Annotated in this window: 51 protein-coding genes and 3 tRNA genes (1 of these 54 running past the window's edge); 15 read left to right on the forward strand and 39 right to left on the reverse strand. The window is 35.4% G+C overall.

What is annotated here, in order from left to right; translation table 11 throughout:
• Positions 1-1,075: 1,075 nt before the first annotated feature.
• From BZG02_RS11935 to BZG02_RS11950, 4 genes are all read right to left on the reverse strand, one after another.
• Entirely contained in the window at positions 1,076-1,270 is a 195-nt protein-coding gene (locus BZG02_RS11935; RefSeq protein ID WP_101261671.1) for a DUF1289 domain-containing protein, read from the reverse strand.
• 430 nt (positions 1,271-1,700) lie between these two features.
• Positions 1,701-4,178, reverse strand: coding sequence for a helix-turn-helix domain-containing protein (locus BZG02_RS11940; RefSeq protein WP_101261672.1), 2,478 nt, complete (start codon positions 4,176-4,178; stop codon positions 1,701-1,703).
• 141 nt (positions 4,179-4,319) lie between these two features.
• Positions 4,320-4,964 carry a response regulator gene (locus BZG02_RS11945; protein ID WP_101261673.1) on the reverse strand — a complete coding sequence of 215 codons (645 nt, stop codon included), beginning with the start codon at positions 4,962-4,964 and terminating at the stop codon, positions 4,320-4,322.
• 11 nt (positions 4,965-4,975) lie between these two features.
• Positions 4,976-7,690 carry a sensor histidine kinase gene (locus BZG02_RS11950; protein ID WP_180335707.1) on the reverse strand — a complete coding sequence of 905 codons (2,715 nt, stop codon included), beginning with the start codon at positions 7,688-7,690 and terminating at the stop codon, positions 4,976-4,978.
• A 228-nt stretch (positions 7,691-7,918) separates the two neighbouring features.
• On the opposite strand from BZG02_RS11950, the gene BZG02_RS11955 reads away from it, so the two are divergent.
• Positions 7,919-8,353, forward strand: a complete 435-nt coding sequence (locus BZG02_RS11955; RefSeq protein ID WP_101261675.1) for a DsrE family protein — start codon at positions 7,919-7,921, stop codon at positions 8,351-8,353.
• A gap of 98 nt (positions 8,354-8,451) precedes the next feature.
• Here the strand turns inward: BZG02_RS11955 and BZG02_RS11960 are convergent, their stop codons facing one another.
• From BZG02_RS11960 to BZG02_RS11970, 3 genes are all read right to left on the reverse strand, one after another.
• On the reverse strand, positions 8,452-8,892 hold the full coding sequence (locus tag BZG02_RS11960; RefSeq protein WP_101261676.1) for an RrF2 family transcriptional regulator: 441 nt from the start codon (positions 8,890-8,892) through the stop codon (positions 8,452-8,454).
• An 18-nt stretch (positions 8,893-8,910) separates the two neighbouring features.
• Positions 8,911-9,636 carry an iron-sulfur cluster repair di-iron protein gene (gene ric / locus BZG02_RS11965; RefSeq protein ID WP_101261677.1) on the reverse strand — a complete coding sequence of 242 codons (726 nt, stop codon included), beginning with the start codon at positions 9,634-9,636 and terminating at the stop codon, positions 8,911-8,913.
• 235 nt (positions 9,637-9,871) lie between these two features.
• Positions 9,872-11,512, reverse strand: coding sequence for a dipeptidyl-peptidase 3 family protein (locus tag BZG02_RS11970; RefSeq protein WP_101261678.1), 1,641 nt, complete (start codon positions 11,510-11,512; stop codon positions 9,872-9,874).
• A 176-nt stretch (positions 11,513-11,688) separates the two neighbouring features.
• Between BZG02_RS11970 and BZG02_RS11975 the strand changes: the two genes are divergently transcribed.
• Positions 11,689-12,885, forward strand: a complete 1,197-nt coding sequence (locus BZG02_RS11975; protein WP_101261679.1) for a C1 family peptidase — start codon at positions 11,689-11,691, stop codon at positions 12,883-12,885.
• 293 nt (positions 12,886-13,178) lie between these two features.
• Here BZG02_RS11975 and BZG02_RS11980 read toward each other — a convergent pair whose 3' ends face one another.
• Positions 13,179-14,789: a SulP family inorganic anion transporter gene (locus BZG02_RS11980; RefSeq protein WP_101261680.1), complete on the reverse strand. Its 1,611-nt coding sequence runs from the start codon at positions 14,787-14,789 to the stop codon at positions 13,179-13,181.
• Positions 14,790-15,132: 343 nt separating this feature from the next.
• Here BZG02_RS11980 and BZG02_RS11985 point away from each other — a divergent pair, with 343 nt between their 5' ends.
• Entirely contained in the window at positions 15,133-15,399 is a 267-nt protein-coding gene (locus BZG02_RS11985) for a hypothetical protein (RefSeq protein WP_101261681.1), read from the forward strand.
• On the opposite strand, the gene dxs is transcribed toward BZG02_RS11985, so the two are convergent.
• Complete coding sequence (gene dxs / locus BZG02_RS11990; RefSeq protein WP_101261682.1) at positions 15,396-17,303, reverse strand: 1-deoxy-D-xylulose-5-phosphate synthase; 1,908 nt, start codon at positions 17,301-17,303, stop codon at positions 15,396-15,398. The genes BZG02_RS11985 and dxs overlap by 4 nt on opposite strands.
• 384 nt (positions 17,304-17,687) lie before the next feature.
• Between dxs and BZG02_RS11995 the strand changes: the two genes are divergently transcribed.
• The gene (locus BZG02_RS11995; protein ID WP_101261683.1) at positions 17,688-18,698 is read left to right on the forward strand and encodes an OmpA family protein; all 1,011 of its coding nucleotides are present in this window, start codon (positions 17,688-17,690) and stop codon (positions 18,696-18,698) included.
• Positions 18,699-18,768: 70 nt separating this feature from the next.
• Entirely contained in the window at positions 18,769-19,560 is a 792-nt protein-coding gene (locus tag BZG02_RS12000) for a BtpA/SgcQ family protein (protein WP_101261684.1), read from the forward strand.
• Positions 19,561-19,601: 41 nt separating this feature from the next.
• Here BZG02_RS12000 and frr read toward each other — a convergent pair whose 3' ends face one another.
• From frr to rplM, 6 genes are all read right to left on the reverse strand, one after another.
• Positions 19,602-20,165 (reverse strand): ribosome recycling factor, encoded by a 564-nt coding sequence (gene frr / locus BZG02_RS12005; protein WP_101261685.1) that lies wholly within the window; start codon positions 20,163-20,165, stop codon positions 19,602-19,604.
• 138 nt (positions 20,166-20,303) lie between these two features.
• Positions 20,304-21,014, reverse strand: coding sequence for a UMP kinase (gene pyrH / locus BZG02_RS12010; protein WP_101261686.1), 711 nt, complete (start codon positions 21,012-21,014; stop codon positions 20,304-20,306).
• Between the two features lie 99 nt (positions 21,015-21,113).
• Entirely contained in the window at positions 21,114-21,938 is an 825-nt protein-coding gene (gene tsf, locus BZG02_RS12015) for a translation elongation factor Ts (RefSeq protein WP_101261687.1), read from the reverse strand.
• A gap of 26 nt (positions 21,939-21,964) precedes the next feature.
• The gene (rpsB, locus tag BZG02_RS12020; RefSeq protein ID WP_101261688.1) at positions 21,965-22,816 is read right to left on the reverse strand and encodes a 30S ribosomal protein S2; all 852 of its coding nucleotides are present in this window, start codon (positions 22,814-22,816) and stop codon (positions 21,965-21,967) included.
• A 101-nt stretch (positions 22,817-22,917) separates the two neighbouring features.
• Positions 22,918-23,304, reverse strand: coding sequence for a 30S ribosomal protein S9 (gene rpsI, locus BZG02_RS12025; RefSeq protein ID WP_101261689.1), 387 nt, complete (start codon positions 23,302-23,304; stop codon positions 22,918-22,920).
• A gap of 6 nt (positions 23,305-23,310) precedes the next feature.
• Entirely contained in the window at positions 23,311-23,766 is a 456-nt protein-coding gene (gene rplM / locus BZG02_RS12030; RefSeq protein ID WP_101261690.1) for a 50S ribosomal protein L13, read from the reverse strand.
• 356 nt (positions 23,767-24,122) lie between these two features.
• Between rplM and BZG02_RS20830 the strand changes: the two genes are divergently transcribed.
• Positions 24,123-24,290 carry a hypothetical protein gene (locus BZG02_RS20830; protein ID WP_180335708.1) on the forward strand — a complete coding sequence of 56 codons (168 nt, stop codon included), beginning with the start codon at positions 24,123-24,125 and terminating at the stop codon, positions 24,288-24,290.
• Positions 24,291-24,399: 109 nt separating this feature from the next.
• On the opposite strand, the gene BZG02_RS12040 is transcribed toward BZG02_RS20830, so the two are convergent.
• The 6 genes from BZG02_RS12040 to BZG02_RS12065 form a co-directional block, all read right to left on the reverse strand.
• The gene (locus BZG02_RS12040) at positions 24,400-25,542 is read right to left on the reverse strand and encodes a hypothetical protein (protein WP_101261692.1); all 1,143 of its coding nucleotides are present in this window, start codon (positions 25,540-25,542) and stop codon (positions 24,400-24,402) included.
• 288 nt (positions 25,543-25,830) lie between these two features.
• Complete coding sequence (locus BZG02_RS12045) at positions 25,831-26,028, reverse strand: PspC domain-containing protein (protein ID WP_101261693.1); 198 nt, start codon at positions 26,026-26,028, stop codon at positions 25,831-25,833.
• Between the two features lie 292 nt (positions 26,029-26,320).
• Positions 26,321-26,827 carry a DUF4252 domain-containing protein gene (locus BZG02_RS12050; RefSeq protein WP_101261694.1) on the reverse strand — a complete coding sequence of 169 codons (507 nt, stop codon included), beginning with the start codon at positions 26,825-26,827 and terminating at the stop codon, positions 26,321-26,323.
• An 87-nt stretch (positions 26,828-26,914) separates the two neighbouring features.
• A complete protein-coding gene (locus tag BZG02_RS12055; RefSeq protein ID WP_101261695.1) occupies positions 26,915-28,498 on the reverse strand; it encodes a PspC domain-containing protein in 1,584 nt (527 codons plus the stop codon).
• A 19-nt stretch (positions 28,499-28,517) separates the two neighbouring features.
• Positions 28,518-28,841 carry a PadR family transcriptional regulator gene (locus tag BZG02_RS12060; protein ID WP_101261696.1) on the reverse strand — a complete coding sequence of 108 codons (324 nt, stop codon included), beginning with the start codon at positions 28,839-28,841 and terminating at the stop codon, positions 28,518-28,520.
• A 12-nt stretch (positions 28,842-28,853) separates the two neighbouring features.
• Complete coding sequence (locus BZG02_RS12065) at positions 28,854-29,291, reverse strand: hypothetical protein (protein WP_101261697.1); 438 nt, start codon at positions 29,289-29,291, stop codon at positions 28,854-28,856.
• A gap of 219 nt (positions 29,292-29,510) precedes the next feature.
• Between BZG02_RS12065 and BZG02_RS12070 the strand changes: the two genes are divergently transcribed.
• Entirely contained in the window at positions 29,511-29,738 is a 228-nt protein-coding gene (locus tag BZG02_RS12070; protein WP_101261698.1) for a ferredoxin, read from the forward strand.
• 103 nt (positions 29,739-29,841) lie between these two features.
• Here the strand turns inward: BZG02_RS12070 and typA are convergent, their stop codons facing one another.
• The gene (typA, locus tag BZG02_RS12075; RefSeq protein WP_101261699.1) at positions 29,842-31,638 is read right to left on the reverse strand and encodes a translational GTPase TypA; all 1,797 of its coding nucleotides are present in this window, start codon (positions 31,636-31,638) and stop codon (positions 29,842-29,844) included.
• Positions 31,639-32,391: 753 nt separating this feature from the next.
• Between typA and BZG02_RS12080 the strand changes: the two genes are divergently transcribed.
• Together BZG02_RS12080 and BZG02_RS12085 are read left to right on the forward strand one after the other, a co-directional pair.
• Entirely contained in the window at positions 32,392-34,971 is a 2,580-nt protein-coding gene (locus tag BZG02_RS12080) for a TonB-dependent receptor (protein ID WP_101261700.1), read from the forward strand.
• Between the two features lie 34 nt (positions 34,972-35,005).
• Positions 35,006-36,319 carry a hypothetical protein gene (locus BZG02_RS12085; RefSeq protein WP_101261701.1) on the forward strand — a complete coding sequence of 438 codons (1,314 nt, stop codon included), beginning with the start codon at positions 35,006-35,008 and terminating at the stop codon, positions 36,317-36,319.
• Between the two features lie 355 nt (positions 36,320-36,674).
• On the opposite strand, the gene BZG02_RS12090 is transcribed toward BZG02_RS12085, so the two are convergent.
• From BZG02_RS12090 to BZG02_RS12115, 6 genes are all read right to left on the reverse strand, one after another.
• Positions 36,675-38,420: an endonuclease gene (locus BZG02_RS12090; RefSeq protein ID WP_101261702.1), complete on the reverse strand. Its 1,746-nt coding sequence runs from the start codon at positions 38,418-38,420 to the stop codon at positions 36,675-36,677.
• Positions 38,421-38,665: 245 nt separating this feature from the next.
• Positions 38,666-40,105: an MFS transporter gene (locus BZG02_RS12095; protein WP_101261703.1), complete on the reverse strand. Its 1,440-nt coding sequence runs from the start codon at positions 40,103-40,105 to the stop codon at positions 38,666-38,668.
• Positions 40,106-40,142: 37 nt separating this feature from the next.
• Complete coding sequence (locus BZG02_RS12100; protein WP_143470464.1) at positions 40,143-40,886, reverse strand: phosphatase PAP2 family protein; 744 nt, start codon at positions 40,884-40,886, stop codon at positions 40,143-40,145.
• Positions 40,887-40,980: 94 nt separating this feature from the next.
• Positions 40,981-41,054: transfer RNA gene (locus BZG02_RS12105), tRNA-Asn, on the reverse strand.
• 44 nt (positions 41,055-41,098) lie between these two features.
• Positions 41,099-41,172, reverse strand: a tRNA-Asn gene (locus tag BZG02_RS12110).
• A gap of 46 nt (positions 41,173-41,218) precedes the next feature.
• Positions 41,219-41,292: transfer RNA gene (locus BZG02_RS12115), tRNA-Asn, on the reverse strand.
• Between the two features lie 372 nt (positions 41,293-41,664).
• On the opposite strand from BZG02_RS12115, the gene kbl reads away from it, so the two are divergent.
• A complete protein-coding gene (gene kbl / locus BZG02_RS12120; RefSeq protein ID WP_101261705.1) occupies positions 41,665-42,855 on the forward strand; it encodes a glycine C-acetyltransferase in 1,191 nt (396 codons plus the stop codon).
• An 87-nt stretch (positions 42,856-42,942) separates the two neighbouring features.
• A complete protein-coding gene (locus BZG02_RS12125; protein ID WP_101261706.1) occupies positions 42,943-43,602 on the forward strand; it encodes an outer membrane beta-barrel protein in 660 nt (219 codons plus the stop codon).
• Here BZG02_RS12125 and BZG02_RS12130 read toward each other — a convergent pair.
• The 4 genes from BZG02_RS12130 to BZG02_RS12145 form a co-directional block, all read right to left on the reverse strand.
• The gene (locus BZG02_RS12130; protein ID WP_101261707.1) at positions 43,599-44,213 is read right to left on the reverse strand and encodes a deoxynucleoside kinase; all 615 of its coding nucleotides are present in this window, start codon (positions 44,211-44,213) and stop codon (positions 43,599-43,601) included. The two genes, BZG02_RS12125 and BZG02_RS12130, sit on opposite strands and share 4 nt — an antisense overlap.
• A gap of 89 nt (positions 44,214-44,302) precedes the next feature.
• Positions 44,303-44,917 (reverse strand): deoxynucleoside kinase, encoded by a 615-nt coding sequence (locus tag BZG02_RS12135; protein WP_101261708.1) that lies wholly within the window; start codon positions 44,915-44,917, stop codon positions 44,303-44,305.
• A gap of 97 nt (positions 44,918-45,014) precedes the next feature.
• On the reverse strand, positions 45,015-45,776 hold the full coding sequence (locus BZG02_RS12140; protein ID WP_101261709.1) for a hypothetical protein: 762 nt from the start codon (positions 45,774-45,776) through the stop codon (positions 45,015-45,017).
• A gap of 6 nt (positions 45,777-45,782) precedes the next feature.
• Complete coding sequence (locus BZG02_RS12145) at positions 45,783-47,294, reverse strand: GH3 auxin-responsive promoter family protein (RefSeq protein WP_101261710.1); 1,512 nt, start codon at positions 47,292-47,294, stop codon at positions 45,783-45,785.
• 135 nt (positions 47,295-47,429) lie between these two features.
• Here BZG02_RS12145 and BZG02_RS12150 point away from each other — a divergent pair, with 135 nt between their 5' ends.
• The 4 genes from BZG02_RS12150 to BZG02_RS12165 all read left to right on the forward strand — a co-directional run bounded on the left by BZG02_RS12150 (position 47,430) and on the right by BZG02_RS12165 (position 50,911).
• On the forward strand, positions 47,430-47,972 hold the full coding sequence (locus BZG02_RS12150) for a CvpA family protein (RefSeq protein ID WP_180335709.1): 543 nt from the start codon (positions 47,430-47,432) through the stop codon (positions 47,970-47,972).
• Positions 47,973-48,995: a DUF3667 domain-containing protein gene (locus BZG02_RS12155; protein ID WP_101261712.1), complete on the forward strand. Its 1,023-nt coding sequence runs from the start codon at positions 47,973-47,975 to the stop codon at positions 48,993-48,995. It begins immediately after the preceding gene.
• A gap of 100 nt (positions 48,996-49,095) precedes the next feature.
• Complete coding sequence (tyrS, locus tag BZG02_RS12160) at positions 49,096-50,388, forward strand: tyrosine--tRNA ligase (RefSeq protein WP_101261713.1); 1,293 nt, start codon at positions 49,096-49,098, stop codon at positions 50,386-50,388.
• A gap of 67 nt (positions 50,389-50,455) precedes the next feature.
• Positions 50,456-50,911 carry a DUF4625 domain-containing protein gene (locus BZG02_RS12165; protein ID WP_101261714.1) on the forward strand — a complete coding sequence of 152 codons (456 nt, stop codon included), beginning with the start codon at positions 50,456-50,458 and terminating at the stop codon, positions 50,909-50,911.
• 48 nt (positions 50,912-50,959) lie between these two features.
• Here BZG02_RS12165 and BZG02_RS12170 read toward each other — a convergent pair whose 3' ends face one another.
• The 7 genes from BZG02_RS12170 to BZG02_RS12200 all read right to left on the reverse strand — a co-directional run.
• Positions 50,960-52,189 (reverse strand): GAF domain-containing SpoIIE family protein phosphatase, encoded by a 1,230-nt coding sequence (locus tag BZG02_RS12170; RefSeq protein WP_101261715.1) that lies wholly within the window; start codon positions 52,187-52,189, stop codon positions 50,960-50,962.
• A 119-nt stretch (positions 52,190-52,308) separates the two neighbouring features.
• Entirely contained in the window at positions 52,309-52,878 is a 570-nt protein-coding gene (efp, locus tag BZG02_RS12175) for an elongation factor P (RefSeq protein WP_101261716.1), read from the reverse strand.
• 145 nt (positions 52,879-53,023) lie between these two features.
• The gene (locus BZG02_RS12180; RefSeq protein WP_180335710.1) at positions 53,024-53,791 is read right to left on the reverse strand and encodes a DUF3108 domain-containing protein; all 768 of its coding nucleotides are present in this window, start codon (positions 53,789-53,791) and stop codon (positions 53,024-53,026) included.
• 18 nt (positions 53,792-53,809) lie between these two features.
• Positions 53,810-54,523 carry a tRNA (adenosine(37)-N6)-threonylcarbamoyltransferase complex dimerization subunit type 1 TsaB gene (tsaB, locus tag BZG02_RS12185; protein WP_101261718.1) on the reverse strand — a complete coding sequence of 238 codons (714 nt, stop codon included), beginning with the start codon at positions 54,521-54,523 and terminating at the stop codon, positions 53,810-53,812.
• 229 nt (positions 54,524-54,752) lie between these two features.
• The gene (locus BZG02_RS12190) at positions 54,753-56,114 is read right to left on the reverse strand and encodes a TolC family protein (RefSeq protein WP_101261719.1); all 1,362 of its coding nucleotides are present in this window, start codon (positions 56,112-56,114) and stop codon (positions 54,753-54,755) included.
• Between the two features lie 114 nt (positions 56,115-56,228).
• A complete protein-coding gene (locus tag BZG02_RS12195) occupies positions 56,229-57,353 on the reverse strand; it encodes an efflux RND transporter periplasmic adaptor subunit (RefSeq protein ID WP_101261720.1) in 1,125 nt (374 codons plus the stop codon).
• A 36-nt stretch (positions 57,354-57,389) separates the two neighbouring features.
• Positions 57,390-57,671 carry the end of an ABC transporter permease gene (locus BZG02_RS12200; RefSeq protein WP_101261721.1) on the reverse strand. 969 nt of this gene lie beyond the right edge of the window, so 282 of the gene's 1,251 nt are visible here — the last part of the coding sequence; the start codon falls outside the window, past its right edge; the stop codon is at positions 57,390-57,392.

The raw sequence follows: 57,671 nt of genomic DNA on the forward strand, positions 1-57,671 counted from the left end.
GAGCAATTTATTTATATCACATTTTTCTGATTGAGCTGAAGCTAAATTTGAAATACATGTCAGTGTCAATAAAATTGTCAATATGCTTAGAATCTTTCTCATCATTTTTATTTGTATGAAGCACAACTTGTTAAATTGTGCACCATAGGTGCACTTATTTTTGCTATATCAGGTAAAAAGGTGCACAATACATGCTTTATTGGTGTGTATTGTGCACCTTTTTGGTTTTCCTCCCCGAATCTACAAAACAATAATCTGTAAACAAAAAAAAAGATCTTGATTATTTCACATAGGTAGTATTACTATAAATATAGAGGATTACATTTCGTCGAGAGCTTATTCGAGCGCCAAAAACGGCATTACATATTGTCGAGAGCTTATTTGAGGGCCAAAAACGGCTTTGCATTTCGTCGAGAGCTTATTGGAGTGCCAAAAATGCCATTACATTTCGTCGAGAGCTTATTGGAGTGCCAAAAACGGCTTTACATTTCGTCGAGAGATTATTCGAGCAACAAAAAGTTAATTTTCAAACCGCGAGAGGTCATTCTAGCACCAAAAATGCCTTTACATATTGTCGAGAGCTTATTTGGGTGCCAAAAACGGCTTTACACATTGTCGAGAGATGATTTTTACGGTCAAATAGGCCTTTACAAATCATCGGGCGATTGTTCGAGCAACAAAAAGTTAATTTTCAAACCGCGAGAGGTCATTCTAGAACCAAAAATGCCTTTACATATTGTCGAGAGTTTATTTGAGTATTAAAGGAGGATATCCATATAGCTAGTCCATATAAATAGCCTATTTTAAAGGTTTTAAAGTCGCCCAGTATTCTTGGATAAAAAAAACATCTCGAAGCTAAGCTGGAGATGTTTCTGAAATAGGATTGTATGCTGAAATTAACGATTACAATTTGTCTAATTTGTATACCTGCAGTAAGTTTTACCATCTTAGTAGTTCTCTTTTGAGGTTTGTAGCAAGAATGTATACTTCAGCAGTCCCAATTACCCACCGGTAGCAAAATGGAGGAACAGTAATAGGGCTTTTAGCAGGTTTTTATTTTTTTTGTTTTTTCTTTTTATCTAAAAAAAGTACCTGTTGCTGTGTCGGGAGCGTTTCTGCGGTCGGCAGCTTTTTTAATCACTTCCTCTTTTTCTTTGTTGGTGTAAAGCGACCAGTTTCCAATTTCTTCGGTTGTTCTCCTGCATCCAAAGCACACGCCATTACTATCTTGTCGGCAAATGCTAATACATGGTGATTTTATATCTTCCATATTCGTTAAATCTATTTATTGTTATTTAATAACTATTGCTTGTTTAATAAACTTGCCATAGCAAAGATTAGAAGTTTTTAGCAAATAGCCCTTGGCTAAAAGCTATTTAAAATAGCAGAAAATATAATATTTGGAATGCAATTCATCCAAAAAGAAAGTAAAATTGCACATGCTATTTAAATTGAATACAAATAAAAACAAAAGAATTTGAAATCACAAGGATATTTTGCAAGCATTATCCTGATAAAGTGAAGTAGAGAATCAGCAAAAGAAAAATCCCGAACTGTGAAGTCCGGGATTTTCTCTAAGCCTAATTTTAACCTAAATCTAATCTAATGAAAAATTTTTATCTTTTGTTCTCTACAAATATAGGCTTTAGGAGTGCTAAAAGGAGTAAACGAAAGTTAATGAATCTTAAAAAAATAGTTATTTACTTACTGTTTGCATTTTTAAGAAAGGCCTGAACATATCGTATCTCGGAATAGGAGTAGTCGCTACCCAAAGCTTGCTTGCATTCATTAAGGCTTTCGATGCCCTCTTTCTCTAATTGTTTTTTAATTTTTTTGCTTTTCTTTTTCTCTACAAATTTGTCGAGGGGCAACATGCCCAAGCCTACGTAATGTGCCAAATGCTTTTCTATGGTACTTACCGTAAGATCGCGAAAAGCGGAAATTTCGCGTACGTTGCGACCTTCTTTATACAAATCGAAACTAATTTTTTTGGTATCCTGTTTGGTGCCCGATTTTGTTCCTTTTTTGGGGCTGGAAGCAGCAAAATCGAACATGCCATTACTGGGACCATGCCGATACTCCGAAACCATTTTAATAATATCCAGGCCGTATCGTTCTATTTTTTTCTTTCCGAAGCCTTTCACTGCTTTAAGTTGATCGGCAGTACCAGGCAGGTTGTTTGCGATATCAACCAAACTTTCCTGCGAGGCAATGTAATAAACCGGAGAATCTATTTTATCTGCCAAATTTTTTCGCCATTGCTTTAGCGTTCTATATAAATTCGGATGTTTTACGTTCTCGTTAAGCACTTCTTTCGGACTTTTTAAGCGGAAAGTCTGCTTTTCGAAATGAGCTTTGGCACGCACTTTTTGGTATTTTCCGGTATCGAAGCCTTTCAAACACGATTTTAAGCTAACTAGTTTCACACTCAAAATTTCGTTCAGGTTTTTTAGCTGTCCTTCAATTGCCTTTTTAACGCCTTGGTTATCGGAATCGAAACTAAAATCTTTCAGAATACTTTGTAAATGAGTCTCCAGTTTTTCTACGAAATAAGCCGAAGCCTTGCTAATTCTTTCCTGCGCTTCGGTATTTTTGTGTAAGTCCTGAATATCGCTGCAATAGCGTTTTAACGAAGGAATAAATTTTTCGCCAACCACCAGCATTTCCGGGCCAAGTAAAGGAAAGGCAGTATTCATTTTATCGGCTAAGTTTCCTTGAATAGTGTTTCTGTTTTCCTGTAAATGTTTGTTGCAGTAGTTGCAAACACGGTAAATTTCATGAAAAGAAAATAGTTCTTCGAGCAGTTGGAATTGATACCTGCGAATAGAGTCTTCGAGATTTTCTTCCCCCGGAGGATTCACTTCCATATGGTGGGTAAACTTCGATACGGCATTGTCGCAAATAATTCCCGATTTACTTAGTGTTGATTTAAGAACCAAACCTTCTAAAGATTTGCATCTGCTTAAGGCCACATACACCTGTCCGTGAGCAAAAGCGGCATTGGCATCAATTATTGCTCTTTCGAAAGTTAATCCTTGGCTTTTATGAATGGTAATTGCCCATGCCATTTTTAGTGGAAATTGCGAAAAAGCACCCGAAATGGTTTCTTCAATCTCTTTACTTTCCTCGTTAATGCTGTAATTAATATTTTGCCAGTCTTCGGGATACACATCAATCTCAAAATCGTCGGTTTCGCATTTCACATGAATAACGTCGGCTCCAAAACCAGTAACGGTACCAATTTTGCCATTAAAATAGAGTTTTTCGGGCGAGCTATCGTTTTTCACGAACATCACCTGTGCTCCTTTTTTCAATTGCAATTGTTCTTCGGTAGGAAAGGAGTACTCCGGAAATATGCCGGTAATATTTGCTTTAAACTGCTCTGTTTTTCCTTTTAGTTGCTTTAGCTTCTCCTCGTTTATTTTTTGTGCCCGTGCGTTGTGCGTGGTTAGGGTAATGTATCCATCCTTATCGGCAGGTTTAAAATCGGGCAAATATCTTTTTTCCAGCTCGGCATACGATGCTTGCGAAAGCTGATTGTTCCTAATTTCGTTTAGTATTTGAATAAAACTCTCGTCCTTTTGGCGATAAACATGTTTTAGCTCAATACTAATGTGTTGCGATTGTAAAAATGCGCGGCTGCTAAAAAAGAATGGTGTTTCGTAATGATTCCGAAGCAAGCTCCATTCCTCATTTTTTACTACCGGAGGCAATTGTTGCAAATCGCCAATCATTAAAACCTGAACACCACCAAAGGGCAGTTTTCTATTTTTAAATTTGCGAAGTACTTCATCAATACCATCCAATAAATCGGCACGAACCATACTTATTTCATCAATAATAAGCAGGTCGAGCGATTTTATAATATCTATTTTTTCTTTTCGGTATTTCCGGATCGGAGAATTGGTTTCGGCTTTGGGATTTTTATCCTCATTCAGAATTTGTCCGGGCAATATCGGACCAAAAGGCAGCTGAAAAAAGGAGTGAATGGTAACACCGCCAGCATTAATAGCTGCTACTCCGGTTGGTGCAACCACAATCATTCGCTTGGGTAGTTCCTCTTTTAACCGACGTAAAAAGGTCGTTTTTCCGGTACCGGCTTTACCCGTTAAAAAAATTGTGGTGTTTGTAAATTGTACAAACTTATGAGCCAGTTCCAGTTGCGAATTACTTTCCATTTTGTAACATCAGTTTTTTAAAAAAATAAAAATACAAAATGTTAACGGTTTACACACCGATATTTAGGGAATACCCACTACTAATTTGTAACCGACAGGTTTCCCTTTCCCTTCAAAAGGCTCATAAATTATGGTTTTTTTTTAATCTACCTCAATAATTTTATTTTTTACGGCATACATAACCAGGGAGGTTGAATTTTTGCAGGCGGTTTTGCTTAGTAAATTAGAGCGATGACGATCAACCGTTCTCTGACTGATAAATAATTCCTCGGCAATTTCGGCATTGCTGTATCCGTCGCAAATTAATTTTAGAACTTCCAGTTCGCGCTGCGATAATTTTACGGTTTCGGTTCTTAATTTGTGCATTCTTTTCTGATCGAGAATATCTACCAAAAGTTCCTGCGAAAAATAACTTTTCCCAGCCATTACAGCTTCCAAAGCGGCAATTAATTCATCGGCATCCGAGTTTTTTAACAGAAAACCTTTCACTCCTGCATCTAACATCTGGTCGTAATATTCCTCTTCACCGTGCATAGAGAGTACGATTACTTTTAGGTCGGGAAATTTTTCGAGAGCTTTTCGGGTGGCTTCAATGCCATTCATTTCGGGCATGTTGATATCCATTAAAACAATATCAATTTGTATATTATCGGCCATTTCCAGAAATTCTACTCCGTTCGAGGCTTCGCCCACAATATTTATATTTGGAACATTGTTTAAGAGAAAACGCAAACCACTTCTAAACATTTTGTGGTCGTCCACAATCATTACCCTGTACTCATTCATGTTTTATTATTTTACAGATTAACCTCTACTACTGCCATCATTCCGCCACGTTTTGGGTGACTGGTTATTTTGTGCGATCCGTTTAAGGATTTTATCCTGCTAAACACATTATACAATCCCATTCCTGTTGATGTTCCGGCATTAATTTCCTTGGCATCAAAACCAATTCCATCATCAATATAGATAAGTGAAACTACATTTTCTTCTCTCGATAAGTTGATTTCTATATTAGTGGCTTGGGCGTGTTTAATGGTATTATTTATTAATTCGCTAACCACCCTAAAAATAACAACTTCTACCTGATGGTTAATGCGCGCCTCCATATTTTCTGCAAAAAAGCGAATGCTGATTGCTTGCGATAAATTAATTTTATTGGTGAAGGAACGGATTGCCTTCTCCAAACCAAAATCATTTAAAATATGCGGACTTAGGTTATTCGAAATCTCTTTAATACTTACCAATGCTTCATTTACTGCATCTACCGAAGCTTTTATAATATCTCCTCTCTCCAATTCCGAATCGAATTTATCTAGCGACGAAAGGTATAGGTTAATGCTCGAAAGCAGTGGTCCAATGGAATCGTGCAAATCGGTCGCAAATCTTTTTCGTTCGCTTTCCTCGGTGTTGATTACTGCATTCAAAATTCTTCGTTCGGTTTCCTGTCGCACACTAATATCATTAATCAAAGATAAAATCAATTTGCTATCTTCTAGTTCAATTAAGCTTAAATGAATTTCAACCGGAAAACTTGTTCCATCTTTTCTTTTCTGCACCGATTCAAACGAAAGGGAAGGGTAGGAAGCATTTAATTTTTTCCAATAGGTTTGCAGTTCCGAATTGCTGTGTCGCGAATCTATCTCACTATAATTTAAGTTTAGAATTTCATTGGTTGAATATCCCAGCCAATTGCAGGCCGCCGAGTTGGCATCTAAAATTCTACCATCGGTATTGTAAATTAAAATTCCATCCGATGCTTGTTCAATTAACGAACGCCACCTTTTTTCCGAGACTCTTAATTTTCGCTCTTCGCTTTTTATTTTTTCTTCGGCTTCTTTACGTTGCGTAATATTAATAAGCGTACCAACAATATTTAAAGGTTTTCCATTTATGTCGTAATCAAGAATTTGACCTTTGGCTTTAAACCACATCCAATCTTTATTTGTGGTAAAAAGTCGAAACTCAACAATAAATAATGCGCTGTATCCTAGTTTATTCTGTCGGTGTTTTTGTTTAATGATAATTAAATCTTCGGGATGAATGATTTTACAAAGAAGCTCTTTTGTATTCGAAATAGTAACCGATTTATAGCCTACTTTATCCCAAATAATTTTACTGATATAGACTTGATCGGTGGCGAAATTATGCTCCCAAACGCCATCCGAATTGGCATCGAGCATTCGAAGCAGTCTGTCGCGACTACTTTTTAATTCCAAATTTGCCTCCTCTAAATTTTCGGTTCGTACCCGAACTAATTCCAAAAGATTGTAGCGGTGATCTTCTAACTCCTTATTTTGTTTGATAATTTGTTCGGTTTGTAGCTCGAGCTTTTCGTTGGCAAATACTACCTCTTTGGTTCTATCGGCTACCCTTCGGTCCAACTCTTCATTTTCTTGCAGTAGCTTCTTTTCATTTTGCTCTCTTTTTAATTTCGAATACCTTAAAATAATTGCAATAATTAAACCGAATAGTACTAGCACAAATAGCGAGGTTCTATATTGGGGAACAATAGGAGGTGGTTGGTGACTAATGAAACTACCTTTTGGCAATTGGTTGGGTAAAATTCCAAATCGTTTCATTTCCTCAAAATCGAATTTAAAACTGTTGTAACCCGACTGAATAATTGGAATTTTATTAATTTCTTTTCCTTGAAGTACCTGAAGAGTAATTTCTGCAGCAAATTCTCCCTCTTTAAAACCACTGGTAAGCATTCCCCCAACAATACCTTCGTTAAAATAAAACTCCCAGCTACTGTAAATAGGAAGTTTTGTTGCTTCGCGGATAATTTCAATATTTTCCTGATAGGAAATAAAATTGCCTTCCTTATCGCGACTAAAATTGATTAAATAAATGATGCTGTTGGGATCTAGGTTTTTAACCTGATCAACGAGTTCATCAATAAGTAAATTCTCAATAAAAACAAGTTCAACGTCGGTTTTTAGCTCGGGCCAAAAAGATTTAATATTGTTTCGGTTTAAAATAGCCGATTGGGTTTGATTGTCGTTAATTACAACTAGTTTTTTAGCATTGGGGTGCAGTCCAAGTGCTACCTCTATGGTTTTTCGAGAGTCTATTTCCTCGGTTACTCCCGACACATGATCAATTCCTTCAATTAATTTATTGGTGAACTGATCGATAGAGCAAAAAACGATAGGAGTGCCTTTAAAGAATTCGGAGTAATAATTTCTTACAAAATCCAAGGCATTGTTATCGGAAACAATAATAGCATCGAATTTATTTTTTAGGTGTTTAAGACCGTACAAATTTGCAAATTCCTTTAGATATTCAGGATTTGAGTTTCGTTTGGTGTCCATGTATTCAAACATCAATTCCACATTGTCTTCACTCCCCAAAACAGACTGTATTCCTTCACTTACATTATCGGTCCAGTTCAATCCCTGATGGTAGGAATGCAAAACAAGTACTTTTTGTTTTCGTGCCGCAGCCTGAAATCCAAATAGGAAAATGAAAAAAGTCAGAAGAAGAGTCTTCCAATGAATGTTACCCATATTACTCATACTCAATTTATACTTCGCCCTTGCAAAATGCTTACATCGGGTCAATTTCAACGAATCGGTAAGATACAAAGGCTAAAGATGATATACTATGCTGTAAAATACTTAATTTATCTGCAAGGCTCAAGAATTATATGTGAATCTCATTAACAGCTTATTAACACAGTTATTATTCAAGAACACTTACATTTAAGATAATATAAAACAATTCAAAAAAATATCATGAGAATTATAAAATTAGTAAGCACTTTTCTAATCATTTTATTTGCCAGCCAATTTGCTAGCGCGAAAAAGCAAGCAGATGAAAAAAATAATGACAAGGAGAAACTAGTTGTTGTGTGGACAAGTGGAGATCCGTATGTTGCCGAACGTGTGGCTTTGATGTACACTCATGCGGCTAAAAAACACGAATGGTTTCAGGATGTTACAATTATTATTTGGGGACCTTCCGCGAAGTTAACTTCAGAAAATCAAAAGATTCAGGAAAAATTAAAAGCAATGGCGGCAGATGGAATCGAAATAAGAGCATGCATTTCATGTGCAAATTCTTACGGGATTGCGGATGAATTAAAAGAACTTGGATTCGATGTTGCAGGAATGGGAAAACCTTTAACTGATTATTTGAAAGATGATTCGATAAGCGTTATAAGTTTTTAAATTTCAGATTTGAAAGATTTTTTTTGATAAACTAAAAACTGATATAAGAAAAGTGGGTGCCAAAATTTGTTGGTTGCCCTCTTTTTTGGGAATAGTTCCTATTTAATAGTTTGTGTTAAAACAGCTTCTCCAGTAAGAATTCTTTTTGCCAGACTTTGAATGCTACGTTCCTTTACCAGAACGGTATAGTTTTTACGCAAGTCCGAGAAATCATCATGCAAAGGGCATTTGTTTTCATGATCGCAACTCTTAAAACCAAAACTGCATTGAGTAAACGATTTTTCGCCATCAATAGCATGTATAATTTTATAAAGAGGAAGATCTTCGTTTTCCTTATCAAAGAAAAATCCGCCATTTCGTCCTTTCAAACTTTTTAACAGATCGAAACGGGTAAGTACCTGTAATATTTTTGCCGTAAAGTGTTCGGGCGATTCTATATTTTTGGCTATTTCCTTAAATCCAGGTCGTTTATCTTTCCAGTTCTGCAATTGGATGTAAACCAATGCACGAATGGCATATTCAGCTGTTTTCGAGAGCATATCTATTTTTTGAAATGCTTAATTATTTGATAGGATGTTTTGTTCTAGCAGAATAGCCTTTGGAAACAGAATGTTGTTTTCCAAATGCACATGGCGATGCAAATCTTTTTCGAAAGCTAGCAGGTTTTCGTAGGTTGCACGATACGTATTACACACTCCTGCAGGGGCTTGGTAAGCCTTACTCAATCTTGATATTTCTTCGAATCTTTCTCCTTCATTTTCATGCTCTTTCGTTAAACAAGTAATTAAGGTTTCGGCAGTAATTTTACAGGTGGAATCGTTTAATTGCTCCCCTTTTTTTAGTTGTGCTAATTTTTCGATAAGTGGAAATAGTTCCGTTTCTTCTTTTTCCAGGTGCTCGCTTAATTGTTCCACAGATATTTTAAAATGCGCATTAATCTTTTCAATTTCGGGATGTTTATTTCCGTGAACTTGTTCTATTTTATCTAAAAATTTGGTAAGAATTGGTATTTGTTGGCGCACGTATGCGTGATGATTCTCTTTAATGTATCGAATTAAATTACAAAGTGGCATTTTATCAAATTCCGGTGTATTTGTTGGGGTTTTAATAACCTCTTCGAGCTTTTGAATAATCTCCTCAGGGTTCAGGGATTTCTTTGCACATGCCTCACCCAAACTCTGTTTTCCACCACAACAAAAATCAATTTGGTAGTCATCGAATATGGTAACAGTTTGAAAATGAATTTTCACGATATCTCCAATACTGGTTTCTTTGCTAATCATTTTTTTAGGAATTAGATGTTAATGGTAAAATAAAGACAAAAAGAGCTTTATATCGCAAAAGTACTAATTTTTAATCACAAAAAGATATAAGGAAGCCAGACCATTAAAATTGTTTACTTAGAGCTGGTTTAAATGCAAGAAGGGAGGCAGAATCTGTAGTGATTCTGCCTCCCTTATTTATTTTTTTGTAGCCGTAAATCGTCTTCCTGCTATTTACTCACTCCAGATATTTCTTTTACAATCCTAAAACTTTAGCGCCTTGTAAAAACACTACATCTTTAGGGATACCGGCATTGTTTACACGGTCTAAATCTTTCTGAAGATCTTCGCGAATAAAGCCTCTTTCGGCAATCATTTGTTGTGCGGCCTCGTAGTTCCCATCGCCTTGAACAATTAGAATTTGTTTTCCCAATTCATTCATGGCAGCTTTCATTTTCTCGAAATCAACTTTGTAAGTTCCGGTTTCAGCATTTCTTGTAAAAGCGCCTTGCTCTTCGAAGAAATAGAAACGAATCATATTTGCTTTTCCATGAGCACTGGAGGCTCCAAAACGTACCGAACGGAAAATACCAGCCATAAAAGTAACGTAGTTGTCCATTAGCTTGTCAGAATCTAGTTCGCCCCATTCAGCCATTTGCGTAATCATGTATAAACCAAGAATGTCTGCTTTTCCTTCTTCAATAGAAGTGTAGGTATCTTTTAAAACTTTACGAACGCTTTCCTGATCTTTTAAAGTGTATTTAATACCTAAACCATGAGCTACTTCGTGAAACATTACATTCTCGAAGAAAGCATCAAAAGTGACGTTTTTGCGTTGGCTTTCGTCCATTAATAAGTCCGAAATTGGAACTAAAATCTTATCGAATTTAGCTTTCATTGCATTTTTCAACTGCAATTTTCTTGATCCTTTTTCAGCATGTACACGAGGATCGTTTGGCAGGTTAATAGCAATATTTTTGCTGCCTGCATTGCAGTCGCCCGCATAGTAAATTACGTCGTAAACATTCATATCTGCATTTGCATTAGCTTTTTCGGCTTTGTAAGCTGCAGGAACTGGTAAACCTTCCTGAAGACGAGGTAGTAAAGCAGCAAATTTTGATAATTTTTCGCTCCAGACTTTATCTTTCACTAAAATCTGTCCTGAATGAGATGCTTTGTATCCGTAAAGAGCATCTTCGTAAGTTTCGATAGGACCAACTACAAAATCAAGTGTATTGGTTTTCATATCCATCCAAGCCAAATCAGAAGCTAGGTAATCATCGGTAAGAAGTGCAGTAGAGCGCAATTCAAGATATTTTTTAAGACCAGCATCTTCGGCTAATTCGGCAGCTTCTAATAACAAACCAGCAGCTTTTTGAATTTGCTCTTTGTAAGCAACATGATAAGGAACTACTTTTAATGCTCCATTTTCATCGCGTTCAATTTTGGTGTACCAATCGGTTTTCATATCACTCTGAATGGCATCAAATTCTTTGGCAGTCATGTCTGCTGGATAAAAGTTGGCACCTTTAGGTTTTGCATCAAATCCTTCAAGGAAAGGCGTGTTATTTGCTAAACGATCCCAAGGGCCATAGTTTATTTTTGAATAGGCAACCGCAGCAGGATCGGTAAGTTTTCCTAAAAATGTGGCTTTGTCGCCAATAGCATCTTTCCAGAATAATTCTTCCATAATGTCTGCAACTTCCATTAAAATAGGAAGCATTTGCTTCTCTTTTTCAGTCAGTTTACTGATGTCGGTTGTTAACTCGAATGTTGCGTATTGATCTACTAATTTTTGAGTTGGCGATTCTTCGGCCTGTTTTACGGGTTTCTCATTACAAGCCACAAAACCTAAGCTCATAGCTAGCAACAAGGCAATTGGTGCGATTTTTTTCATTATTTCTTGGGAATTATTAGTTAGTAATTGTTTATTGATCTACTTACCACAAGTTAAAAATGATTCAATTATTTTTTACATTGCAGTAAATTGATGCAGTTCAAAAATACAGCAAAGAATTGTTTTATCAAGTTTTACCAAGCAATAAATAATCGAAACAAGTTAACAAATTTCAAATGAAGAACAGATTTATACTAACAGCCATTCTTGCAATTGGTCTGTTGCAAAGCTCTTCTGCCCAGAAAAAAGCAGAGCAAAAGAATACCTATCAGTTTACCATCGAAAAGCAGTTACAAGCAACACCAGTAAAAAATCAGTATCGGTCGGGTACTTGCTGGGCGTATGCCAGTATTTCTTTTTTAGAATCGGAATTGTTACGAATGGGAAAACCAGAGTTCGACCTGTCGGAGATGTTTATTGTAAATAGAAACTACCATTTACGGGCTATGGATTATATCCGTTTTCACGGGATGAAAAGTTTTTCGGCTGGTGCCGAAGGTTGGGATGCTTTAAATATTGTGAAGAATTTTGGGATGCTTCCACAAGACGCCTATTCAGGAAATACATTCGACGAAAGCATGCCAGTGCATGGCGAAATGGATGAGGTTTTGAAAGCATACGTGGATGCTGTTGTGAAAAATAAGAACAAGAAGATTTCTCCTGTTTGGAGGAAAGGATTTGATGGGATTTTAGATGCCTATTTAGGAGAGATACCTGAGACTTTTACCTATGGTGGGGCAGAATATACGCCAGAGTCGTTTCGCGATACTATGGGCTTAAATATGGACGATTACCTTACAATTACTTCCTATACACATCATCCGTTTTACGAAAGTTTTATTTTCGAAGGTGCGGATAACTGGTCGTTGGGAGAAGTGTATAACTTGCCAATGGACGAAATGATGCAGGTGGTTGATAATGCTATTGAGAAGGGATACAGTCTTGCTTGGGGAAGTGATGTGAGTGAAGATGGTTTCTCGCATAGAAAAGGAGTTGCTGTTGTTCCCGAAACCGAAACCAAGAGCATGGATAATGCTGAAATTTCGAAATGGGAGAACATGAGTAAGGATGAAAAATCGGTTTATGGTTTAGATTATCCTGTAAAAGAAAAACAGATTACCCAAGAAATGCGCCAGGTAGCTTTCGATAATTACGAATCTACCGAAGATCATTTAATGCACATGGTGGGTACTGCCAAAGACCAAAACGGGAACAAATATTACCTGATTAAAAACTCGTGGGGAACCGATAATAACTCTCATGCAGGATATTTCTATGCATCGAAGGCATTTGTACAGTATAAAACGGTAGGCTTACTATTGCACAAAGATGCTATTCCAGTGGCTATTGCTAAGAAATTAGGATTAAAATAGAATTAGTAGTCGAAATATTATGGGCTTGGATGAAAATTCAGGCCCATTTTTTAGTATTGTCCGAAAGTCGGATGGACTTTTACTTTTCCATTGATGTAAAAGCAAATAAAAATATAAGAGAGAGCACCCGGTGAGCCATCACGGATTAATGGTGAATAAAAGGAATAGTGAAGTTCGTATCTCCCTCCATAGAATTTCTTTTTTTGACTAGAAAAAAAAACACCTCTTCCCATGTAGAAGGAGGTGAAAAAAAAGCAATGAAAACGAATTTTCATCGCTACTATCTTTCGTGCTTACTCAATTTTTACTTGATCCGTAACAACGTAGTATCTCGGATCATCAATATCTCTCAAAATAACGGTTCTAAAATGATCATCAGCACGTTGCAACAAGGAAATACAGTCATCACTTAAATGTTTCAATTTAATGGTTTTTCCTGCATTTTCATATTTTTGAACCAAATTGCTAATTGCTTCGATACCCGAATGGTCGGCAACACGCGATTCAATAAAGTCAATTTCTACCGATTCAGGATCATTTTCCACATCAAATTTGTTGTTGAACGTGGTAATAGAGCCAAAAAATAGGGGACCCCAAATTTCATAAACCTTAGTTCCATCTTCCCGTACCGATTTTCTTGCTCGAATTTTACGGGCATTGTCCCAAGAAAAGGCAAGTGCACTTACAATTACTCCAACTAATACAGCAATTGCCAGATCGAATACCACGGTTAGTCCGGATACAAGAACCAGCACAAAGGCATCGGCTTTTGGTATTTTAAACAAAACGTTAAAGGTAGACCATGCGAAAGTTCCAATTACTACCATAAACATAACACCCACAAGAGCAGCAATTGGCACCATTTCGATATAAGGAGAGGCAAAAAGAATAAATATTAATAAAGTAGATGCAGCAATAATTCCCGAAAGTCTGCCTCGTCCACCCGAATTCACATTAATCAACGATTGGCCAATCATAGCACAACCACCCATTCCACCGAAAAATCCGGTAACGATATTTGCAGCACCCTGAGCCATACATTCGCGGTTTCCATTTCCACGACTGTTGGTAATTTCATCGAGTAAATTTAAGGTCATTAACGATTCTATAAGTCCAATGGCGGCTAAAATACCAGCATAAGGAAGAATAAATGTAACGGTAGTCCAATTTAAAGGTACCATTGCAAATAGTTGACTCTGGAAGCTTGGTAAACCACCTTTTAGTCCAGAACCACCACCATCTCTAATAAATGATCCTACGGTGCTAACATCTAAATTCCCAAAAATTGCTATGGCCGAAACCGCTACAATTGCTGCAAGAGCTGCCGGAACTTTGGTGGTTAGTTTAGGTAAGAAATACATTATTCCCATGGTTAAAAGAACTAAGCCAAGCATGGTGTAAAGTTCTATACCTTGTAACCAAGTGGGTTCACTTCCCGAAATATTTTTAAACATGCCTAGCTGCGAAAGGAAAATCACAATGGCCAAGCCGTTTACAAAACCCATCATTACAGGATGAGGAATTAAACGAACAAATTTACCAAAGCGAAATACTCCAGCCAAAAATTGAATAACACCTGCTAGCACAACAGTTGCAAACAAGTAATTCAATCCCATATTTTCAATTGGGTTAGCCATCGCCATTCCCATATCATTTCCTTCTTTAACAAGGCTAACAAGTACAACAGCCATTGCTCCGGTAGCTCCAGATATCATTCCCGGACGACCACCAAATACAGAAGTAATTAAACCCACCATAAAGGCTGCGTATAGTCCAACTAATGGATCTACTCCAGCTACAAAGGCAAAGGCAACCGCTTCGGGGACCAATGCAAGTGCTACGGTTAAACCGGATAAAATATCATCTTTTGAATTTGCTGCTTTCTTTCTGAAAAAATCTACCATCTGTTCGCTTCGAATTTTAAATAAGTCGGCAAAACTAGGCTTTTAAATTTTAGTAATGAAAGTATTGCGGCACAGAAATTACTTTTATTTGAGCGGAAACGATTTATATGTTGTCTAACATGTTTCTAAAGGCATGATTCTCTGTTCATTTTCAATTTGCGGCATCTTTATTAAAATATAAATAGAGTTCCTTCAGCAGAATATTTTTTTTTTGCTTCTCTTAAATTCCTTAAATTGAGATTAGTAATAGAAAAGGGGAGAAGCTAGTTTCAAATTCTTATTTACCCAGACAAATTGTCGGGGATTGTGCAAAAGATGGATATCGATTATTAATCACTGAGTGATGAAAAGAGTAATTAAGGACTTTAAAAGTGTCGGGACAGAATTAATACAACAATTAATAAAAACTTTTCCCGATGGAATTTATGAAGATGATTTAATAAGTATTACCAAACCTAATGGCGATAAAATAAATGTTGTGGAGTTGCGAACCGAAGATACGATCTATTTAATAAAGATGAATCAGGAGCTTCAAGCTAGAATAGACTCTTTTACAGGTGATTTTGAAGGCTTAGATCCTTACTCGGATGGTTATAGAGAGACTTCTTAAGCTTTGTTGAGCAGTTCAATTACCGATGTAACGATTCCCATTTTGTCGTAACCACATTCGCGGTACAATTCCTGTTGAGTACCTTGTTCTACCCATTTATCGGGTACACCCAGGCGTTTTACATTTGCCCGATAGTTATTGTCATTGATGAATTCAATTACTGCAGAACCTAATCCACCAATAATAGCTCCATCTTCTAAAGTGATAATTTGATTGTGTTTCCCAAGTACCTCATGCAGTATTTCGCTATCAATAGGTTTCAAGTACCTCATATCGTAATGAGCGATGGAATAGCCATCTTTCTCCAATTCTTCAATGGCATCAACAGCCTCTATGCCAATGGCTCCAATCGATAGAATTGCGATATCTTTTCCATCTTTTAATTGTTGTCCTTTTCCAACCGGAAGAATCTTAAAGGCTTGTTTCCAATCAAGAATTCTACCTTTTCCGCGTGGATATCGAATGGAAAAAGGTCCCATATTTTCTTGTTGGGCGGTATACATTAAATTTCTCAACTCAACTGCGTCAAGCGGAGAAGCGATAGTCATGTTTGGAACACATCTAAGAAACGCAAGATCGTAAACACCATGATGAGTTGCGCCATCGGCACCAACTACACCACTACGGTCCAGACAGAACACAACATTTACATTTTGTAAGGCTACATCATGAATTACCTGATCGTAAGCTCTTTGCATGAAGGAGGAGTAGATGGCACAGAAAGGTAATTTACCTTTTGCAGCCAATCCACCAGAGAAGGTAACTGCGTGTTGTTCTGCAATTCCAACATCAAATGCTCTGTCTGGCATTTTTTCCATCATAATATTTAGAGAACTACCCGTTGGCATTGCGGGAGTAATTCCAACAATTTTATCATTCATTTCGGCTAGCTCTACCAAAGTATTTCCAAAAACCTCTTGGAATTTTGGGGCTTGCGGACTTTTCGACTCGCTTTGTAAAATTTCGCCAGTCTCCTTATTAAATAATCCTGGAGCATGCCAGTAGGTTTGGTCTAGTTCTGCTTGTTTAAAGCCTTTTCCTTTTTGGGTAATAACATGTAGTAATTTTGGACCTGGAATTTTGTGCAAATCGCTCAAAACCTTTACCAAATGATTTACATCATGACCATCAATGGGACCAAAATATCTGAAGTTAAAAGCCTCAAAAATATTACTTTGTTTTAGCAGAATGGTTTTGATTCCCTGTTCAACTTTCTGAAATATTTTACGAGTATTTGGATTTAATCGGTTTAATTTTCCCAAAAATCTCCAAACATCGGTTTTTACTTTATTATAGGTTTGCGATGTAGTGATATCTAGCAGATAGTTGTTTAAGCCACCCACATTTGGATCGATGGCCATGTTGTTATCGTTCAAAATCACCAATAAATCAGCATTGTTGTTGGCTGCGTTGTTTAATCCCTCAAAAGCCAAACCAGCAGTCATCGATCCATCTCCAATTACAGCAACGGTTTTCCGATCAAGTTCATTGTTTAAATGAGCGGCCGTTGCCATTCCCAGCGCGGCAGATATCGAGGTAGAAGAGTGCCCCACAGTAAACGCATCGTATTCGCTTTCGTTTCTATTGGGAAAACCACTTATTCCTTTGTATTTCCGGTTGGTATGAAAAACTTCTTTTCTTCCGGTAAGAATTTTATGTCCGTATGCCTGGTGTCCAACATCCCAAATAAGGTTATCGTAGGGAGTATTAAGTACATAGTGGAGTGCAACGGTAAGTTCTACCACTCCTAAACTGGCACCAAAATGACCGGGATTACAGGAAACTTCTTCAATAATTTCTTGGCGTAATTCCTCACAAACCTGAATAAGGTCGTCTTCAGATACCTTTTTCAGATCGGATGGAAAATTGATTTTATCTAAAAATTTTTTTTCAGATTTAGCCATGTACGAAATCCCCCCTTTTAATCGTTTTACAGAATAAGAATTTGTTTATCAATTCACTTACAAAATGATGATAAATAAACAGAATATTCTGGCAGAAAGTTATGCACGAAGATAGTAATAAAAACGAAAGTATTCTTTCATTTAGTTGTGAGGATACCGTGCCAGATTCTTATATTTGTTCATATTTCTTTTCTCAAAAACAAATTTAATACCTAGCTAATGTTCTGTTTTGTAGATTTTTTTAAAGAAACTATCGGGGAAGAAATATAGAGCGTAAATTGCTTTCAAAAATTATAATTTTGAATACTTTATAATAAGATTAGATAATAAGAATGATTCATAAGTGATATTTAATTTGCATTAACGAAATAAATTATAATAAACATGTTCAGAAAAACGAGCCCACTGGTATTTATTTTAGCATCTATTTTCCTATGCTTTTCTTGTGTTCCAACAAGACAATTTCAAGAACTTCAATCCAAGCAGCAAAACTGTCAGGATGAACTGGAGATGGAAAAAGAAAAAAACCTGAAACTTAGTGAATCAAACAATGAATTGAGTGGCAAGCTTGATGTATTAAATGAGAAGTATCAAAATATGCTTGCTGATACTGTACAACTTTCCCGAAGACTGCAAAGTGCAAGGGAACGATTAAGCCGAATGGAAAAGAGCAATCAGGATTTGCTAAATCAATTGGCAGGAGTACAAGCTGGTAACGAGAAAGAAACCAAAGCCTTATTGAGTCAGATAAAAAAAGCTCAGAATGAATTGCGGTTGCGTGAAGATGAGGTGCTTTCTTTGGAAAAAGAAATGGACACTCGTAAAAGAGCTTTGGATACTTTGCAAGCCGAGTTGAATCAAAGAGACCAACGTTTACAGGAATTAGAGTCGGCTTTAAGCAGAAAAGATGAGGCAGTTCGAGCTCTAAAACAAAAAGTAATGAGTGCGCTTACCGGATTTGATGGAAATGGTTTGTCGATTACTACTAAAAATGGAAAGGTATATGTTTCCATGGATGAAAAACTTCTTTTTAAATCGGGAAGCTATCAGGTAGATCAACGTGGAGTGGAGGCATTGGGAAATTTGGCAGGTGTTTTGGCGCAAAACAAAGATATTAATGTAATGATCGAAGGTCATACCGATAATGTTCCTTATAACGGAACAGGAGAGTTAAAAGACAATTGGGATTTGAGTGTGAAAAGAGCAACCTCTATTGTTCGCATATTAGTTTTGAATACTGGAATAGATGCCGAAAGATTAACTGTTGCTGGTCGTAGTAAATACGTGCCGATTGGAACGAATGCGAGTCCCGAAGGTCGTAGTAGAAACCGTAGAACCGAAATTATTTTAACTCCTAAATTGGATGAGTTGTTTAAGATTTTGGAGAGTAACTAAAATAGTAATGTTTTAACGATCTCCTATCTCAATTCTCATATCTCAATTCTGATATCTCAAATCTATAAAAATGAACTTAAACAAATCAATAATCGGTATGGTACATGTGCAGGCATTACCAGGAACCCCGAACAGTAAGTTTTCTATAGAGGAAATTTGTGAAATTGCAGTAAAGGAAGCCAGGCAGTATGAAGTTGCTGGTTTGGATGCCATTATTATGGAGAACATGCACGATGTTCCTTACTTAAAAGGAAGCGTTGGACCAGAAATAGTTGCAGCAATGACTGTTGTTGCCAAAGCAGTTCGCGACGCGGTAAGCTTACCTTTGGGAATACAAATCCTTGCAGGAGCCAATAAAGAAGCTCTGGCAGTTGCTAAAGCTGCAAATTTGCAATTTATTCGCGCCGAAGGTTTTGTGTTCGGACATGTTGCCGACGAAGGATATATGGATGCTTGTGCCGGAGAATTATTGCGGTATCGAAAAGCCATTGGAGCAGAAGCTATTCTCGTTTTCACGGATATTAAAAAGAAACATAGTTCGCATGCCATTACTGGCGATGTGGATATTGATGAAACAGCGAAAGCAGCCGAATTCTTTTTAAGCGATGGCGTTATTGTAACAGGAACATCAACTGGGAAAGCGGTTTATTTACACGAATTAAAAAGCTTGAAAGATAAAGTTCATATTCCTGTATTAATTGGTTCAGGAGTAACGGCTGAGAATGTTCATGAATATTGGCCGTATGCATCGGCTTTCATTGTTGGTTCGTACTTTAAGGATAATGGGTATTGGAAGAATAAGATCTCGGAGGAGAGTTTAAAGACATTTATGCAAACCGTGTCTCAATTCAGAAAAAAATAGTTTAAAAAAAAAAGCTGCCTATTGGCAGCTTTTTCGACTTATTATATGGTCATAATATCTTTCTCTTTATCAGCAAATAAGTCATCAACACTTTTGCTGTATTTGTCAGTAAGCTTTTGAACTGTAGCTTCTGCATCTTTTTCAACATCTTCCGACAGACCGTCTTTAATCAATTTTTTCAACTCCAAATTGGTATCTCTTCGGGCATTTCTGATGCTTACTTTTGCATGTTCGCATTCCGCTTTGGCTTGCTTTACCAAATCACCTCTTCGTTCTTCGGTCAATGGGGGAATATGAATACGGATTAATTCTCCATTGTTATCTGGGTTAAAACCCAAATTTGAATTCATAATCGCTTTTTCAATTTGTACAATCATTGGTTTTTCCCAAGGTTGAATAGCAATAGTTCTTGGGTCTGGCACACTTAGATTGGCAACCTGAGCCAGAGGAGTCATGTTGCCATAGTAGTCAACCATTACACCATTCAACATGCTTGGATTTGCTCTTCCAGCACGAATTTTCACTAATTCCTTTTCAAGATGGTCAACTGCAGCTTCCATCTTTTCCTGCGTATCATCCAGATACATTTGAACTTCTTCAGTCATCGGAGAAAGATTTTTATATGTTTTTTTTTTATTGATCAATGTATAGTGTTTACAAAAATAGCAAAAATCTATAATCAAATAAAGATAGTCCTTTTTTACTAAAACTAAAAAGTAGCAGTAGTAAAGAGGCTACGCTTGTTAATTGTGAACTAAGGTTCCAATATTTTCACCCTCAATTACTTGCTTTAAATTTCCTTTTGTATCCATATCAAAAACAATTATTGGTAAATTGTTTTCTTTACACATTGTTGTTGCAGTTAAATCCATAACTCTCAAGTCTTTGTGGTAAATTTCGTCGAATGTAATGGTCTCAAATTTAGTTGCAGTACTGTCTTTTTCAGGATCGGCAGTGTAGATGCCATCTACACGGGTTCCTTTCAACATTACATCAGCTTCTATTTCAATACCCCGAAGCGAAGAACCAGTATCTGTTGTAAAATATGGGTTTCCAGTTCCGGCAGAGAAGATCGTAACACAACCTTGTGAAAGGTAGTCTACAGCTTTTTGTTTTGAATAGAATTCACCAATTGGCTCCATTCGAATGGCTGTTAATACTCTCGATTTACATTGAATAGCCTCTAAAGCAGAGTTAAGTGCTAAACTATTAATTACAGTAGCAAGCATTCCCATTGAATCGCCTTTTACGCGGTCGAAACCTTTAGCGGCGCCACTAAGTCCGCGAAAAATATTACCCCCGCCAATTACGATTCCTACTTGAACCCCAAGATCAGCAATTTCTTTAATCTGTTCGGCATACTCACTTAATCGTTGGGAATCAATTCCGTATTGTTGATCGCCCATTAAAGATTCGCCGCTTAATTTTAGTAGTACGCGTTTGTATTTAACCATTCTTTCAGATTTTTATACCCAAAGTTGAGAAAATTCTACGATAAGATAAAAAAAAAGAGTTCCGGAAAGGAACTCTTTTTATATGTAATAATAATTGTATTAAGCATTTAATGTGAAACGCATCATTTTCGTCACAGTTAAATCTTTGTCAGCTTCAGCAAGATACTGCTTAACAGTTTGCTTGTTGTTCTTTACAAAGTCCTGATTCAATAATGTTGATTCCTTAAAGAATTTAACCAATCGGCCTTGCGCAATTTTGTCAAGCATAGCCTCAGGTTTTCCTTCAATACGAGCTTTTTCCTTAGCGATTTCAAGTTCTTTTGCAACTACATCAGCAGCAACATCATCCTTATCAATACCCATTGGAGCCATAGCTGCAGCTTGCATAGCTACGTCTCTAGCCATTTGGTCATCCATTGATTTGTTAAAACCAATCATGGTAGATAATTTGTTTCCTGCGTGAATATAGGCAACAGAATATTCTGCTTCCATGCTTCCATAGAAACTTAAATCGATTTTCTCACCGATAACACCGGTTTGCTCAGTAACGTGGTCTTCAATTTTTCTTCCTTCAAGCTCTAAAGCTTTCAAAGCTTCCAAATTAGCAGGCTTGTTAGCTAATGCTATATCAAGAATTTTTGTAGCGAATTCTACGAAACTATCATTCTTAGCAACGAAGTCAGTTTCACAGTTTAGAGTGATCATTACACCACTTTTTTTATCTTCAGAAACTTTTGCTAATACAACACCTTCAGTTGCTTCTCTGTCGGCACGTTTGTTAGCAATAGCCATTCCTTTTTTACGAATAATGCTTACTGCTGCGTCAAAATCCCCTTCAGCTTCAGTAAGAGCATTTTTACAATCCATCATTCCTGCGCCAGTTGCTTTACGCAATTTGGCTACGTCTGCTGCTTTAATAGACATGATATATCTAATTTTTTGTTAGTTAATTATTCCTTATCATTCTTTTCTTCTTCAGTAGCTGGAGCTTCTGGAGCTGCTTCTTTTACAGGAGCTTCTTTTGCAACTGGTGCTTCTTTTACAGGAGCATCAGCTTTTTTCGCTTTTTTAGGTTTAGAAGCTTTCTTTTCAGTTGATTCAGTATCTTTTTCTACTTTTCTTTCTGATAAACCTTCTTTGATAGAAGCAGTTACGATATCAAGAATAATAGAAACAGAGCTTGAAGCATCATCATTACAAGGAACAACAAAATCAATTCCATCAGGACTTGAGTTTGTATCCACCATTGCGAAAACTGGAATACCCAAACGGTTTGCTTCTTTAACAGCGATATATTCTTTCATTACATCAACTACAAATAGAGCTGCCGGTAATCTGGTCAGATCAGCAATACTACCTAAGTTTTTTTCCAACTTAGCTCTTTGACGAGATACTTGTAGTCTTTCTCTTTTAGATAAGTGATTAAGAGTTCCGTCACCTTCCATTTTATCAATGGTAGACATTTTCTTAACCGCTTTTCTGATAGTAGGGAAGTTAGTTAACATTCCACCTGGCCAACGCTCAGTTACATATGGCATGTTTACTGCTGCTACTTTTTCAGATACAATTGATTTTGCTTGCTTTTTAGTAGCAACAAAAAGAATTTTTCTTCCTGATTTAGCGATTTGTTTCAATGCTGCGGCAGCATCGTCAAGCTTTACAGCTGTTTTGTGCAAGTCTATAATGTGAATTCCATTACGCTCCATAAAAATATAAGGAGCCATTTTTGGATTCCATTTTCTAGTCAAGTGACCAAAGTGGCAACCTGCTTCTAATAATTCTTCAAATGTAGTATTTGACATTTTTGTTTTTTTTAATCGTTTACATTCGTTTTATGGCAATTGCTAAGTAGTTCGAAAATCGAAGTCTTACCAATTTAGATACTAAACCTGCCACAAAAATTTTAACGCTTGCTAAATTGAAATTTCTTACGTGCTTTAGGTTGACCTGGTTTTTTACGTTCAACCTCACGAGGATCGCGAGTCATGAAACCTGCAGTTCTTAGTGCTGATTTTGATTCTGCATCAATTTTAACAAGTGCTCTGGAGATCGCCAAACGAAGAGCTTCGGCTTGACCTGTTACTCCACCACCATCAAGATTTACTTTGATATCATATTTTTCAGCTACCTCTAAAAGGTTTAAAGGTTGCTTTACGATATACTGTAGAGTTCCGGTAGTAAAGTACTCTTTAAGCTCTTTTTTGTTGATGGTAATCTGACCCTTACCTTCGCTAACGTATACACGAGCAACAGCTGCTTTTCTACGTCCAATAGCATTAATCACTTCCATACCTACTTATTTAATTGTGTTTAAATCTAATTTCTTTGGCTGTTGAGCTTCGTGTTTGTGCTCAGTTCCTACATATACATGTAAGTTTGTATAAAGAGTTCTTCCTAAACGATTTTTTGGAAGCATACCTCTAACAGCGTGCTCAATTAATCTTTCTGGGTGTTTCGCCATAATATCAGCCGGAGTATGAATTCTTTGTCCACCAGGGTGTCCTGTGTAAGAAAAATACTTTCTGTCTGTCATTTTATTTCCAGTCATGCGTATTTTCTCAGCATTGATAATAATCACGTTGTCTCCACAATCAACATGAGGAGTGTAATTCGGCTTATATTTACCTCTAATTAGCATTGCTACTTTAGAGCTAAGTCTACCTAACACCTGATCTGCTGCATCAATAACAACCCACTCTTTAGTGGCAGTTGCTTTGTTTGCAGAAACTGTTTTGTAACTTAATGTATCCACGTTAAAAACTTTTAATAAATAATACTTCTAATACAATTATTCCAATTTGGCTTGCAAAAGTACAAGAATCCTATAAATACACCAATTTTTTTAACGTTTTATTGATGAAGAACTTAACCTGATGTGGATAATCGGGGTAAAGTGGAGTGATTAAGTCCGTCAATAAAACTAATTGATGTGTTTCCCAATCTTGAATCATTTACTTGCTAAGGGTAGTAGAATCAAGCTGTTGGGGTAGGGGGATCTTCCTTAATGAGCCCATCGTCACAATTTCTCTGCAAAAGTAGGAAATAAATTTATTTTTGAAGTCTCTTTTTAGGATTTTTTTGGAAAGTTCTGCAATTGGACGATTTGATATGCAGGAACTAAGGGGTTTTTATAATGGCGAAGTGAATTTTTGGGATCGAATATATGTTGGATTAAAAAAGGAATTTTTTAGTAAAAACATTGCTATTGTTCCCGCTTGGATGATAGGTGTTGTTATTTGGTTAATGCTTTTATTAACAGGTTTTGGAAAGTTTTAAAAGGAATTTAATTGGCTGATTTGGTTCATGAGATTACAAGGAATTTAAATGAAGAAGTGGATTGTAATGAATCAAGGATTGTACCTTACTAAAAGGAAAAAATTTTAGTTTAATTCCACTTAATTGTTTTCAGAAAGAAATCGCCATTAATTTTTAAGTAAATGGAGGTAGCAAAATTTTCTACCGAGTTTACTCGGTCATAATAGACGTCTAATTTACCTCCCAAGTAAATTCCTGTTGCAACTTTATGCTCGTAATAGTAGTTTAGAGTAATTAATTCTTTTCTTGTTTCGATGTAATTTTCGCTTGCTATTACTCTTGTTTTGAATAGCTCAGATCCTCTTGAGGACGCAAATTTATATGCATTCCAATACCCTAAGTTGAGCTTAGATTTTTTAGTGTTAATGGTAAATTGAGGATAGAAAGCACGTCCTTTATCATAGGTAAATTCTTTTGCGGATGAGTTATCGGAAAAATAGTAAGCAATGACTTTTAGTCTCCACGATTTTATTGCTGAGTTTTCAATTTCACGAACATACTCCAATCCTGAGGCGAAATTACCAATGGTTTGTACCGAACCAATAGAATTGTCAATCTCTCCACCTCGATGAGCAAACATGATTTCTACTGGAATTGCTAAAGTATTTTTAGTAGTAGTTGAATTTAGTTTCCAACGACCGGTTAGTCCAAAAGTGAATTTTTCTTGAAAAGGGTCGTTCTCAAGAATAAATTGTTCCCAGTTAATCCAAGTGTCGAATTCTAATTTGTTAGAATGATACTTCATTTGAAGGCCATTTTCTCCATTATCAGTAAAATAACGTTCTGGCTCAAACATTGGTTCTGATAAATTGTGATTATTGTCTTGGTTTAGGCTTCCAAGCATAAAGGAAATATTATTTGAAACCTTATATGTTGCTGAAAAAATAGGCTCTGAATCGGTGAAGTTTTCACGTCCAGAATATTTTTGTAGTCTAACTCCTGCTTCAATTCTAAATTTTTCACTTGGATAGTATACCAATTTTGGTGTAGCTATATATCCAATCCAAGTTGTTCCTTTTAAATAATCTCCGTTGTACTCGTTGTTTTTTACAAAATTTAAATTTTCAAAACGAAGAAATAGTTTACTGCTGTCGGCCTCCTGAAATTCTTTATAATGGAGGAATGGCGAGTGTACATCTTGAGCATGAATGGTATGCTTGCTATTTAATATTACAAATGATGTTACAAATAGGAGTGTTATTATTTTTTTCATGTCTTTTTTTTAAGGGCAAGCAATTTACAATTATATTAAGGAATATCTTTAATAAAAAAATGGGATTTTATTTTCGAAACTCATTTTGTTGTAAATGAATATTTTAATAAAATTCGACAGTTTTTTTTAATATTTAGATCAAAAAATGGGTTTTTCGTTTTACAGAAAAACCCTTAATTTATCCTAATGCTTTGCTGGTGTTAGACAGAAAAGATTAAAATCTTTTAGTATCAAATTTAGCATGAAAATTGCTTTCTAATAATCCTATAGTGTTTAATGGGGTGTAATTTATGCCGTTTTATAGCTTGAATCGGGTAATACCAATGCTAATATAAAATAAACAAGAAGCATTAATGGGTTAAATAAAGTGAGAATTAACCATGCAACTCGAATTATTATTGGATCGAGCTCAGGGTTTATATATTGTGAAATGCCTCCACAAACTCCGGCAATCTTTTTTTCCTTCGATCTTATTAAGCGTTTCATATGATTATTATTTGATTTTTAGTTGCCATATGGAACTTACCATGTTGGGATAATCATTTCCCTGTGTGTTAAAATTGCTTTGACATGGACGTTTCATATGATTATAATTTAAAGTTTTTGCCATATGGAACTTACCATATAATCATCTCCCTGTGTGTGGAAAGCTTTATGCATGGACGTTTCATATTCGTATTTTTTAGTTCTATTTTCCTTTGGGAACCTATCCTATCATCATCTTTCTGTGTACAGAAAACGTTAAATATGGTGGTTTGCTATTGCTAACTGATATAAATTAGTCTTCTTGTTCTTCGTCTTCATCGTCAAAAGTAAAGTGCGATAGGGTTTTTAATTCGTCAACATGAAAATCGCCAAAAAAGGAAACCAATGAGGTTCTGTTTTCATTATAATGAAGAACATGAAATTCGCTGATTTTTTTTCCGTTTCCTTTTGCGAAGAAATGAACATCTTCTGAGTTTTTATTCTTACTGTCGGTTAGTACTTCCTTGTAAGCTTCTCCTTTCGAAAGTTGTGAGGATACAAGTTTCTTGAATTTAGTTTCATCTCCGGTTACATGTTTAAAAGTCAGGAACTTAATATTCTTGCAGTCGCCGGTAATATTTTTCTCCAATTCGTCTTCATCAACATTAAAATCGAGGTTTTTTAGGAAACTACCTGCAAAACTAAAGCTGTTAAAGCCGTCGAGCTTAGAATATTTAGCATGTATTTTCTCGCCTTTTGTTTGTGCTTGCATCAGTATTGGAAATGCTATTGCGACTATTATAACTATTAATTTTTTCATGGTTTTTTATTTTTGGTTTGTCATGGTTTACACCGGTAAAGTGTGTATTGAAAAAGGAACCGGTGTAAATCATGAGCTTATTTGTTCTTATTTTTCTAATTGGCTTAATCCTTCTGTTTTCATGATCCACATTTTATCTAGCATATCATAGTCCCAGGTGTTGTCCACATTGTCGATGTCGTGAATAATTTTGCGCATGGATGGATCCAGATAAATAACTTTTCCTTCGGGCACTTTAACGGTGATGTGTAGTTTTTGATTTCTCCATTTTGTTGCTGTAGGAAGTGTGAAATATTGATTAAAACTAATTAGAGAGTCTGTTTGTATCCATTCGTATTCAATGCTTTCTGCATTTTCGCTAGCTTGTTCGTTCGATCTTCCACGAGATTTCTTTTTTAGTTTAATTTCAAACTTACCGCTGGTGCTTTTTTCAACATCGAGGGTGGGTTCTCCAATAATAATTTCCTTATCGTCTTTAACTATTATTTTAATATTGTCTAAGCCAATGTGTCCCTCGTGCCAGTCAAAATCTATATTGTCGTTTGTTTTTAAGTAAAGAGTATCTGTTGTTGTTTGTAGTGCTAAGTTTTCCGAATAACGAGTACTGCTTTGCATGTATCCTTTTATTTGTGACAAACTTAAGCTTACTAAGAGAATAATTCCTACGATCCAAAAGGCAAGAGCTGAAAATCCAATTATCTTATTGTTGGTTTTAAAATTGAAAAGGAGTTTTAATCCAGCAAAAATTAGAAGTAACAATGGAATTCCAATTACTACTAGAATGCCAATTGTAAATAAGGTGATACTGTTGCCGTCAAGAAACATGTGAGGAAATACTGTGCCAGGAAAATGGAAGTCGGAAAAGGGACCAAAAAAGCTATTTACAAAAACCATGGAGCCAATAAAGCTTATCAGTGTTACAAAGCCTGCAAATACGAAGCCAATACCAAGTAGTATGATTAAAATTTTAAGAACAAGACGAAGAGCAGTTCCGGCAAAATCGATTACTCGATCAAATCCATCACTTACTTGTGGTCCATTCTGGGCTCGCATTTTCTCAAAACTTTCTTTTACTTCTTTGTATTCGTCTTTAATTGTTTCCTCGATATTAGAAATATTTACTTTTTTGCCTTTCATTTCTAATTTTTGAGTGGTGGTAATTGCTTTAGGAACAGCAATCCACAAAATCACGTAAAGAAGAAATGGAAATCCATATCCTAAGAGGATAAATAGTGCAAAAAGGAGACGAATTACGACTACATCAATTCCAAAGTAAGCAGCTAAGCCACTAGATACACCACCCAATACTCTGTGATCGGGATCACGAAATAGTCTTCGCTTTCTTTTTTCGGAAGTGTTTTTTGTTTCAGTTTCCTGATTTGCTTCGTCATCAATATTGTCTTCGTCAGTAGCGAAAATCTCTTCTGGATTTCCCATTATCGAAATGGTTTCTTCGATCATTTCCACATTAACTACCTGATCTTTTGTGTTCAGTTTTTCGTGAAAAATTTCCGAAATTCGAGCTTCGATGTCTGCGATGATTTCGCGCCCCTCTTCACTCGATCCGTAGTGAGTGTTTATGGTGCGCAAATAAGCTTGTAGTTTTTCAAAAGCATCCTCGTCGATATGGAAAATACTCCCGCTTATATTAATTGTTAATGTCTTTTTCATTGGTATCGGTTTAGGGGTCCTACTTTTTTATTGTATTTACAGCTTCAACTAATTCTTGCCACGATTGATCTAATTCGTTTAGGAATTCGGTTCCAAGTGTAGCAATGGTATAATATTTTCTGGGTGGTCCCTGTGTCGACTCCTCCCATCGGTAGCTTAGCAAGCCTGCATTTTTTAATCGGGTAAGAAGTGGATATAAAGTTCCCTCTACAACAATCATTTTTGCCTCTTTTAGCTCCTTTATAATATCCGAAGCGTAAGCATCGTTTCTCGATAGAATGGATAGGATACAGTATTCCAGCACTCCTTTTCGCATTTGGGCTTTTGTATTTTCGATCTTCATGGTTGGAATATATTAAATTCTAGTATTTGTGTTTCCCGGATTGTTCCAGATGCTTTTGTGTTTTTTCTTCTCAACTATCTTGGTCTTCTTCAGAATGAGAACCGTATCTTTTTCGATATGAGTTTGTTCTTGCTGTTGCGATGATTGGTGGAGCGGAGCAACACTATCTTTAGTGTCATTTAAAATATCTTTACAGACTTGCATGTTCTCTTCAAAAAAGAAAAGCTTGGAATTAAAGTAGCTCTTTTCATTTTCTAAGTCTGTTTGTATAGTTGGTACTTTGGTGTTGCTTCCCCAAATAGTATTGCTTATAATTTTAACAATTGGAGATAGTACGCTATATTGTTTTGTTATTGTGGAAATATACTGAGCGTTGGATTCTGTCGTCCAGGAAAATAGAACAATCAATATTAGGGATAGTTTCCAGAGTGAATTGTTTCTTTTGTTCATGGTCTTTATATTTTAAAGCATATACTACTGTTATAAGCATGCAAGCTTGTTATGCAAATATACGTACAAAAAAAGGTAGTATGCAAAGCATAGTACTAAAATAAATTCACAAATGTATTTAACTAACTGTAAGTCAGAGAAAAAGAATTAATTAAAAAATGTGCTATATTTGAATTTTATTGAGAATTGGAGTGATAAAAGGAAAAATATGCTTTAAAAATGACAAAAATTAAACATTTCAGGGATAAGTGTATTGGTTGCGCTTATTGTGTTGAAATTGCTCCCGAATTTTGGAAGATGAATATGGAGGATGGCAGGTGTGATTTGGTTGGCTCTGCACGGAATAGAAGCTGGTTCGAGCTTGAAATTTTTCAGGATGAGGTAGAGAGAAATAGAAAGGTTGCAGCTATTTGTCCTGGTAAATGTATTCGAATAGAGACTAAATAGGGAATAACTAATACAAAATAGTAAAAACGTAAAAGAGCGATTTCCAATTTTGGAAATCGCTCTTTTTGAAATGTATTTTTAAATTTCGATTGAAATTTAAAGTTTATTTTCCTGATCTTTTACGATCGGTTTCTTTAAGAAGTATTTTTCTTAAACGGATCGAATTAGGAGTTACCTCTACATATTCGTCACCTTGTATGTATTCTAAAGCTTCTTCAAGAGAGTGAGTGATTGGAGGTGATAATCTCACCTTATCATCAGTTCCAGAAGTACGCATATTGGTTAATTTTTTGGTTTTAGTAACATTAATTACCAAATCGCCTGCGCGGTTATTTTCTCCAATTACCTGACCTTCGTAAATTTCAACGGTTGGAGCAACGAAAAAGGTACCGCGATCTTGTAATTTATTTAACGCATAAGCAAAAGTTAGTCCAGTTTCCATAGCAATTAACGATCCGTTAATACGACCAGGAATTGGGCCTTTGTGTGCTTGGTATTCTAAGAAACGATGAGAAATTACAGCTTCTCCGGCAGTTGCGGTTAGCATCTGATTTCTTAAACCAATAATACCTCTTGATGGAATGTGGAATTCAAGGTGAATACGATCAGCTTTACGTTCCATAGTCAACATTTCGCCTTTACGTTGAGTGACAATCTCAATTGCTTTTCCCGAAACATCTTCTGGAAGATCGATAAATAAGAACTCGATTGGCTCACATTTTTCTCCTGCAATTTCTTTGATGATAACTTGTGGCTGACCAACTTGAATTTCATATCCTTCACGACGCATTGTTTCGATCAAAACTGACAAGTGAAGAACACCACGACCATATACTATATATGAATCTGCAGAATCGGTTTTTTCAACTCGAAGCGCTAGATTTTTTTCCAATTCCTTATTTAGTCGGTCAATTAAGTGACGAGAAGTAACGAATTTACCATCTTTTCCATAAAAAGGAGAGTTGTTGATCGTAAATAGCATACTCATTGTTGGCTCATCAATTGCAATAGGATCTAATGGCTCTGGGTTTTCAACGCTACAGATAGAATCCCCAATATCAAAACCATCAATACCTACTAAAGCACAAATTTCTCCTGAGGCAACAGATTGAACTCTTTCTTTTCCTAATCCTGTGAAAACATGTAGTTCTTTAATACGTTGTTTTTTGATGCTGCCATCTGGTTTAACCAAACTAACATCCATTCCTTCGCGAATTTCTCCTCGGTGAACCCGCCCTACGGCGATACGTCCAACATAAGCAGAGTAATCAAGCGAAGTAATTAACATCTGTGGTGTTCCATCAATGGTTTTAGGCTCAGGGATAAATTCGAGCACCGCATCCAAAATTGCGGTAATATCGGTGGTTGGTTTTTGCCAATCTTTCGACATCCATCCTTGTTTGGCCGAACCATAAATGGTTGGAAAATCTAATTGATCTTCAGTAGCTTCCAAATTAAACATCAATTCGAAAACTTGTTCCTGAACTTCTTCCGGTCTGCAGTTTGGTTTATCAACTTTGTTTACAACCACAACAGGCTTAAGGCCTAGAGCTAAAGCTTTCTGCAATACAAAACGAGTCTGAGGCATGGTTCCTTCAAAAGCATCTACAAGTAGTAGTACTCCATCAGCCATATTCAAAACACGCTCCACTTCTCCACCAAAATCCGAGTGACCAGGAGTATCAATAATATTAATTTTAACCCCATTGTACTCAAGAGAAACGTTCTTCGACAAGATGGTGATTCCTCTCTCTCTTTCCAGGTCATTGTTATCAAGGATTAAATCACCTGGGTTCTCATTTTTTCTAAAAATGTTGCTATGCATTATCATTTTATCAACCAAAGTGGTTTTACCGTGGTCAACGTGGGCGATAATCGCAATGTTTCTCAATTTCCTCATCTTGTATTTTATTAATTTGAGAAAAAATATCCCTGAAAGCTAATGAAATAGGATATTGTGTTCTCTTTCTTTTTATTCTATTCGTTGAATTGAACAATCATTTAATCATCACCTTTGTTGAAATTGTTGTAAGTGAATTGATTGCGCTGTTCAAAATGCGGCTGCAAAAGTACGCTTTATTTTTGGTAAATATTCTTTTCGAACAGATAAAATTTACTTTCACCGGTAGTTTTATTCTTTTCCTTAATTTAATGTTAAATTAACAATGACTTGCAGAAGAAATAGTTTCTTTGTGTTGTTGCAGATATATAGGGATTACCTAATTTAGAATGAAAATAAGTAGTGTATATTGTTGGAAGTTGGAAACATTGCAATGCTAGTATCTACTATTGGTTCAGTAATCACGTTTTTATCAGTATGTTAACATCAGGAATGAACTATGTTTTTGGGGGACTTTTGAATTATGGATTTTGAAAGAAAAATATTACCTTCCGTATCCATATTTTAACAGTTGAGTTTATTTGAAAAATATGTTCTTTTTGTCCGTAAAAATGAAAAACTGTCCCAATTTCAGCTTTGAATTTTATTTTTTCGATGAAACGTTCATAAAAGAAGATGAAGCTTGAAAATTAGTTCGCTAATTTTTTGTTAAAAAGTTAAAAAGCAACCATTTTTGTGATCCTTTTCTTTTTGAAAAGTAAGATGATTTTGTGGTGACATTGCCACACAATTACTAACCTAACAATTTGTTTTATGAAAAATGCTATGAGAGGTATTTTGACAATGGCGACAATAATGATGTTGTCCATTGCAGCTATTGCTCAAACCACCGTAAAGGGTGTAGTCGTAGATGGTAGTACCAACGAAAGTTTACCAGGTGCTTCTATTGTTGTTGCCGGAACAGCTTCCGGTACTGTTTCAGGTTTTGATGGCTCGTTTACTTTTGAATTACCAAGTGGAGCTACAAAGGTTGTTATTAGTTTTGTTGGTTTCTTAAGTAAAGAAATTGCATTGAAAGGTGCGCAAGATTTAGGAACTATTAAACTTGAGTCTGATGCTGTAGGTTTAAAGGAAGTTAGTGTTATGGCTTCGGTTGCTATTAATCGTCAAACTCCGGTTGCGGTTTCAACTATTTCTCAAACTTTGATAGCTGAGAAATTGGGAACTCAGGAATTTCCTGAAATGTTGAAATCAACCCCTGGTGTTTATGCAACAAAAGCAGGTGGTGGATATGGAGATTCACGTATCAACTTACGTGGATTTGAGTCTGAGAATATTGGTGTGATGATTAACGGGGTTCCTATTAATGGAATGGAGAATGGAAAAGTTTATTGGTCTAACTGGGCTGGTCTTTCAGATGTTACCCGTAGTCAGCAAGTACAACGTGGTTTAGGAGCATCTAAAGTTGCAACTCCTGCTGTTGGAGGAACAATTAACATCCTAACTAATTCGACCGATGCAAAAAAAGGCGGTTCTTTTGCTTATGGTATCGGTAATAATGGAATGGAAAAGCAAATGCTGACTTTATCTACAGGATTAATGGATAATGGTTGGGCTGTTACTTTTTCTGGATCTCGTACAAAAGGAGACGGATGGGTTAAAAGTACTGATTTCGAAGGTTGGTCTTATTTTCTTTCTGTAGGAAAGCAAATTAATGAAGATCATCGTTTAACTTTTACTGTATTTGGTGCGCCACAATGGCACAATCAAAGATATACTAGAGGAACTATTGAGGATTATGAGAATCATCAAGATGGTGCTAGACGTAATTTGGATTACGGTTTTAAAAATGGAGAGCGTTTTAATACTGCTTATAATTTCTACCATAAGCCTCAAGCATCTCTTAATCATTACTGGCAAATTAACGAAAAAACAAATTTATCAACTTCTGTTTATGCGTCTATCTCCGAAGGAGGAGGTCGTGGTACTGATGGAGCAGATAAATATTGGTTACGTTACGATAAAGATGGAAAAGTAGGTTCAAGTACTCGTGTAACAGCTGATGGTTATATTGATTATGATAGTGTTATTGCTGACAATGCGGCTTCTTTATCTGGATCAAGAGCAGTAATTACAAATTCTGTTAATTCACACAAATGGTATGGATTATTATCTAATTTATCTACAGATTTAAATGAAAATTTAAAATTGTCTGGTGGTATTGATGTTAGGTATTATAAGGGAGAACATAGTTCTAAAATTGATGATTTATTAGGTGGTGATTATTTTGTTGATGTTGATAATAATGGAAAAAGTAAAAATATCAATAGAGCAGCTAATACAAAATTAAAAAAAGGAGATAAAATTTACTACGATAATCCAGGGGAGATTATGTGGGGAGGACTATTTTCTCAGTTAGAATATCAAAAAGATGCTTTAAGTGCATTTGTATCCGCATCTGTAACTGAAAGTCAGTATCGTCGTACCGATAAATTTCAATACCTACCTGGCAATCAAAAAACTGCTTGGCAAGATTTCTTAGGATACAGTGCTAAAGCTGGTGCTAACTACAATTTAAACGAGCAACACAATGTTTTTGTGAATGTTGGTTATTTCGAGAAAGCACCATTCTTTAATAGTGTATTTTTGAATTACGCTAATGATATTAATCCTGATGCTGAAAACGAAAAAGTATATTCTGCAGAGGTTGGATATGGATTTCGTTCTAATAAATTATCTGTAAATGTGAATGGATACTATACCAAATGGATGGATAAATCTATAGCTACAACTACTACAATTCGTAATGAGGATTGGCGTTTTAATGTACTTGGTTTAGATGCTCTTCATATGGGAGTTGAAATGGATATGAGATATCAAATTACTGATGCTCTTAGCTTAACAGGTATGGCCTCTATTGGTAACTGGGAATGGGTTAGTAATGGTACTGCAAATGGTGTTAACATGGATAATAAAGAGGATAAAACTCTAGAAACCATGACCATTTATAGTGATGGATTAAAAGTTGGTGATGCTGCTCAAACTACAGCGGCCTTAGGGCTTGATTATCAAGTATTCAAAAATTTAAAAGTAGGTATGGATTACAATTACTATGGTGATTTATATGCTTATTTTAATGTTTCAGATCGTGATAATGCAAATGATTTATCTCAAGCATGGAAGATGCCTGATTATGGTTTGTTTGATATGAACGTGAAATACAATTTCATGATTGGTGGATTGAATGCTACATTGTATGGAAATGTACAGAATGTGTTTGATACTGAATATTTTTCTGACGCAACAGATGGTAGTGCTCATGACTGGAAAACATCATATGGTTTCTATGGTTTTGGCCGTACAGCTTCTATGCGTTTAAAAATTAATTTTTAATCAATAGTCTTTACAAACCATTAAATTAATTAAAATGAAAAAAATATTATATATAGTATCACTATTTGCGTTGGTATTTGCAGGTTGTGATCCAATGGAAGATATTTACAAGGACGTTGATAAACTTAGTAATGATAATAACGTTCATAGCTTGGAATATACTCTAACTGCCGATGATTATAGTGACATTGGAGGCGATCCTAAAAAATACGAAAGTTTTAGCGCATATGCTCCAGCAACGGATTATTTGCCTGAATTTCTTGATGGTAAATATCCCACCTTGGATGTAAGTTCATCAGTTAAAGTAACTTACGATTTTTATCGTGGTAGCCTTAATTATTTAGGTGATTATCTTGATTATCTAGAAGTTTTGGCGGCGATTGACTCTTATACTCTGACAACTGCAGATTATGACAGTATGGGTACTGATCAAGGACAGCCTGGTAAATACAATAATTTTGATTCAGGGATTAAAGCATCTGATTATTTACCAAATTTTTTATTGGCTAAATATCCTAATGCTATAGAGAATGATGAGTTAGCGGTAACCTATAAGTTTTATAATGGTTCTGCTAATGTGGATATTACTGAATTTTGGGTATTTGATGGTTCTGTTTGGACCAAATCTGATAAAGTAGCACCGGAATTAGCAGAAGGTGTTACTCTATATGAATTAGTTGCCGATGATTATGATTCGATGGGTACTCCTGGTAAATATAATAATTTTTCAAGCTCTGATGCTCCGGAAAATTACTTATCTACGTTTTTAGGTGTTAAGTTTCCATATGCTTCTGAAGGAGATAAGTTTTTGGTTTTATATAAGTATTACGCCGGAGGTGGTGTTACTGAAACTCGAGCTAAAGAATATACATTAACAGATGGTACTTGGATGGAGTACACTTCAACAGTTGCTAAAACTGATCAATATTTGAAAACTGCTAATGGTTGGTTGTTCGATCCTACAGTATTATATACTATGGGAGCTGATGATTATTTAATGATTGTTAACTATGTGAAAGATAATGTAGGAGCAGAATACTTAGATAGTTATGGTACAGCCGAAGCTTATTACGGTTCTAATTCCTACTACGTAGAGTTTAATATTGGTTCTGGTAATTACGATGCAAGTTTTGCTACATGGCAAGATGCGGTTACAGCTGGTGTTAAGGCCTACCTACCTTTAAAATTTCCTGAAGCTGTTGCTCAGGTTGATGGAGTGGATGTGAACTATGTAATTACTTTTGCTGGGTATGAAAGTTCTATGGTTGACTACACAATCACCTTTAAATGTACCAAGTCAGGTCCAAATCCTGAATTTGAATATGTTGAAGGACCAACTGTAAAGTAAAAAGAAAATTAGTATAATTATAAGCCCGAATCCATTGGATTCGGGCTTTTTTGCTTCAAAGAGGCTGGCTTTATTGTAACATTCAAAGATTACATGTGGAATTTATATTATTTATGGTCAAGCTAATCGTTTTAGCCTTACTAAGATGCTTAGGGATAAGAAATGGTTTAGGTATAGTTTAGTTGGAGAAGTTGGGAAAGGCTTTCTAAACAATGAATTTGTTATCCTTTTTATTTTACGGTGAAGTAGTTTGTAAAGTATAGGTGGTGTATAAAGAAATTTTGTATCTGAAAATAAATAGAAATGGCTGTATCCAATAAGGAAACAGCCATTTTTTATAAGTTTACATGAAGTTTTAGCGCTTCATTAATTTCTTTGTCATACGACTTCCGTCTGTTGAAATAAAGGTCACAAAATACATCCCTTTAGGTAATTTGCTAATAGAGATTCTTGTGTCTGGTGATTTTATTTCCATGATATTTCGTCCCGTTAAGTTGGAGATATACATTGATTCCACCTTCTTCATATTTGTCAAGCGAATTTCATTAACCGCAGGATTAGGATAAAACGAAGGGGCTTCATCAGTAAGTAAATCATCAACTCCAGTTGGAATTTCAGTAGTGAAAGACCATTTTGTATCTGAGCTAATGCCTGCAAAAGCGATTCCTTTTGTGCTTAGGAATGCATTATTATCAATCCGAACGTAATATTCAGTACCAGTATCCAAATCGTTCTGCAAATCAACACTAATCTGCATGCCGTTATAGGTTATTCTAGCATCCGAAGCTGGTATTTCTTCCGTTGTTGAACCATTGGTTTTAACGTAAATTTTTCCATCTCCAGCTTGTACATCTTTATTAAATGTAATAGTTAGGTCTGTTTCTACAGGAATATTTTCACTATCATCTGCTGGTGTAAATGCTGTAATTGTTGGAGCTGTGTACGTTGCAGTAAAGTTCCAGATGGTTTTATCGGAAATTCCATCGAAAGAATTCGATGAGGCATCGGTGATTACTCCGTTATCAATAGTAATATAATATTTAACTCCTTCTTCAAGCTTAGCTTCTGGATTGACAAGGAGTTGGTTGCTTGAGAAAGCTAGTCTGGCACTTGGTATGGTATGTGTTTCGAAAGTGCTATCATCGTTATATCGTTTAATAACTACATTACCTGTTCCTTCTTTAACTTCTTCATTAAATTTGATAATCAGATTTGGGGTTAATGAAACTCCTGTAGCATTGTTGGCAGGAGATAGCTCTGTGATTGCAGGGCTCTGAGTATCCACTACTGTTGTCCAAATTTCGTCCGCCCATTCTGGATAATCAATAAAAGGATTTCTGTTGCCTTGAATTGTATATACTTTTTCGTTTCTTGCCTTTTCGGCATCGTCAACCGGATCTTGTTGATTCCAGACTAATAAGGTGGATAGTTTTCCAAAGTATGGAGCCGAATAGTTAACCATGCTATAATCCATATCATTGGTCATTTCTAAATCAGGATCCCCATTTTCATCTTCGTAACACACGGCCATGTATAATATCATTCGGGCAATATCCCCTTTTACAGCATCTCGCGGTTCCCAGGAGTCTGCGTCTGTAAAACATTCGGTAGCTTCGGAATGTGCAGTTCCTCCATCATCAAAAAATTTATTACTTCGGTCGGTATTTACACTTCTATCGCATGCTCTAAGGTGATGGATATCAGTTCCTGCGCCACGTTCCGTTCCAAAATCACCATGCGATTTAGCCCATATGTGTTCTCTGTTCCAGGAATCATCATCACCACTACCATCATCTTGATGTGTTTTAAGCTCACTTCTTCCAGTGTAAATTAGAAGTACGTTATTGGTATTGTTTGGATCTTCGTCGGTAATCTTAAGAGCTTCCCAAACATTATATTCGTCGCCGGCTTCCTTATTTGTGTAAGGTAGTTCTGTATGGTTTCGAATAATAGTGTGAAGAGCAGTTTTCAATTCACCTCCGGTTTTACCGGTAGCATTTTGGTAGTAATCCTCAATAGAAACTTGACCTGTTGCAGTAATTGCAAAGGCTACTAAAATTGTGAGGATAAATAGTAATTTTAAGTGTAGAGTTTTTATCATATAATATGCCTTAACATGTTATTTATTGGGTTGAGTAGCATAGTAATGGTTGAGTCGTTAATATAATACGAATAAATTGCTAAAAAGTGACCTTTTTGTTAATTTATTTTGCCCGAAATTATGAAATATAATGTAAAACACCTTATCATTTGATTTTATTTTGATAAAAAACAAAAAAAAATCTCACCGAAGTGAGATTTAATTTTTTTTAATCTTATTGAAATAGATATTTTATTTTGATTGAATTAAGCTCTTACTTTTTTGTTTAGTAAAAGTTTGTCATAAAAATAAAGTGCAACAACAGCAAACAGTCCAATAGCTAAAATTACATACCATATTTTCGATGGATTGTAGGAAGTCCAAAGATAGTTTGTTAATTCCATTGGATTCATATTCATAGCTTGTGCTGCTTGGTTAAAGTATTCGTTTTGGGATAGGTTCTCCGATATTTCGATTCCTCTTTTGGCTACTTCTTGTTTTACGAAAGTTGTCTTATCAGACATATCCTGATAAACGTTACCTGAAATGATTCCGGCAAAAATGTTTCCAAGAAATACAGGGATGAAGGAATATCCCATGTACAGTGCTTTTTTGTCGGCAGGAGCAATTCTTCCTATGTATTCAGTAATTTTTGGTGAGCCTGCCATTTCTCCAATTGCAAAAATGTAAATTGCTGCGAATGTAAAAAGTACATTTTGTGTAAAAAGAGTAAGCGACATTCCAATAGCACAAACCAAAAAACCTGTCATCATGGTTTTTAGTGGTTGCCATTTCATGACAATGGTTGAAACTATAATTTGGAAGATGATGATGAATAGGGCATCGAAATTGGTAATGAATTCTGCTTCCATTTGTCCATTATTCGTGCCGTAATTTTCACTAAAGAATGGAATTGTATTGTGAAAGAAATTAAAAACAACTGATGTATCGACCCATTGAGCAATAAAAACTGGAAGGGTGAAAAATAGTTGATTGTACATGGTCCAGAAACCGGCAATGATAAGTAAAAATAGCATAAACTTAAAGTCGACAATAACTAATGCGATATTTTTAAATACATTTTGAATCGAAGTGCGTAGTGTATCGTTATTTGGTTTTCTATCGGGTTCTTTGTAGAAAAGAAGTAGGATAAAATTAAGAGATACAATAGCTGCAGATATATAAAAAACTAAGTTGTAGGATGAATTTTTGAAGATTAGAGTTACCATAGGACCAAAGAATGCACCTATATTTACCATCATGTAAAAAATACCAAAACCGATCGATGCTGTTTCATCGGTTGTCGTTTTAGCAATAGTTGCTGATATAACTGGTTTAAAAAGAGCTGCTCCTAAGGCTAAATAAAGATACATGATAAACACCCCTGTGAATGTGTCGAATAGTGGTAGGAGTATAAATGCGGAGGCATAGATAATAAATGCAATAAAAAGTACTTTTTTGTATCCGTATTTATCAGCAATCGATCCGGTAATAACGGGCAGAAAATAAAGGATTCCTGTGCCAAATCCCATCAACATACCTTTTTGTGCTTGAGTAAATTCAAGACCGCCAACATCGGATGATCCGGTAAGATAGTTGGCAAATAGCATGAAAAAGCCATACCAAGCCCAACGTTCGAAAAGCTCTATAGTATTTGCTACCCAAAAGGTTTTTGGGAATTTTTTAAAGACACTTACAATGCTCATGTTTTATGGTTTTTGGTTGAATTATTTTGGTTAATCTTTAGAATTTTATTACGATGCCATTTCCATCAAATAGAACTTTTTGATTTTTTCTTTTGTGAAAATAAAGACCTGCAAAATAGCCAATTCCTGCTCCTAAAGCAACATCTGAAAACCAATGTCGGTTTCGGTACATGCGGGCAAAGCTTACCGATGCTGGAATAACATAGATCCATTTGCTGTATTCTTCGGCAAAAGGAGTGAATACTGCCCAAGATACAAAAGCATGGCCCGAAGGAAAAGATTTTGTTTCGTTATTTGTTCCTCCAAACGCATCAAAGTGCATGTTTCCTCGATTTAAGGATGGTCGGGACCTGCCAGCAACTATTTTAATTCCCTCGGTTAGGATTGCTGCACTTACAAGAGCTTTTCCCGAGTTAAGGGCAGTTGTTGATAGTCTTTCATCCTTAATTGCCGTGCCAATTAGCCAAGTTGCGATTGTAGCAGGTGCAATGTATTTTTTCTCTCCAAATTCATTAAAAATATTGGTATAGGAATCGAAAAAGGAATTTTGATTCGATTTTAATTGTCTGTTCGACCATTCGTCCAATAAAAAGGAGGTGCCTAATATGCCTCCAAATACCAATAGGTTTTCGGTATTAAAAACTTGTTTGCCCAATCCAGGATTTAATCGTGTTGGTTGGAATATGACTGTGGTGTCCATTTTAACTTGAGCATATCCACGAATGGGTACATTCATAAATAGAATCAAACAAAGAAATAATGGTAATGAGTAGTGTTTCAAGTTGTAGATTTTTTCGAATCTAACAAAAATAGAAGAAAATTTTGGATCGGTACACTTAAAAAAGAAAAAGCCACCCGTAATGGATGGCTTTTTGCTCCCTCTCTAGGACTTGAACCTAGGACCCTCTGATTAACAGTCAGATGCTCTAACCAACTGAGCTAAGAAGGAATACTCTGCTAAAATTGTTTTAAAAGCATTTAGCTTGCTTTTTGCTCCCTCTCTAGGACTTGAACCTAGGACCCTCTGATTAACAGTCAGATGCTCTAACCAACTGAGCTAAGAAGGAATATTCTGCTAAATTATTTTAAAAGCACTCAGCTTGCTTTTTTTTGCTCCCTCTCTAGGACTTGAACCTAGGACCCTCTGATTAACAGTCAGATGCTCTAACCAACTGAGCTAAGAAGGAGTATAACTCCGAAATTTTCTTCTGAGTTGTACGATTGACGTACATTCTAGAGGAAAATTGCGATGCAAAACTAATAGGATTTGTTCAATAATACAACATCTACAAGGATATTTTTTCAAAAAAATGTTTTTTTAAAGTTCTATTTGACTTCTAAATATCTGCCAGTAATGGCTATATGATTGTTTTTCAATGCATGAGTTTTATTGCATGAGTTGCTGGGAAAAGAAAATTTTTTGTTCTAAAATTTAATTTCATAGTCAGATGTGACAAAAAAACAGTTTTCGAAAAACACAGAAGCGAAATTTTATTGTAATTTTGGCTAGTATTTGTTCATAATCACAAACAACTAAAACATATAAACAACAAACACTCATGTACGGAAAATTCAAAGATTATTTGGCAGAGGAAATTCAAGCCATAAAAGACGCAGGCTTGTATAAAAACGAAAGAGTTATAACAACTCCTCAAGGTGCAGAAATAAAAGTTAATACTGGAAAAACAGTATTGAATTTTTGTGCGAATAACTATTTAGGTTTATCAGCCAATCCTCGGGTTATGGAGGGAGCTTCCAAAGCATTGAAGTCTCACGGATATGGAATGTCGTCTGTTCGTTTTATTTGCGGTACAACCGATATTCATAAAGAATTAGAAGAAAAGATTGCTACTTTCTTTGGAACCGAAGATACTATCTTGTACGCAGCAGCATTCGACGCCAATGGTGGTGTTTTCGAGCCTTTATTTGATAAGGATGATGCGATTATTTCGGATGAGTTGAATCATGCATCAATTATTGATGGTGTTCGCTTGTGTAAAGCGGCTAGATACCGTTATAAGCATGCTGATATGAACGATTTAGAGGCTCAGTTAAAAATTTCTCAAGCGCAACGCTTCCGTATCATTGTAACTGATGGTGTTTTTTCCATGGATGGTGATATTGCAAAATTGAACGAAATTTGCGATTTGGCAGATAAGTACAATGCGTTGGTGATGGTGGATGATAGTCACGCTTCCGGTTTTATTGGAGATACTGGTAGAGGAACTCATGAATACCATAACTGTATGGACCGTGTGGATATTATCACAAGTACATTAGGAAAAGCATTGGGAGGTGCTTTAGGTGGATTTACAACTGGTAAGGCGGAGGTAATAGAGATGTTACGTCAAAGATCTCGTCCTTATTTATTCTCGAACTCACTTTCTCCGGTAATTGTAGGTGCTTCTTTGGCAGTTTTCGAAATGTTAACCGAATCTACTGAACTACGCGATAAGGTAATTTCAAATTCAAAATATTTCAGAGAAAGATTATTGGCTGCAGGTTTTGATGTGAAACCTTCCGAGTCGGCAATTAATGCATTGATGTTGTACGATGCGGTATTATCACAACAATTCGCTGCTAAGTTGTTGGAAGAAGGTATTTATGTGATTGGATTTTATTATCCGGTTGTGGCCAAAGGACAAGCAAGAATAAGAATCCAACTATCTGCGGCTCATACAAAAGAGCATTTGGATAAGGCTTTGGCTGCTTTTATTAAAGTTGGAAAAGAATTAAAAGTAATTGAGTAAATTCTAGCTAAGATATAGGGAAGTGGGAATCAATTTGGTTCCCATTTTTTTGTATTTTAGTGGTTTGGAATATTAAACGTAGTATCGATGAGATTTAAATCTATTGTATTTTTTTTGTTGGCAAACTGTATTGTTTTTGTTGGGAAAGCTCAGTATTATAAGGATAAAGAAGTTTTAGCAGGTGCTTCAGTCGGATATCAGTATCCTATGGGTGATTTTGGAGATCAGGCTAAAGGAGGACCAGTTTTCAGATTAACAGGACAGATGATGCTGAATAAAAAATTAGGTGTGGGTGCTGAAATCGCCTATAGCTTATTAGGACAGAATGATTTTTGGAATGGTAGTCATTTGGGAAAATACGATGTAAACTACGATATTGCTTCGGTTCAAGTAAAAGGTTCTTACTACTTTGATAGTTGGGATCGTGAATTTCGGCCTTATGCTTCTTTAGCTTTTGGTTATTTTCATTACCAAAACAGCATTAAATTTATTTCAACCTCAGGGGGGAGCATCAATCAAAAACGAACTGTAAAGGAGAACAAAGTTGGATTGACTCCAATTGTTGGCTTTTTATATCATTTATCAAGTACTTGGAGTTTCGATATGAATTTGCGGTATACTTACATTCCCGATTTTCCCGAATCTGTTTCCGCTACGGATGAGTACGGAGAAACTTATCCGTATTATTTAGGATTTAAGAACATCACTCTTCCCGAATTGTCCATCGGATTATTTTATCGGTTTTAAAATAATCCGTGTATCTGAGCTTCCACCTTATCTACAATACTGTTTAAATCTTCCGGATTATCAAGAAAATCGATATTATCAGCATCTACAATAAGTAGTTTGCCACGATTGTAATTTTGAATCCAGTTTTCGTATCTGCTATTCAGGTTTTTTAAATAATCCAGACGAATAGTTTCTTCGTAATCGCGACCTCTTTTCTGAATCTGGTTCACCAAAGTTGGAACAGATGATCGTAAATAAATCAGTAAATCAGGAGCTTGAACCATTGATCCCATTAATTCGAAAAGGTTGTTGTAATTTTTAAAATCGCGTTGCGACATTAAACCCATATCAAATAAGTTGGGTGCAAAAATCATCGCATCTTCATAAATAGTACGATCCTGAACTACATTTTTTCCAGCTTTACGAATTTCCATAATTTGGTTGAATCTACTTTTTAAAAAATAGATTTGAAGATTAAACGACCATCGTTTCATATCTTCATAAAAATCATTTAAGTATGGATTTTCGTCAACATCTTCGTAATGAGCTTCCCAGCCATATTGTTTTGCAAGCAGTTCGGTAAGGGTGGTTTTACCAGAGCCAATGTTTCCAGCTATTGCGATATGCATAATTTGAAAGAATTATAAGTTTTGAATTATAAATTCGGAATTGGAATTATAAGCTAGGTAAACTAAACTTGACAATTCGCAGTTCATTTTTAGAAGAGACCGTTTAGTTGTGCATCAATTTTGTTGATTACAGCACTTAAGTCTTTAGGATTTTTTAGAAAATTAATGTTATCCACATCAATAATCAGTAGTTTTCCATTTTTATATCCCGAGATCCATGCCTCATAACGTTCATTTAAACGTTTAAGGTAGTCTAAGCGGATGGTTTCTTCATAATCGCGACCTCGTTCCTGAATATGACTTACCAAAGTAGGAATGCTTGCGCGCAGGTAAATAAGTAAATCGGGCGGTTGAACTAATGAACTCATAATATTGAAAAGAGATAAGTAGTTATCAAAATCTCTCCGGGGCATTAAATTCATTGATTCCAAATTGGGAGCAAAGATGTAAGCGTCTTCGTAGATGGTTCTATCCTGAATGATGTCTTTTCCTGATTTCCGTAAGGATAAAACCTGATTGAAACGACTATTCAAAAAATGAATTTGTAGAGCGAAAGACCATCGTTTCATATCGTCGTAAAAATCATTTAAATATGGATTTTCATCAACATCCTCGAAATGAGCTTCCCATCCGTAGTGTTTGGCTAATAATCCTGCTAGTGTGGTTTTACCAGCTCCAATATTTCCCGCAACCGCAATGTGCATATTTGTGTTTACTTTTTGTAAAAAGGCAACTAAAATTACGAATATTTTTCAGGAATTCAATTGAAAAAAACACCTGTAAATGGCAGCTTGTTTTTAATCAGAGGGTTAATGTCTTAATTGATATTGATTTTTTATTAGAAAGATACAATTTATTGTTTCGAATGATAATTTGACTTCCTTTTAAATCATAAATCAATTGGTCTTTTTGCGCAAGTGCTTGAAAAGAATACATACCAGCTTCTGTTGTGTATAAAAGTCTGTTTTTCGAGAATTGAAAGTTTTTGATTCCTGATAGTAGGTTTTTTTTCTTGAATTGTCCGTTTCTGTCTAAAATTAGAATTCCCATTTCCGGATAAAGTAGGTATAAATCGTTGTTGTATTCGAGTATTTCAATAGGCTCATTATTCGGAAAGAAAGAGTTTAGCAGAATACTTTTGTTTACGATTTCTCCATGGTCAGAAATATGAACTGCCTGGTTATTGGTTGAGTTATAGATCCAAAAACCTCCATTGGCAGCAGTACAAACTAATTCAGTTTCGTTATCCGAAAATTCAAATAGATCAACCGCACCTCCAATTTCTGCAAGATTTCGATCTAAGAATAATAGTTGATTAAAATCTTTGTAAAAAACCAATATTCGAAGTGGATTCGATACATCAATGTGGCAGATAGAACCTAGCATAGAATTGGAGAAAACCGCCAATTTTTCTCCATTTGAATTGAAAGTTGTTAGTTCCGATTTATTCACAACGTACAAATTCCCAAATTGATCTGCCGAAATAAAATCATGCAACTGATTAATTTCGATGTTATTTTGAGCTGGTAACAAAAGTGAGATCCAAATTAGGAATTGTAGCATAACCAATTAGTTGTTTTTTTGTAATAATTCCTCAATTAAATCACGATTGTTTGAAAGTCGTGGTACTTTATTCTGACCACCTAATTTTCCTTTTTCCTTCAGCCACAGGTAAAACAAGCCAGGTTTAGCAATGGTAATGTGTGGTTTTTCAAGGGTGATATTTTTATACCTTTTAGCCTCATAATCAGAGTTTACACTCATTAAAGCATTGTCGAGTATAAAGTTAAATTCGTCAATGTTATTCGGAGCTTTTTCAAATTCAATAAGCCATTGATGCGTTCCTTTTTGACCGGATGCCATAAACACAGGAGCGGCGGTATATTCTTTTATAATAGAATTTGTTTTGGCGCAGGCCATTTGAATTGCTTTTTCGGCATTATCAATAATTAATTCTTCGCCAAAAGCATTGATGAACAATTTTGTTCTGCCCGAAATTTTAAATTTATAGGGATCTTTTGAGGTGAACCTTACCGTATCCCCAATTTGATACCGCCATAAACCACCATTAGTAGTAATAACGATTGCATAGTTGGTGTGCAGGTTAACCTCTTCTAAGCTAATAGCTTTGAAATGTTCGTCGCCTAAGGAATCAACGGGAATAAATTCATAATAAATTCCATAGTCGAGCATTAAAAGCATGGCATCATCAAAAGGATTATCCTGAATTCCAAAAAATCCTTCGGAGGCGTTATAAGTCTCCAAATAATTCATGTTTTTTGAGGGTAATAATTTTTTAAACTGCTCAACGTAAGGCGTAAAACTAACACCACCATGAACAAAAAGCTCTAAATTTGGCCAAATTTCAAGAATGTTGTTCTTTCCCGACGCTTTTAAAATGTGTTTTAGGAGCACCAAAAACCAGGAAGGGACACCAGATAAGCTGGTTACATTCTCGTTCAAGGTTGCTTCCGTCATTCGGTTCAGTTTCTCTTCCCACTCATCCATTAAAACAATAGAGGTATCTGGCGTTCTTATAAAATCGGCCCAAAAAGGAAGGTTCTGAATTAAAATAGCCGATAAATCGCCATAATAGGATTCATTTTTTATGTTGTTAATTTGATGACTTCCCCCTAGAGTTAAGCCTTTTCCTTTTAAAATACCAGTTTCGGGATAAAGAGAAGTGTAAATTGCCAGTATATCTTTACCACCTCTAAAGTGACAATTTTCGAGTGCTTCCTTACTAACCGGAATAAATTTACTCTTTGAATTGGTAGTGCCCGATGATTTTGCAAACCATTTTATTTCCGAAGGCCAAAAAATATTTTGCTCTCCGTTGCGAAGTCTGTTAATATAAGGCTCAATATCTTCATAAGTTTGAACCGGCAATCTTTCCTTAAAATCCGAAAGTGTGCGAATACTCTTAAAATCATACTTGTTGCCCCATTCCGTATGCGAAGCCTGTTCGATTAATTGCGTTAGGGTTTCTTTCTGAGTTTCAATCGGATGATTTTTAAAAAAATCGATCTGAGAGAGTCTTTTCGTATTCAGCCAACTAACAAGAGAGTTTATTAAAGCCATATTTGAGTTGTTTTACTGATTTAAATATAAAGAAATTTTACAATTGATATTGTCTCTTATCTAAATATTATGCTCAAGTTATCTTGGTTTTTAGTTATATTTGAAGATCATTGTCAAAATAGAAATGCATTACACATGAGTATTATCGATATATTAATAGGTATTCCATTGCTTTGGGCAATGGTAAAAGGATTTAAAAATGGTTTTGTTTTTGAAATTGCTACGCTAATAGCCTTAATTTTTGGGATTTATGGAGCTATTCATTTTTCCGATTTCACAGCTCAGTTTATTAGAGATCGGTTTAGTTACGACTCCGAATATATGGGATACATTTCGTTTGGAATAACTTTTATTGTCATCGTAATTATTGTGCATATTATTGGTAAGCTTCTTAATTCCTTTATTGAGGCAATCGCTTTGGGGATGTTTAATCGAATATTGGGAATGCTTTTTGGTCTATTAAAAGGAATACTTATTATTGGTATCGTAGTATATTTTGTTGATTATTTGGATAGGAAATTTGAATTCATTTCTGACGAAAAGAAGGAAGACAGCTATTTATATAACCCCATGACAATTGTTTCGGAAACAATGTTTGAGTGGTTTCATTCAGATTTTAGTGAAACTAAAGATAGGCTAAAGGAAAAAGTGAAAAAAGAACTTCCTGTTGAAGTATAGATGAAAGAGATTATTCAAAAAATCATCCAGAAACTTCCTAAAAAGAAAGGGGATCATTTCGAAGGATTATGTGCTAATTGTGAGCATCCGGTTAGTGGTAGTTATTGTTCAAATTGTGGACAATCGGTTAAGAGTTTTCAACGACCATTTTTTACCGTTGTTTCTGAATCATTAGGAGATGCTTTATCGCTTGATAATCGTTTTTTACACACACTTTGGCCCCTTATTGTTCGTCCGGGGTTTATTACTAAAGAGTTTATGAAAGGACGCAGAGCGAGGTACACACCTCCTTTTCGTTTGTATCTGTTTTTAACTTTTTTTGCTTTTCTACTACTTTCTCATAATCATAAGCCTGAAACCGCATCGGAAAAAAATATAACTATCGAGAATGAGGATGGAAAGTCGGTGGAGATTTTATCTTATTTGGAAGAGGCAATATCGCAAGATAGTGTTGAGTTGGATAGTTTGGAAGGGCATACAAGCTTAAGCGGAAATTTTTTTAATGTTGATTTTGATACGGAACCAATAAACGAATTAGATTCTGTTTCTACTTCAACAAAAAAGGCTGGCAATGATGATCTGTTGCACCCAAACAAGGCAATTAAGAATTTAATTGAAATGTGGCGTTTAAATCCAGAAATGATAATTAATCTGGCATTTAAGAAACTATCGCAATTACTACTTGTTGTTTTACCGGTTTTTGCATTGTTTTTATCTCTGTTTTACATTCGAAGGAAACGATATTTGTTAGAGCATTTATTGATTTCGCTTAATTTCCATTCTTTTATATTTGTAATGGTAATTTTAAGTGAATTAATTATTCTTACCAAAATAGAAGCTTTACAATCACTTGCTTTCTATTTATACATGCTAATACCAATTCAATTATTTTTAACGCTTAAGTTTTATTATCAGCAATCCTGGTGGAAGACAATCGTTAAGTTTATTTTGCTGTCATGGATATATAATCTATTGCTGATTTTGGGAGTTTCAATTGCTCTTGCATCATTTGTAATGGAATAGCTATAATATTGAGCTTAATGAAATGGTAAATTTCTTATCTTTGCCAATTAAATAGAAAAATGATTATTAGATTCCTATCAGGAAATTAAATACAGAACACATGAATTTTATTGAGGAACTCCAGTGGCGAGGCATGATTCACGATATGATGCCGGGAATAGAAGAACAACTTGAAAAAGAACTAACATCAGCTTATGTAGGTATCGATCCTACAGCAGATTCTCTGCACATTGGGCACCTTGTTGGTGTAATGATGTTAAAGCATTTTCAGGTAGCAGGACACAAGCCAATTGTGTTGGTAGGTGGTGCAACGGGTATGATCGGAGATCCTTCGGGAAAGTCGCAGGAAAGAAATTTATTGGACGAAAAAACACTTCGCCACAACCAGGATTGCCTGCGCGCACAGCTTTCAAAGTTTATGGATTTTGATTCGGATGCTGTAAATGCAGCCGAAATGGTAAATAATTACGATTGGATGAAGGACTTTACCTTTCTTGATTTTATTCGCGATATTGGTAAACATCTTACCGTAAATTATATGATGAGTAAGGATTCGGTAAAGAAAAGATTAAGTGCTGATTCTAAAACAGGACTATCTTTTACCGAATTTACCTACCAATTAGTGCAAGGAACAGACTTTTTAGAGTTGTACCGAACTAAGAATTGCAAACTGCAAATGGGTGGTTCCGATCAGTGGGGAAATATTACTACTGGAACAGAACTGATCAGAAGAAAAGAAAGTGGAACAGCTTGGGCGATTACTTGTCCATTGATTACGAAAGCTGATGGCGGAAAATTCGGAAAAACAGAATCGGGAAATATTTGGTTAGATCCGAAGCGTACATCACCTTATAAATTCTATCAGTTTTGGTTGAATACTTCGGATGAAGATGCTGCGAAATATTTGAAAATTTTCACCTTACTTCCAAAAGAAGAAATTTTTGCCTTGATAGAAGAACATCAGGAAGCTCCTCACATGAGAAAATTGCAACAGCGATTGGCTAAGGAGGTAACGATAATGATTCATTCCGAAGAAGATTATGATACCGCGGTTGAAGCATCTCAAATTTTATTTGGAAAAGCAACAGCTGATGTTTTGAGAAAATTGGATGAAGAGACTTTCCTATCTGTTTTTGAAGGAGTACCTCAATATACTGTTAGCAGGTCTGAATTTGATAACGGAATTGATATTTTAGAGCTTTTAGCTGTAAAAACCGATGTATTTCCATCAAAAGGTGAGTTAAGAAGACTATTTCAGGGAAATGCGATTAGTATTAATAAAGAAAAGATACAGAATTCGGAGCTGTTAGTGACGAAAGAGCATTTAATTGCAGATAAATATTTTTTGGTTCAAAAGGGGAAAAAGAATTATTTTCTGGTAGTAGCTTGTTAGTTTGCTGCGTATCAACTATTTTTAACGTATAAAACCAAATCACAAACAAAAACCAAAATCAGATTGTATGAAAATCATAAAGTATGCATTAATAGTTCTTTTCTCAGTAGGTGTAATGAGTTGTGGCAGTAGTAGTGGCGGTGGAGATGATGCGGATGAGCAAAAACCAACTATTACATTAAATAAACCGGCTGATATCACTACAGGAAATAATATCTTAGTTAGTTTTTCTGCTAAAGATAATGTTGAATTAAAGTCTTATAGAGTTGAAATTGCTATATCTGGAACTAAATCAACGAAATCTGTAGGTGAATTTCTTTTCGATAGTTTAAGTAATACTCAAGATGCAGATGGTAACGTATTGCCTTCTATTTCTGGAACTTCTGCTGATATTAGTTTTTCAGTTGCGACTACTCTACCAAACAATAAGGTTGCTGTTCAAGGGACCTATAAAGTGAAGGTTACAGTTGTTGATGCTTCTGATAATACAGAGGTTAAGGATGTAGAATTCTTAATAAATTAGTATTTCAATAATATGATATAAAAAAGGATCGGCACTTGCCGATCCTTTTTACATTTGTGTAGTTTTGAATTCGATACCAAATAACGAAATATCGTCTATTACGGCTTTGTTCTTTTTCCCAATTTCAATATGATGAATTAGATCTTTAAAAGTATCGGAGATGCTTTTTTGTGTTGCGAACATATTTGTTAAGAACTGAGCCCCAATCTCCATTTGATCGTCTCTTTCCAATTCTATTAATCCATCGGTATAACAAAGTAATTTTGAATGCTCATCGATGGTAATTTCGCCAACGGTAATAGCTGGAATTTCGTCGAGCATTCCTAAGCCGATACATCCTTTTTTTAGTACTGTAATTTCTCCACTTTCAAAATTGTAAAGTAAGGGAGGATGATGACTTGCATTTACGTATTTTAGTTTTCGGGTGGTATAGTTGTATATTCCAATGAAAAAGGTGAGAAATTTTTCACTACTTGAATTGTCATTCACTTTTTGATTCAGTTGAACCATGAGCTTGTCCAATGGAGTTTCTGGTCGGAAAAGTGCACGTAAAGTGGCTTGGAAATTAGACATGATTAGGGCTGCAGGAATTCCTTTGCCCGAAACATCGCCAATACAGAAACCTAACTCCTGATCGTTAAAATTGATAAAATCGTAGTAATCTCCTCCTATTTCGAAATGTGGTTGATAATAACCACAGGTAGAAATATATTGATTTTGTGGAAGAGAACTTTGATTAGGGATTAGAAGGTTTTGGATTTTTGAAGCTAACTCCATTTCCTTTTTAAAAGCCTCCTGTATTAATAATTGTTTGTACAGGCGCTTGTTTTCCATTGCAACAATAATAATGTTGGAAATTGTCTGTATAAAGCTTAAATGCCGAATGGCAGGACTCATTCCTTCCATTTCTTCATCAATATCGCCAATTAGAATGTAGGCAAGTACCGAGTTTTTATGAAAGACCGGAATTATAAAATCAAAAGACCAGAACACTTCGGGTAAATCTCGAGAAATATAGGTGATTTCAGAAATACTACATAAGTGTTTTTCAATTTTAATTTTATCGATGCATTCTTTAGAAATGCCTGATACCAATAATTTTTCCCAGCGAGAACTGAATTTATAGACTGCAATTTTACCAATCTTCAGTTCATCAAATAATATTTGCTTATACTGTAGCAATAGCTCATCAACCGATAAGTTTTCATTAATCGCTTGAGTAATTTTAAGGATTAAATTAAGCTTAAATTTACTATTATCAGATTGTTGCTTGATCACGATAGGTGCTTTATGTTTGATGCAAATTTAGGAATTATCGAATCATCAGCCAATTGGAAATATGAAAAAAAAAAAGGATTCCATAAAGAATCCTTTTTTGATGATGAGTTTATGAAAAACTATGCTTTTACACGTTCCGAGTAGGAGTGATCGCGGGTATCAATTTTAATAAGATCTCCTGTGTTTATAAATAATGGTACCATAATGGTTGCACCACTTTCCACAGTTGCAGCTTTTAATGATGAGGTAGATGAACTATCGCCTCGTAAACCTGGCTCGGTGTAAGTAATTTCCATTACCACGTGAGCAGGAAGGTCAACATACAAAGGAGTTTCGGTATCGGCATGAAAAACAGCTTCAACCATTTCACCTTCTTTTAAAAGATCAGGAGAATTGAACAACTCTTCTGGTAAAGCAATTTGTTCGTAGGTTTCGGTATGCATTAAGTTATACCCCATATCATCCTTATAAAGAAATTGATGTGGACGTCTCTCAATACGAGCAATGTCTATTTTTACACCAGAGTTAAAAGTATTATCAATTACTTTACCTGTTTTTACATTTTTTAATTTTGTTCTAACAAAGGCTGGACCTTTACCTGGTTTTACATGCTGGAATTGTATAATCGTATATAAATCGTCTTTATAATGAATACACAGTCCATTTTTAAAATCTGTAGTAGATGCCATGATATAATATTAATTTTTAATAATCATTTCTTAGAAAAAGAAAGAATCCTTTCTTTTTAAGTTTTGCAAAAATAGGGTAAACAATTAATATTCTGAAATATTATTAGGCTTTGTTTGAAATAGATACTACGTAAATGGAAGAATTCTAGTCGTTATCGAGGAGAGAATCATAGGAGAAATCTGAAAAATTTATCAAATCGCAACGTAAGGAACCGATAAAAAGATCGAATTGTACGCGAACGGGAATTCGATTTGCATCGGCAGAAACCCAGATAGTCATATCATCTTCATCTTTAAATGCTCGTCCGGTAGCTACAATTGGTATGAATTTATAACATTTTATATCTCCAATTTTGCTATTAATTGTTTCGTACCCCATAAAACGAAATTGGAGTAGAAATAATTCATCCGAGAAATGGGTTTGAATTTTAACAACTTCGCCAACTTTTAATTTTGAATTGAAATAATTAACCCTTGCAAAGTAAAATGCGGATAGAATATCATGAATTCCTACTGGTACTTTATGAATTCCAGACCGTGTTGAGTTAACTTCATTTTTTTTTCGATCAAATACTATTTCTGTATACCTTTTATAGCTTCCTTCCTGAATATCTCGAATTGCTTTTACCGGAAGTAAGGTTTCAGGATCAATATAACTTTCGTAAGTATCTTTAACTTTATAAAGATTATTAAATAAGCCAACTGTTTTTCCGGTTAAGGTTGCGTGGTACAAATCTTTCCCACTCACTTTTTCAGTTCTTATTTTTAAGCTTGCTTTTCCGCCACGAATAATTCCGTAATGTATAATGTATCTTAGATGTTCTCCTTTTTCGGTGTCCTTAATAGGAAAATCGGCCAATACAATGGAGTGGCTGAGAATAATTAGAAGAATACTAAGAGATATTTTATACATATGCATTATTGTTGGTTCTTAATTAAAGATATTCTTTTTAGGAGTGGTAGCAACAAAATCTTTTAAATAAAAAGGCTCAAAATAAGCTACATCTTCAAATTCTTTATTTTGAAATTTTGTTTCAGCCATTTCAATCATTCCTATTGCTGATGGAGTTACCTCAGCAAGAAAGATGCCATTTTTACTTTTGATTACATCTTTACACTTGGAGGATCCATCGCCAAAGAATACTATCTCCCTTTTCGAGAGCTCTTCAGAAAAAGATTTTTCATCAATAATATCGGCAGAAATAGCTCTGGTTATCTCGTTTTTATTGTTGTATAAGGCAGTGTAAACTTCCATTCTTCGAGCATCAATCATAGGGCAATAGTATGCCTCTTCAGGTTTTGATAATTGAGCAAGAATTTTTTTGTCGCCAAGCAATGGTTGGGTCATTGCCTGTAAGGTATTAATTGCTAAAAGGGGCAAATTGGCTCCGTAGCAAATTCCTTTTGCTGTTGATACACCAATGCGCAAGCCGGTATAAGATCCGGGTCCCATGCTAATTGCAACTCCATCTAAATCGTTTGGAGTAAAATTATTTTCTTTTAAAATGTCTTGAATAAAAACAGTCAGGTGGGTGGCGTGTTTCATGCCATCTTTCGTTTCCTTTAGTGCAAGTAATTCACCATCTTTTCCTAATGCCACAGAACAAACTGCTGTTGATGTTTCTATATGTAATAGTAATGCCATTTGATAAAATTTAAAATCAATGCAAAATAAAGGATAAAATACTAATTGTGAAGGATAACTACTCAAATATATAATCGTTCCCCAAGTTAAATTAATTTATTAGGGAATAATTGCCGAAATTTGTGCTTCTTCATTAGTAGGACAATTACTTAGTAGGAAACACTTACGTGATGTAAAAAAAAACTCCCAACCCGAAATGGATTGAGAGTTCTTTTAACTTTGAACTTGATTATAAATTAATTTCGATTCCATTATAGAAGTCAAGTATTTTGGTGCGAAAAATGTAATCGTATTTCGCTTGCAGTAAGTCTGATTTCGATTTAAAGAGATTATTTTTTTCCTGATTGTAATCTACCGAATTAACCAAACCTAAGTTAAATTTTTCTTCGGTATAACGGAAAGCCTCTTCGGTGGAAGAAACAGCAGTTTCACTCGAGAAAAACTTTCTCATGGCAGCTTTTGCATTGGCATGTGCTTGCTGAATATCTTTACGAAGCGCATTTTTCGAGTTCTCCATGTTTAATTTCGAACGGTCGATATTCACTTTCGCATTACTGATATTCCGATTTACTGTACCTCCGTTAAAAATAGGAATGCTTAAGTTGAAACCAAAACTTTTCGATTCAAATAATTTTAATTGATCGTTAAGTTGCATTTCTTTTCGGATAATTATTGGACTTCCGTCGGTAGCCAGACCATATTCTGGTTGGTTTTTTCGATAGCCCGAATTCCACGATCCCGACATGGATAGAGTCGGAGTCATTTGTCCTTTTGCAATGGTTAAGCCTTTTTCCGAACTTTCTAAACGATATTGTGCGGCTTTCATCTCCGGACGAAATGTTAATGCATTAATAAAAACCGATTCAGGATCTACCATCGATTTGGTTGCGTTTAGAATAGGAAGTTCAGGTGTTTGTATATCGAATCCTTTAGAATCTTTTAAATCCAAAAGTTGAGCCAGATCCAGTAAAGCAATGTCGAGGGCATTTTGTGCATTAACAACCGCTAAATCTTCTCGTGCGGCTTGTGCTTTTTGCTCCATCAAACTTCCTTTTGGTAAAGTTCCTGCCTCTACTAAAATTTCAGTTCTATTAATCTGAAGGTTAGTAACTTTTAATTGTTCCTGCGCTACCTGAAGAAGTTCTTTTTTAAATAGAATATCTAAATAGTAGGAGGTGATAGTTAGTGCCAAATCTTCTTTTGCTTTTTCAACATCCTGCAAGCTAGCCTTAAGATCTAATTCATTTTGTTTTACAGAATTCCATTTTTGAAAGCCACTAAATAGCGTAAGGCTAGAGGAAAGTCCTAAAGAACCTGTTTGACTGTTGGCATTCACATAAGTATTGTCAGCACTTAACGAACGGCCATAGTTATAGTTGTATCCAGTATAACCATTTAAATCTGGTAACAGATTTAATTTTGATTGCTTGGTATTGTTTGCCTGAACTTCAGCATCTAGTTTTTGTAACTTAAGGTTGATATTGTGCTCTTTTGCATGTATTATGCATTTTTCCAAATTCCATATTTCCTGAGCGAAAATGCCCGAGAATGGAAAAACAAAAACAAGGATAAATATTACTATTTTTTTCATGTGCGTAATTTATTTTTGATCCGATTAAACTAGAGTTGTCATTGCATTTTAAATGACAATTTGAGATGTTTAGAATATTTTCGTAATGGTTCTTTATAGCAAAGAGTTGCGTTTTTATTCTTCTTCTTTCTCTTCTTTAATTTTTTCAATTTTTTTCTTCTTGTCCCCTTTTAGTTTATCGTCTTTGGTAATACCTTCTAAAACCTCGATGTTAATACCATCCGAAAGACCCGTTTTAATAAATCTTTTTTCGAATTTTTGCTCCGAAGTTTCAATTTCCACAAAAGTTGAATCGTTTTTAAACTCTAAAAGACTTTCGTTTACAGCCAATACCTGTTCTCTTTTATCCAATACAATTTCGGCATTTGCGCTATATCCCGAACGAATAAAGAAGTCGTTTTTAAGTTGTACAGAGGCTTTTATTTCGAATTGAATGGCACCATTTTCTTCCACACCTTTTGGTGATATGTATTCCAAATGAGCATTAAACTTTACATCTTCAATAGCTCCAATAGTTAATTCAAGATTCATTCCCTGAACAATTTTGCCTACTTCAGTTTCATCTACTTTTCCTTGAAAAATCATTTCGCCCATGTCGGCAACAATTGCAACAGTAGTACCATCGTTAAATGAATTACTTTGAATTACCGAGTTTCCTTCCTTTACAGGGATATCCAAAATCATACCTTGAATGGTTGATCGGATAATTGTATTGGTTGCGCTTGCTGAATTTTTAGTTACACCTTCTTTAATTAATTGAAGATTGTCTTTTGCAGTTTGCAATTCAACTCTGGAGTTTCGGAATGACAATTGTGTTTTTTGAAAATCAGTAGCTGAAATAACTTTTTTATCAAACAATTCCTTGTCTCTATTGTAGTTAAGTTCCGAATCTTCAAAGTTAATTTGAGCAACATTTACTCTTGATTCAGCGCTGTTCAAGTTAATCATATCTGGAATGATTTTAATTTTTGCGATAGGATCGCCTTTTTTAATCATATCTCCAGCTTCCACATATAAAGTTTCAATAATGCCGGAAACTCCCTGAGGTTTAATTGCGATTTCTTTTCTTGGAACAACAGATCCGGTTGCAACCGTCTTTTTAATAATATCTGTTATTTCGGGTGATTTTGTGTTGTAAATCACAGGTTGATCTTGCGACTTTTGATATAGGAATATAATGGTTCCTACAAAAAGAAGGATGAAAAACACAACCAATACAATTCTAAAAACTTTTTTCATGACTAGTATTATTTTCGGATGATGAATTATTTATTTCTATTCGTATCTCAATGCATCAACGGGTTTAATTCTGATGGCTTTTAGTGCTGGTAATAAACCGGCCAATACGCCAAAGAAAACTAAAACACCAAGTGCTATAAAAGCAACATTAATATCAACATAAGGGTTTAATATCTGAGAATCAACACTACCTTCGGTAGCTTTTCCTATGCCTTCAACTATTAGTACGCCTAATACCAATCCCCAGAATCCGGCAAAAGTGGTTAAGAAAACCGATTCATTTATAATTTGGCCTACTACTTCGGCTGGGCGGGCACC

The sequence above is a fragment of the Labilibaculum filiforme genome (assembly GCF_002843315.1).
Lineage (GTDB): Bacteria > Bacteroidota > Bacteroidia > Bacteroidales > Marinifilaceae > Labilibaculum > Labilibaculum filiforme.

Excerpts from the sequence above, each read along its gene's own strand:
- BZG02_RS11935 (WP_101261671.1), bottom strand. The coding sequence starts at position 1,270 with ATGGAAGATATAAAATCACCATGTATTAGCATTTGCCGACAAGATAGT.
- BZG02_RS11940 (WP_101261672.1), bottom strand. The coding sequence starts at position 4,178 with ATGGAAAGTAATTCGCAACTGGAACTGGCTCATAAGTTTGTACAATTT.
- BZG02_RS11945 (WP_101261673.1), bottom strand. The coding sequence starts at position 4,964 with ATGAATGAGTACAGGGTAATGATTGTGGACGACCACAAAATGTTTAGA.
- BZG02_RS11950 (WP_180335707.1), bottom strand. The coding sequence starts at position 7,690 with ATGGGTAACATTCATTGGAAGACTCTTCTTCTGACTTTTTTCATTTTC.
- BZG02_RS11955 (WP_101261675.1), top strand. The coding sequence starts at position 7,919 with ATGAGAATTATAAAATTAGTAAGCACTTTTCTAATCATTTTATTTGCC.
- BZG02_RS11960 (WP_101261676.1), bottom strand. The coding sequence starts at position 8,892 with ATGCTCTCGAAAACAGCTGAATATGCCATTCGTGCATTGGTTTACATC.
- ric (WP_101261677.1), bottom strand. The coding sequence starts at position 9,636 with ATGATTAGCAAAGAAACCAGTATTGGAGATATCGTGAAAATTCATTTT.
- BZG02_RS11970 (WP_101261678.1), bottom strand. The coding sequence starts at position 11,512 with ATGAAAAAAATCGCACCAATTGCCTTGTTGCTAGCTATGAGCTTAGGT.
- BZG02_RS11975 (WP_101261679.1), top strand. The coding sequence starts at position 11,689 with ATGAAGAACAGATTTATACTAACAGCCATTCTTGCAATTGGTCTGTTG.
- BZG02_RS11980 (WP_101261680.1), bottom strand. The coding sequence starts at position 14,789 with ATGGTAGATTTTTTCAGAAAGAAAGCAGCAAATTCAAAAGATGATATT.
- BZG02_RS11985 (WP_101261681.1), top strand. The coding sequence starts at position 15,133 with ATGAAAAGAGTAATTAAGGACTTTAAAAGTGTCGGGACAGAATTAATA.
- dxs (WP_101261682.1), bottom strand. The coding sequence starts at position 17,303 with ATGGCTAAATCTGAAAAAAAATTTTTAGATAAAATCAATTTTCCATCC.
- BZG02_RS11995 (WP_101261683.1), top strand. The coding sequence starts at position 17,688 with ATGTTCAGAAAAACGAGCCCACTGGTATTTATTTTAGCATCTATTTTC.
- BZG02_RS12000 (WP_101261684.1), top strand. The coding sequence starts at position 18,769 with ATGAACTTAAACAAATCAATAATCGGTATGGTACATGTGCAGGCATTA.
- frr (WP_101261685.1), bottom strand. The coding sequence starts at position 20,165 with ATGACTGAAGAAGTTCAAATGTATCTGGATGATACGCAGGAAAAGATG.
- pyrH (WP_101261686.1), bottom strand. The coding sequence starts at position 21,014 with ATGGTTAAATACAAACGCGTACTACTAAAATTAAGCGGCGAATCTTTA.
- tsf (WP_101261687.1), bottom strand. The coding sequence starts at position 21,938 with ATGTCTATTAAAGCAGCAGACGTAGCCAAATTGCGTAAAGCAACTGGC.
- rpsB (WP_101261688.1), bottom strand. The coding sequence starts at position 22,816 with ATGTCAAATACTACATTTGAAGAATTATTAGAAGCAGGTTGCCACTTT.
- rpsI (WP_101261689.1), bottom strand. The coding sequence starts at position 23,304 with ATGGAAGTGATTAATGCTATTGGACGTAGAAAAGCAGCTGTTGCTCGT.
- BZG02_RS20830 (WP_180335708.1), top strand. The coding sequence starts at position 24,123 with ATGCAGGAACTAAGGGGTTTTTATAATGGCGAAGTGAATTTTTGGGAT.
- BZG02_RS12040 (WP_101261692.1), bottom strand. The coding sequence starts at position 25,542 with ATGAAAAAAATAATAACACTCCTATTTGTAACATCATTTGTAATATTA.
- BZG02_RS12045 (WP_101261693.1), bottom strand. The coding sequence starts at position 26,028 with ATGAAACGCTTAATAAGATCGAAGGAAAAAAAGATTGCCGGAGTTTGT.
- BZG02_RS12050 (WP_101261694.1), bottom strand. The coding sequence starts at position 26,827 with ATGAAAAAATTAATAGTTATAATAGTCGCAATAGCATTTCCAATACTG.
- BZG02_RS12055 (WP_101261695.1), bottom strand. The coding sequence starts at position 28,498 with ATGAAAAAGACATTAACAATTAATATAAGCGGGAGTATTTTCCATATC.
- BZG02_RS12060 (WP_101261696.1), bottom strand. The coding sequence starts at position 28,841 with ATGAAGATCGAAAATACAAAAGCCCAAATGCGAAAAGGAGTGCTGGAA.
- BZG02_RS12065 (WP_101261697.1), bottom strand. The coding sequence starts at position 29,291 with ATGAACAAAAGAAACAATTCACTCTGGAAACTATCCCTAATATTGATT.
- BZG02_RS12070 (WP_101261698.1), top strand. The coding sequence starts at position 29,511 with ATGACAAAAATTAAACATTTCAGGGATAAGTGTATTGGTTGCGCTTAT.
- typA (WP_101261699.1), bottom strand. The coding sequence starts at position 31,638 with ATGAGGAAATTGAGAAACATTGCGATTATCGCCCACGTTGACCACGGT.
- BZG02_RS12080 (WP_101261700.1), top strand. The coding sequence starts at position 32,392 with ATGAAAAATGCTATGAGAGGTATTTTGACAATGGCGACAATAATGATG.
- BZG02_RS12085 (WP_101261701.1), top strand. The coding sequence starts at position 35,006 with ATGAAAAAAATATTATATATAGTATCACTATTTGCGTTGGTATTTGCA.
- BZG02_RS12090 (WP_101261702.1), bottom strand. The coding sequence starts at position 38,420 with ATGATAAAAACTCTACACTTAAAATTACTATTTATCCTCACAATTTTA.
- BZG02_RS12095 (WP_101261703.1), bottom strand. The coding sequence starts at position 40,105 with ATGAGCATTGTAAGTGTCTTTAAAAAATTCCCAAAAACCTTTTGGGTA.
- kbl (WP_101261705.1), top strand. The coding sequence starts at position 41,665 with ATGTACGGAAAATTCAAAGATTATTTGGCAGAGGAAATTCAAGCCATA.
- BZG02_RS12125 (WP_101261706.1), top strand. The coding sequence starts at position 42,943 with ATGAGATTTAAATCTATTGTATTTTTTTTGTTGGCAAACTGTATTGTT.
- BZG02_RS12130 (WP_101261707.1), bottom strand. The coding sequence starts at position 44,213 with ATGCATATCGCAATAGCTGGAAACATTGGCTCTGGTAAAACCACCCTT.
- BZG02_RS12135 (WP_101261708.1), bottom strand. The coding sequence starts at position 44,917 with ATGCACATTGCGGTTGCGGGAAATATTGGAGCTGGTAAAACCACACTA.
- BZG02_RS12140 (WP_101261709.1), bottom strand. The coding sequence starts at position 45,776 with ATGCTACAATTCCTAATTTGGATCTCACTTTTGTTACCAGCTCAAAAT.
- BZG02_RS12145 (WP_101261710.1), bottom strand. The coding sequence starts at position 47,294 with ATGGCTTTAATAAACTCTCTTGTTAGTTGGCTGAATACGAAAAGACTC.
- BZG02_RS12150 (WP_180335709.1), top strand. The coding sequence starts at position 47,430 with ATGAGTATTATCGATATATTAATAGGTATTCCATTGCTTTGGGCAATG.
- BZG02_RS12155 (WP_101261712.1), top strand. The coding sequence starts at position 47,973 with ATGAAAGAGATTATTCAAAAAATCATCCAGAAACTTCCTAAAAAGAAA.
- tyrS (WP_101261713.1), top strand. The coding sequence starts at position 49,096 with ATGAATTTTATTGAGGAACTCCAGTGGCGAGGCATGATTCACGATATG.
- BZG02_RS12165 (WP_101261714.1), top strand. The coding sequence starts at position 50,456 with ATGAAAATCATAAAGTATGCATTAATAGTTCTTTTCTCAGTAGGTGTA.
- efp (WP_101261716.1), bottom strand. The coding sequence starts at position 52,878 with ATGGCATCTACTACAGATTTTAAAAATGGACTGTGTATTCATTATAAA.
- BZG02_RS12180 (WP_180335710.1), bottom strand. The coding sequence starts at position 53,791 with ATGTATAAAATATCTCTTAGTATTCTTCTAATTATTCTCAGCCACTCC.
- tsaB (WP_101261718.1), bottom strand. The coding sequence starts at position 54,523 with ATGGCATTACTATTACATATAGAAACATCAACAGCAGTTTGTTCTGTG.
- BZG02_RS12190 (WP_101261719.1), bottom strand. The coding sequence starts at position 56,114 with ATGAAAAAAATAGTAATATTTATCCTTGTTTTTGTTTTTCCATTCTCG.
- BZG02_RS12195 (WP_101261720.1), bottom strand. The coding sequence starts at position 57,353 with ATGAAAAAAGTTTTTAGAATTGTATTGGTTGTGTTTTTCATCCTTCTT.